The 52,488-nt window shown below is 49.8% G+C and carries 46 protein-coding genes and 1 tRNA gene (1 of these 47 cut by a window edge); 24 read left to right on the forward strand and 23 right to left on the reverse strand.

All coding sequences use genetic code 11. From position 1 onward, the window contains the following. From WKT13_RS11560 to efp, 4 genes are all read right to left on the reverse strand, one after another. Positions 1-216, reverse strand: partial view of a metal-sulfur cluster assembly factor gene (locus tag WKT13_RS11560; protein ID WP_295311072.1) — the 5' portion only. It extends 105 nt beyond the left edge of the window; 216 of the gene's 321 nt are visible here — the first part of the coding sequence; the start codon lies at positions 214-216; its stop codon lies beyond the left edge, outside the window. 205 nt (positions 217-421) lie between these two features. Then, positions 422-1,111: a RadC family protein gene (gene radC, locus WKT13_RS11565; protein ID WP_298617591.1), complete on the reverse strand. Its 690-nt coding sequence runs from the start codon at positions 1,109-1,111 to the stop codon at positions 422-424. After that, complete coding sequence (locus WKT13_RS11570) at positions 1,108-2,103, reverse strand: glycosyltransferase (RefSeq protein ID WP_340323989.1); 996 nt, start codon at positions 2,101-2,103, stop codon at positions 1,108-1,110. The genes radC and WKT13_RS11570 overlap by 4 nt, the downstream gene beginning before the upstream one ends. Before the next feature lie 140 nt (positions 2,104-2,243). After that, positions 2,244-2,810 carry an elongation factor P gene (efp, locus tag WKT13_RS11575; RefSeq protein WP_021994182.1) on the reverse strand — a complete coding sequence of 189 codons (567 nt, stop codon included), beginning with the start codon at positions 2,808-2,810 and terminating at the stop codon, positions 2,244-2,246. Positions 2,811-2,994: 184 nt separating this feature from the next. On the opposite strand from efp, the gene rpmH reads away from it, so the two are divergent. The 7 genes from rpmH to WKT13_RS11610 all read left to right on the forward strand — a co-directional run bounded on the left by rpmH (position 2,995) and on the right by WKT13_RS11610 (position 9,962). Further along, a complete protein-coding gene (rpmH, locus tag WKT13_RS11580; RefSeq protein WP_021994181.1) occupies positions 2,995-3,150 on the forward strand; it encodes a 50S ribosomal protein L34 in 156 nt (51 codons plus the stop codon). A gap of 1,224 nt (positions 3,151-4,374) precedes the next feature. After that, positions 4,375-5,052, forward strand: coding sequence for a PASTA domain-containing protein (locus WKT13_RS11585; RefSeq protein ID WP_340323991.1), 678 nt, complete (start codon positions 4,375-4,377; stop codon positions 5,050-5,052). A gap of 47 nt (positions 5,053-5,099) precedes the next feature. Further along, positions 5,100-6,167 carry an RluA family pseudouridine synthase gene (locus WKT13_RS11590; protein WP_340323992.1) on the forward strand — a complete coding sequence of 356 codons (1,068 nt, stop codon included), beginning with the start codon at positions 5,100-5,102 and terminating at the stop codon, positions 6,165-6,167. A gap of 18 nt (positions 6,168-6,185) precedes the next feature. Further along, positions 6,186-7,187: a D-alanine--D-alanine ligase gene (locus tag WKT13_RS11595; protein ID WP_298617603.1), complete on the forward strand. Its 1,002-nt coding sequence runs from the start codon at positions 6,186-6,188 to the stop codon at positions 7,185-7,187. A gap of 53 nt (positions 7,188-7,240) precedes the next feature. Continuing rightward, entirely contained in the window at positions 7,241-8,407 is a 1,167-nt protein-coding gene (locus tag WKT13_RS11600) for a 1-acyl-sn-glycerol-3-phosphate acyltransferase (RefSeq protein WP_340323993.1), read from the forward strand. Further along, positions 8,400-9,086: a NigD1/NigD2 family lipoprotein gene (locus tag WKT13_RS11605; protein ID WP_340323994.1), complete on the forward strand. Its 687-nt coding sequence runs from the start codon at positions 8,400-8,402 to the stop codon at positions 9,084-9,086. Before WKT13_RS11600 ends, WKT13_RS11605 begins: the two co-directional genes overlap by 8 nt. Positions 9,087-9,140: 54 nt before the next feature. Next, positions 9,141-9,962: a DUF3298 and DUF4163 domain-containing protein gene (locus WKT13_RS11610; protein WP_340323995.1), complete on the forward strand. Its 822-nt coding sequence runs from the start codon at positions 9,141-9,143 to the stop codon at positions 9,960-9,962. A 784-nt stretch (positions 9,963-10,746) separates the two neighbouring features. On the opposite strand, the gene WKT13_RS11615 is transcribed toward WKT13_RS11610, so the two are convergent. Beyond that, positions 10,747-11,700, reverse strand: a complete 954-nt coding sequence (locus WKT13_RS11615) for an NAD-dependent epimerase/dehydratase family protein (RefSeq protein ID WP_340323996.1) — start codon at positions 11,698-11,700, stop codon at positions 10,747-10,749. A gap of 163 nt (positions 11,701-11,863) precedes the next feature. Here WKT13_RS11615 and kbl point away from each other — a divergent pair, with 163 nt between their 5' ends. Together kbl and WKT13_RS11625 are read left to right on the forward strand one after the other, a co-directional pair. Beyond that, the gene (kbl, locus tag WKT13_RS11620; protein ID WP_340323997.1) at positions 11,864-13,054 is read left to right on the forward strand and encodes a glycine C-acetyltransferase; all 1,191 of its coding nucleotides are present in this window, start codon (positions 11,864-11,866) and stop codon (positions 13,052-13,054) included. Between the two features lie 183 nt (positions 13,055-13,237). After that, a complete protein-coding gene (locus WKT13_RS11625; RefSeq protein ID WP_340323998.1) occupies positions 13,238-15,427 on the forward strand; it encodes a CotH kinase family protein in 2,190 nt (729 codons plus the stop codon). A gap of 11 nt (positions 15,428-15,438) precedes the next feature. On the opposite strand, the gene WKT13_RS11630 is transcribed toward WKT13_RS11625, so the two are convergent. Next, positions 15,439-16,218: a ZIP family metal transporter gene (locus WKT13_RS11630; RefSeq protein WP_340323999.1), complete on the reverse strand. Its 780-nt coding sequence runs from the start codon at positions 16,216-16,218 to the stop codon at positions 15,439-15,441. A 1,455-nt stretch (positions 16,219-17,673) separates the two neighbouring features. On the opposite strand from WKT13_RS11630, the gene WKT13_RS11635 reads away from it, so the two are divergent. The 3 genes from WKT13_RS11635 to WKT13_RS11645 are packed head-to-tail and all read left to right on the forward strand — an operon-like array spanning position 17,674 to position 19,607. Then, on the forward strand, positions 17,674-18,669 hold the full coding sequence (locus WKT13_RS11635) for a YqiA/YcfP family alpha/beta fold hydrolase (RefSeq protein ID WP_340324000.1): 996 nt from the start codon (positions 17,674-17,676) through the stop codon (positions 18,667-18,669). Positions 18,670-18,726: 57 nt separating this feature from the next. After that, complete coding sequence (locus WKT13_RS11640) at positions 18,727-19,008, forward strand: LysO family transporter (RefSeq protein ID WP_298617626.1); 282 nt, start codon at positions 18,727-18,729, stop codon at positions 19,006-19,008. Continuing rightward, positions 19,005-19,607, forward strand: coding sequence for a lysine exporter LysO family protein (locus tag WKT13_RS11645; protein ID WP_340324001.1), 603 nt, complete (start codon positions 19,005-19,007; stop codon positions 19,605-19,607). Before WKT13_RS11640 ends, WKT13_RS11645 begins: the two co-directional genes overlap by 4 nt. Positions 19,608-19,610: 3 nt before the next feature. On the opposite strand, the gene WKT13_RS11650 is transcribed toward WKT13_RS11645, so the two are convergent. The 4 genes from WKT13_RS11650 to WKT13_RS11665 form a co-directional block, all read right to left on the reverse strand. Beyond that, the gene (locus tag WKT13_RS11650; protein ID WP_298617632.1) at positions 19,611-20,078 is read right to left on the reverse strand and encodes a nucleoside deaminase; all 468 of its coding nucleotides are present in this window, start codon (positions 20,076-20,078) and stop codon (positions 19,611-19,613) included. Between the two features lie 73 nt (positions 20,079-20,151). Further along, entirely contained in the window at positions 20,152-20,793 is a 642-nt protein-coding gene (gene aat, locus WKT13_RS11655; RefSeq protein ID WP_340324002.1) for a leucyl/phenylalanyl-tRNA--protein transferase, read from the reverse strand. Then, a complete protein-coding gene (locus WKT13_RS11660; RefSeq protein WP_340324003.1) occupies positions 20,790-22,991 on the reverse strand; it encodes an AAA family ATPase in 2,202 nt (733 codons plus the stop codon). Before WKT13_RS11660 ends, aat begins: the two co-directional genes overlap by 4 nt. 3 nt (positions 22,992-22,994) lie before the next feature. Continuing rightward, positions 22,995-23,297: an ATP-dependent Clp protease adaptor ClpS gene (locus WKT13_RS11665; protein WP_340324004.1), complete on the reverse strand. Its 303-nt coding sequence runs from the start codon at positions 23,295-23,297 to the stop codon at positions 22,995-22,997. Between the two features lie 355 nt (positions 23,298-23,652). Between WKT13_RS11665 and WKT13_RS11670 the strand changes: the two genes are divergently transcribed. From WKT13_RS11670 to WKT13_RS11685, 4 genes are all read left to right on the forward strand, one after another. Continuing rightward, positions 23,653-27,054, forward strand: a complete 3,402-nt coding sequence (locus tag WKT13_RS11670) for a DEAD/DEAH box helicase (RefSeq protein WP_340324005.1) — start codon at positions 23,653-23,655, stop codon at positions 27,052-27,054. Positions 27,055-27,394: 340 nt separating this feature from the next. Continuing rightward, positions 27,395-27,973, forward strand: a complete 579-nt coding sequence (locus tag WKT13_RS11675) for a porin family protein (RefSeq protein ID WP_340324006.1) — start codon at positions 27,395-27,397, stop codon at positions 27,971-27,973. A 1,160-nt stretch (positions 27,974-29,133) separates the two neighbouring features. Next, positions 29,134-29,601, forward strand: coding sequence for a transcription elongation factor GreA (gene greA, locus WKT13_RS11680; protein ID WP_298617647.1), 468 nt, complete (start codon positions 29,134-29,136; stop codon positions 29,599-29,601). Between the two features lie 35 nt (positions 29,602-29,636). After that, positions 29,637-30,041 carry an HIT family protein gene (locus WKT13_RS11685; RefSeq protein ID WP_298617650.1) on the forward strand — a complete coding sequence of 135 codons (405 nt, stop codon included), beginning with the start codon at positions 29,637-29,639 and terminating at the stop codon, positions 30,039-30,041. A 95-nt stretch (positions 30,042-30,136) separates the two neighbouring features. Here the strand turns inward: WKT13_RS11685 and WKT13_RS11690 are convergent, their stop codons facing one another. Beyond that, positions 30,137-31,228, reverse strand: coding sequence for a mannose-1-phosphate guanylyltransferase (locus WKT13_RS11690; RefSeq protein ID WP_340324007.1), 1,092 nt, complete (start codon positions 31,226-31,228; stop codon positions 30,137-30,139). 235 nt (positions 31,229-31,463) lie between these two features. Here WKT13_RS11690 and WKT13_RS11695 point away from each other — a divergent pair. The 4 genes from WKT13_RS11695 (at position 31,464) to WKT13_RS11710 (ending at position 34,959) form a co-directional block, all read left to right on the forward strand. Beyond that, positions 31,464-31,545: transfer RNA gene (locus WKT13_RS11695), tRNA-Leu, on the forward strand. 592 nt (positions 31,546-32,137) lie between these two features. Further along, complete coding sequence (locus tag WKT13_RS11700) at positions 32,138-33,016, forward strand: lysophospholipid acyltransferase family protein (protein ID WP_340324008.1); 879 nt, start codon at positions 32,138-32,140, stop codon at positions 33,014-33,016. A 42-nt stretch (positions 33,017-33,058) separates the two neighbouring features. Beyond that, positions 33,059-34,051 carry a Stealth CR1 domain-containing protein gene (locus WKT13_RS11705; RefSeq protein ID WP_340324009.1) on the forward strand — a complete coding sequence of 331 codons (993 nt, stop codon included), beginning with the start codon at positions 33,059-33,061 and terminating at the stop codon, positions 34,049-34,051. Between the two features lie 35 nt (positions 34,052-34,086). Further along, the gene (locus WKT13_RS11710) at positions 34,087-34,959 is read left to right on the forward strand and encodes a glycosyltransferase family 92 protein (RefSeq protein WP_340324010.1); all 873 of its coding nucleotides are present in this window, start codon (positions 34,087-34,089) and stop codon (positions 34,957-34,959) included. An 871-nt stretch (positions 34,960-35,830) separates the two neighbouring features. Here the strand turns inward: WKT13_RS11710 and WKT13_RS11715 are convergent. From WKT13_RS11715 to WKT13_RS11755, 9 genes are all read right to left on the reverse strand, one after another. Continuing rightward, entirely contained in the window at positions 35,831-36,772 is a 942-nt protein-coding gene (locus WKT13_RS11715; RefSeq protein WP_340324011.1) for a stealth family protein, read from the reverse strand. Between the two features lie 47 nt (positions 36,773-36,819). Then, positions 36,820-37,860, reverse strand: coding sequence for a polysaccharide pyruvyl transferase family protein (locus WKT13_RS11720; protein WP_340324012.1), 1,041 nt, complete (start codon positions 37,858-37,860; stop codon positions 36,820-36,822). Between the two features lie 62 nt (positions 37,861-37,922). Further along, entirely contained in the window at positions 37,923-38,705 is a 783-nt protein-coding gene (locus tag WKT13_RS11725) for a glycosyltransferase (RefSeq protein WP_340324013.1), read from the reverse strand. Between the two features lie 7 nt (positions 38,706-38,712). Next, positions 38,713-39,522, reverse strand: coding sequence for a glycosyltransferase (locus WKT13_RS11730; RefSeq protein WP_294461529.1), 810 nt, complete (start codon positions 39,520-39,522; stop codon positions 38,713-38,715). A 367-nt stretch (positions 39,523-39,889) separates the two neighbouring features. After that, positions 39,890-40,828: a Ppx/GppA phosphatase family protein gene (locus WKT13_RS11735; protein ID WP_298617676.1), complete on the reverse strand. Its 939-nt coding sequence runs from the start codon at positions 40,826-40,828 to the stop codon at positions 39,890-39,892. 32 nt (positions 40,829-40,860) lie between these two features. Next, positions 40,861-42,942, reverse strand: a complete 2,082-nt coding sequence (locus WKT13_RS11740; protein WP_340324014.1) for an RNA degradosome polyphosphate kinase — start codon at positions 42,940-42,942, stop codon at positions 40,861-40,863. A gap of 188 nt (positions 42,943-43,130) precedes the next feature. Beyond that, on the reverse strand, positions 43,131-43,721 hold the full coding sequence (gene nadD / locus WKT13_RS11745) for a nicotinate (nicotinamide) nucleotide adenylyltransferase (RefSeq protein WP_340324015.1): 591 nt from the start codon (positions 43,719-43,721) through the stop codon (positions 43,131-43,133). 63 nt (positions 43,722-43,784) lie between these two features. Continuing rightward, positions 43,785-44,369, reverse strand: coding sequence for a guanylate kinase (gmk, locus tag WKT13_RS11750; RefSeq protein WP_340324016.1), 585 nt, complete (start codon positions 44,367-44,369; stop codon positions 43,785-43,787). Between the two features lie 71 nt (positions 44,370-44,440). Then, complete coding sequence (locus WKT13_RS11755; protein ID WP_340324017.1) at positions 44,441-45,316, reverse strand: YicC/YloC family endoribonuclease; 876 nt, start codon at positions 45,314-45,316, stop codon at positions 44,441-44,443. A gap of 426 nt (positions 45,317-45,742) precedes the next feature. Between WKT13_RS11755 and WKT13_RS11760 the strand changes: the two genes are divergently transcribed. The 4 genes from WKT13_RS11760 (at position 45,743) to WKT13_RS11775 (ending at position 48,161) form a co-directional block, all read left to right on the forward strand. Continuing rightward, positions 45,743-46,243, forward strand: a complete 501-nt coding sequence (locus WKT13_RS11760; protein WP_340324018.1) for an RNA polymerase sigma factor — start codon at positions 45,743-45,745, stop codon at positions 46,241-46,243. A 34-nt stretch (positions 46,244-46,277) separates the two neighbouring features. Continuing rightward, positions 46,278-46,733, forward strand: coding sequence for a hypothetical protein (locus tag WKT13_RS11765; RefSeq protein WP_340324019.1), 456 nt, complete (start codon positions 46,278-46,280; stop codon positions 46,731-46,733). Positions 46,734-46,815: 82 nt separating this feature from the next. Beyond that, positions 46,816-47,292, forward strand: a complete 477-nt coding sequence (locus tag WKT13_RS11770) for a DUF6108 family protein (RefSeq protein WP_340324020.1) — start codon at positions 46,816-46,818, stop codon at positions 47,290-47,292. Positions 47,293-47,315: 23 nt separating this feature from the next. Then, entirely contained in the window at positions 47,316-48,161 is an 846-nt protein-coding gene (locus tag WKT13_RS11775) for a hypothetical protein (RefSeq protein ID WP_340324021.1), read from the forward strand. A gap of 109 nt (positions 48,162-48,270) precedes the next feature. On the opposite strand, the gene WKT13_RS11780 is transcribed toward WKT13_RS11775, so the two are convergent. From WKT13_RS11780 to WKT13_RS11790, 3 genes are all read right to left on the reverse strand, one after another. Beyond that, a complete protein-coding gene (locus WKT13_RS11780; RefSeq protein WP_340324022.1) occupies positions 48,271-48,897 on the reverse strand; it encodes a hypothetical protein in 627 nt (208 codons plus the stop codon). Positions 48,898-49,217: 320 nt separating this feature from the next. Further along, the gene (locus WKT13_RS11785) at positions 49,218-51,155 is read right to left on the reverse strand and encodes a glycoside hydrolase family 172 protein (RefSeq protein ID WP_445323602.1); all 1,938 of its coding nucleotides are present in this window, start codon (positions 51,153-51,155) and stop codon (positions 49,218-49,220) included. 978 nt (positions 51,156-52,133) lie between these two features. Beyond that, a partial coding sequence (locus tag WKT13_RS11790; protein ID WP_340324023.1) for a hypothetical protein occupies positions 52,134-52,488 on the reverse strand: 355 nt, incomplete at its 5' end.

A 52,488-nucleotide genomic window follows, 5' to 3' on the forward strand; every position in this document is an offset into this window, starting at 1 on the left:
TTCCACCTTCTGCCTCACATCTTCGATGATGAAGTCGGCTGCCGGACATGTTGGTGCGGTGAACGTCATGTCTATCACCACATCGTAAGTCGGTTTCACGTCGATGCTGTAGATGAGTCCGAGATCGTATATGTTTACCGGAATCTCCGGGTCGTAGACAGTTTTCAGAATGTCAACGACGCGTTCTTCTATTTTTGTTTTTTCTTCCTGTGTCATGTGTGATGTTTTTATTTAAGGCAAAGATATTGCAGACGGGCCTCCGTATGTTGTGCTTTCAGTTTTCCGAGTGCGGCTATATCTTATGCAAAGATTATGCAAACGGGCGGAAAGAAAGCCCGCTTCCGATTTCCCGAGTGCGGATTATCTTATGCAAAGATAGGAAAAAAATGATAGTCACACAATAAAAATCAGCTTTTTGCTATCACAGTCGCCCCTCTTCGCAATAGCTGTAATACCGTCCGTCGGTGACGATGATGTGGTCGGCCATGTGTATTCTCATTGTCTCGCAAGCCTTCTTCAGTCTCTGCGTCAGCCGGTCGTCGTCGGCACTGGGCGTTGTGTTGTTGCTCGGATGGTTATGGCACAGGGCAATGACGGTGGCGTTGTGCAGTATTGCCTCGCGTATTATGATGCGTATGTCAACGGCAGTCTCGCTGATGCCTCCGTGCGATATGCATTCCTCCTTTATCAGTCTGAAGTTCTGGTTCATAAGCAGCACCCACGCTTCTTCCACGTCGAGGTCCTGCATTTTGGTGTGCATGTGCGAGTAGATGGCGTCTGCCGAGTCGAGACGCGGGCGCGGTTCGACGCCTTCAGCCTGCCGTCGCTTGCCCAGTTCGCATGCTGCCAGCACGGTGACGGCCTTTGCCGGACCCATGCCTTTGTATTGTGTCAGTTCGTGGATGGTTTTCTTGCCTAAGGTGTTCAGGTTGTTGTTGCAGTCGCCGAGTATGCGCTTCATCAGTTCTACGGCGCTCTCGTCGGTCGAGCCTGAGCCTATGAGGATGGCCAGCAGCTCGGCGTTTGACAGGCTTTTTGCACCGTTGCGCATGAACTTCTCGCGCGGACGGTCGTCCTCGGCCCACTGGTTGATGTTCAGTTTGTCGGTCATTTATAGAATGTCTTGTCGAATGCGCTGAACTCATTGCCTCCGCGTACGCAGCGTTTCCACCACGCATTGAAGAATCCGAGGCCGTAGCCCGTCAGCTGTACGAATGCCGCCGCCACGCTCAGCAGGCCTATGCGCAGGCTGCGGTTGTGTATGGACGAGTCGGCAAGTATCATGAGCGCGTAAAGCACTATGGGCGCCAACCACAGCGGTTGGCACATGACGGCTGCGAGAACTATGAGCAATGCCGTGCCGGCAGTGAACGCTGCGGGCATGAGATGCACTATTTTCAGCGATTCGGGGTATTTCTTGTATAGGTTTATACGGGCTATTCCGCTGTTGTATACCTGCCGGAAGAACTTGCGGAAGTCGGTGCGGCGCTTGTGCCAAACCCATGCTCCGGGGAACAGCCGGCACGCGTGGCCCGCCTTGAATATGCGTATGCTGAAGTCGATGTCCTCGCCAAAGCGCATGCGTGAGAACCCTCCCAATGCCATGTAAACATCGCGTCGTATGCCCATGTTGAACGAGCGGGGATAGAACTTGTCCATCTTCTTCTTGCCGCCGCGTATGCCTCCGGTGGTGAAGAACGACGTCATGGAGTAGGAGATGGCCTTCTGTGTGGGTGTGAACGAAGGATGTGCGCAGTCGGGACCGCCGAATGCGTCGGCCGGGCGTGCCTTTAGCTCGTCGTCAACGCTCTGCAGATAGCCGTCGGGTAACACCACATCGCTGTCGAGAATTATGAGATACTCGCCCCGTGCGCGCTCTGCCCCGTAGTTGCGGCTTTGTCCCGGACCGGAGTTTTCCTTCATGTGGTAGTGCAGGTCGAGTCTGCCGGCATAGCTGTCGCACACATTCTTGCAGTCGCGCACCGAGCCGTCCTCCACCACAATCACCTCAAAGTCGGTGAGTGTCTGGCGTGTCATGCTCTGCAAGAGTTCGTCCACTTCGTCAGGACGGTTGTAAACGGGAATAATGAAGCTGTATTTCATAGTCTCCAATGTTTTCGGTTGTTATGACTGTACGCCCTTTACGGCGTGTGTATAATCAAAACGGGAAAAGGTAAAAAGCGGCATGCAGCGTTGCGTGTCCGGTTTTTACCTTTTCCCGTATTTGTTTGTTGTGTCGTTTTTTATTCCTTCACGCGCTGCAGGTAGCTGCCGTCGCGGGTGTCAACCTGGATGAGATCGCCCTCGTTGATGAACAGCGGAACGCGCACCTCAACGCCGGTTTCGAGAGTAGCCGGTTTGGTTGCGTTTGTTGCAGTGTCGCCCTTTATACCCGGCTCAGAGTGTGTGATGCGCAGGTTTGTCTTGACCGGCATTTCGCCGAAGAGCACTGTCTCGTTTGATGCGTCGGAAACAACTTCGATTACGTCGCCTTCCTTCATGTAGTCAACGCCTGTGATGAGGTCGTGAGCGATAGGTATCTGGTCGTATGTCTCCTGATTCATGAAGATGTAATCATCGCCCTCTTTGTAAAGATACTGATATGGGCGGCGCTCCACGCGCACGTCTTCAAGTTTTTCACTGATGTCGAAGCGGCGCTCCAATACGCGTCCGTCAACAACGTTCTTCAGTTTCACGCGCATGAAAGTATTGCCCTTTCCGGGTTTCACGTGCAGAAATTCGATGACGAAGAACAGCTTGCCATCCATGCGGATGCATGTTCCGTTCTTAATGTCCTGTGAATTGATCATATGTGTTTGTCTAAAATTGAATTGTTCGTTGCTTCTTCGTAAATTCGCTGCAAAGTTACGGTAATTTTGGAAAAAAACCTAAATATTTCTGCTAAAAAACACATTATTCTTTGCTAATTAAAAAGAAATGAGTAATTTTGCAGCCCAAAGTGTGAATAATAACAAATAAAATTTTAGATAGAAAATGAAAAGAACGTTTCAGCCTCACAACAGAAGGAGAGTGAACAAGCACGGTTTCCGTGAGAGAATGTCGACAAAGAACGGTCGCCGCGTATTGGCTTCACGTCGTGCTCATGGTCGCAAAAAGCTGACTGTATCAGACGAGCACCACGGCAAATAAGCCGTAATTCCGTCAGGCACGGGATTCTTGTGAGCAGCAAGGAGCAGGGAAAAGACTCTGCTCCTTGCTGTTTTTTATGCCCATGGCTGTGAAGATACGGTCGGTGGGTATTCTGCTCGTGTAATGATAAATCTGTACTGCCCAGACCGGTAAATTATAATTGAAAGTCAGACACAGACATTCCGTGTCTTTTCCTGTGCCTCGTATCAGCTTTTTTAGAGAAAACCCGGACGGCGGACTTACAGTTTTTCTTGACTTTTTTTTGACAAAATAAAATCGCAAAAGAGATGTGGAGGAATGTTAAATAGAATGTAACAAAGGCCGGTTCGTAACTTTTGGCGTTGTCATCTACCCTGAAGCATGGTCCGGGAAAATTCATTTGGCGTTCCGATAATGCCCGTTTGAGGGTCTGATATTATCTGTATCAGGGCATGACATGGTGCGTTTCAGCCCCTGATATGGGCAATATCGCATGCTAAAATGGTGCTTATTGCAGGATGGGAAAGTGTCTGTTATTTGTAAGTATTTGATGTTCAACTATTTACATAAGTCTTTTATTTCTCGCGTATTTGCGTCCGAAGGAGAACTCGCCCGCAAATACGCGTTTGTTTTTTGGGGTAGAACAGAAAACTCGGACGAGAAAACCGCAGGATGCTGAAAATTTGAAAGTGCCTTGGTTGCTTTGTCTTAGGTAGAAGGTGGTAGCGCTGATATGGGACTGAAGCCGGATTCTTTTTATCGAAACCAGTTTCCGCTGAGTTTTGCAGATTCCTTTTTACATGTCGGAGTGTGCATTGTTGTTTCTTAGTATGGTGTGTTAATGTATGCCGGCGGAGCCGTTTTGCTGCGCTCGACGGTCTTTGCGGCACATCAGTTGTGGGGTGGGCGTTGTCCGTGAATGTCCGTATATAGTCCGGAAAAGGCTTTTGAAGTATAGGCTTTCATCTGTTTTGCAAAAATATTCTGCAAGGAAAAAGTCAATAAAATTTGTAACTTCCACGCATGGGTTTTCTGTATTCTGTGTCCGGTGTGTGATGTGTGGTTGTGGCGCAGTGCGGCGGGTGTAGTTCTCCTGTGCCTTCCTTATGTCAGCTGATAGTCTGCATGGCATGCGTGCGGTGCTTCTGACACAGTGTGGCCGGGCCGTTGTTTTTTTACACTTTATGTGTGCTTTTATTTTGTGCATTGAGCAGTTAGTGTTATCTTTGTGCAAAATTAAGTGAGATGAAACCTACGGATTTCTTCAAAAAGTTCAAGAGCTGGTATCTGTGGGGCAATCTGGCAGCTATGGCTCTTGTGGTGGCGCTGGCTTGCTACGGACTGAAATACTGGCTTGGCGTGTACACTCATCACGGTGAGGCCATCGAGGTGCCCGACCTGCGACAGAAGTCGTTCAAGGACGCGCAGCACATTTTGTGTGGTCTCGGACTCGACGTGACGGTGAGCGACACGGGCTACGTGAAGACGCTCTCGCCCGACTGCATACTCGAACAGACGCCTGAGCCGGGCGCACGTGTTAAGAGCGGACGCATGGTGACGGTGATTGTCAATGCCGCTCATTCGCCAATGATAACCCTGCCCGACATTATCGACAACAGTTCGCTGCGCGAGGCCATGGCCAAACTCTCGGCTATGGGCTTCAAGGTGGGCAAACCCGAGTATATCCCGGGCGAACGCGACTGGGTGTACGGCGTGACTGTACGCGGCCGTCAGGTGGTTGCCGGCGACAGGATATCGGTTGATGACGTTGTGACGGTGCAGGCCGGCAGCGGCATTCGCGACGAGTCCGACAGCATAGAGTATGTCGACATCGACGACTTCGAGCCAGTGAACGAAGGCGATGTGGACGAATTCCAAGTGGTGACAGCCCCGATGCCTTCGGAAGAACCGGCAACGGAATGATCTCACTGCATATATAAATATGTGTGAAAACAAAAAAAAGGACATTCATGGCAGACAATATAGAGGACATAGAGGAACTTGACGAGGAGTCGCAACAGCTTTACGAGCACTTCCGCTTTGTGGTGGATAAAGGGCAGGAGGCCCTGCGCGTGGACAAGTACATGTGCGACAAACTGCAGCACTCTAGCCGCAACCGCATACAGAAGGCGGCCGACGCCGGATTCGTGCACGTCAACGACCGTCCCGTGAAAAGCAATTACAAGGTGCGGCCGGGCGATGTGGTGACGCTTATGCTCGACCGTCCGCGCTTCGATTCGACCATTGAGGCCGAGGATATACCGCTCGACATCGTCTATGAGGACAGCGAGCTGATGGTTGTCAACAAGCCTGCCGGACTGGTGGTACACCCCGGTGTGGGCAATTTCCACGGCACATTGGTGAACGCTGTTGCGTGGCATATGAAGGATATCGACAGTTTCGACCCCAACGATCCGGAAGTAGGACTGGTGCACAGAATAGACAAGGACACGAGCGGACTGCTCGTTGTGGCCAAGACTCCGACTGCAAAGACGTCGCTCGGAGCACAGTTCTTCAACAAGACAACCCACCGCAGCTACGTGGCTTTGGTGTGGGGCAACTTCAATGAGGACGAAGGACGAATAGAAGGAAACATCACACGCGACCCCAAGGACCGCCTGCGTATGACCGTATGTGAGCCTGATTCGGGTATCGGAAAGCCCGCTGTGACACATTACAGAGTGCTGGAGCGCTTCGGGTATGTGACGCTTGTGGAATGCATTCTTGAGACGGGGCGCACCCATCAGATAAGGGCGCACATGCGCTACATAGGTCATCCGCTCTTCGGAGACGAACGCTACGGCGGCTGCGAGATACTGCGCGGCAACCGGAGCTCGTCGTACAAGGCATTCATCATGAACTGTTTCAAGCTCTGCAGCCGTCAGGCTCTGCATGCGCGGACACTCGGTTTCCGCCATCCTGTCACCGGTAAGCAGATGGACTTCGACTCTCCGCTGGCCGCCGACCTTGCCGCTCTCATCGACAAGTGGCGCGTCTATATAGCCGGAACCAACAACAATACATTCGAAAATCGGTAACAACGCTGTTATAAAAAAATGGAAAATATAAAGAGAAACATAGCCATCGTATGCGGTGGCGACTCGTCTGAGCACGACGTGTCGATGAATTCGGCAAACGGGCTCTACTCGTTCTTCGACAAGGAACGCTACAATGTGTATATCGTTGACGTGGAAGGACAGAACTGGCATGTCAATTTCGACGACGGCACAACAGCCGCCATCGACCGCAACGACTTCTCGTTCGTCAAGGATGGAAAGGCCGTTGTGTTCGACTATGCATACATAACCATACACGGCACACCGGGTGAGAACGGACTGATGCAGGGCTATTTCGAACTTATCGGAGTGCCTTACAGCACGAGCGGAGTGCTCGTCGAGGCAATGACATTCGACAAGTATGTGCTCAACCGCTACCTGAGCGGCTACGGTGTCAACGTGGCCCAGAGCCTGTTGCTGCGCCGCGGCGAGGAGAATAAGTACAGCGAGGAGGAGATAGAACGCCTTATCGGTATGCCTTGCTTCGTTAAACCGGCGGCTGACGGAAGCAGTTTCGGTGTGTCGAAGGTGAAGAACACCGACCAGCTTGCGCCTGCTCTGCGTGTTGCTTTCATGGAGAGCAACGAGGTGATGATAGAAAGTTACCTTGACGGAACGGAGATATCGATAGGCTGTTACAAGACAAAGAACAAATCGGTGGTGTTCCCTGCAACGGAGGTTGTGACCAACAACGAGTTCTTCGACTACAATGCCAAGTATAACGGTGAGGTTCAGGAGATCACTCCGGCACGTATAAATCCCGACACTGCGGCACGTGTGGCAGAGGAGACATCGCGCATTTACGACATACTGCGCTGCAACGGTATAATCCGTGTGGACTATATCATAACGAAGGACGAGAACGGCAACGACAAGATAAATATGCTTGAGGTGAACACCACACCGGGTATGACAGCCACAAGCTTCATACCACAGCAGGTGCGCGCGGCCGGACTCGACATAAAGGACGTGCTGACCGACATTGTGGAGAACCAGTTCTGATACGGCGTCAGGACTGTTCCTTTTCTTATACCGGACCTGATAATTAAGTTATTATGAACATCGAGTTATTAAGACAGTTTGATGCGATAAGGCCGTTCGAACCGGAAGAGTTGCCTGAAGTCTTTGACCGGCTTATCGCCAACGAGCAGTTCAGAATGGTGGCAGGTGCCATATTCCCGGACATACCGTTCGAGGTGTTGGCTGAAAAGATGCGTTCGTGCAGAACAAATTTTGAGTTCCAGATAGGATTCTGCTATCCTTTCCTTCACGATCTGCTGGCAAAGGCCAGCAAGGGATGCGACATGGACTGCACAGCCATTGACAACACACGGGCTTATACCTTCGTGAGCAATCATCGCGACATAGTGCTCGATTCGGCGTTGCTCAACATTATGCTGGTCGATTCGCACTTCAGTAATACTTGTGAGATTGCCATCGGCGACAATCTTCTGTCGCTGCCGTGGGTCAAGGATCTTGTACGCATCAACAAGTCGTTCATAGTTGAGCGCTCGCTTCCGATGCGCCAGATGCTCATGGCAAGCAAACGACTCTCCGACTACATGCATCTGGTGATCAATGAGAAGAAAGATGGTGTGTGGATAGCGCAGCGCGAAGGACGTGCCAAAGATTCAGACGACCGCACGCAGGAGGCTATCATCAAGATGATGGCCATGGGTGGCGAGGGCTCTGTGAGGGACCGCATAGCGTCACTGCATATTGTTCCGCTGTCCATATCGTACGAGTTCGATCCTTGCGATTTCCTCAAGGCGCGCGAGTTCCAGCTCAAACGCGATGTGGAAGGATGGAAGAAGTCGGCACAGGACGATGTGGTGAGCATGCAGACCGGTATCATGGGCTACAAGGGACACGTACACTATCATTGCGCTCCGTGCATCGACGACTGGCTTATGAGCCTTGATGAAAATATGCCGAAGGGAGATTTCTATCACGCCGTGGCCACACACATCGACCACGACATATTCGCCAACTACCGGCTTTATCCAAACAACTACATCGCTCTCGACATGCTCGAAGGTTCTACTGTGCTCTCGGCACATTATACGGACAAGGACAAGGCCGTCTTCGAGAAATATCTTGAAGGACAGCTGGCTAAGATTGATATTGAGAAACCGGACTACGCGTTCCTGCGTGAGCGCATGCTTACCATGTACGCCAATCCGGCACGCAACCATTTCAGTGTAAGCAAAGAGAATGTATAGAACGGGTGTGCGGTCATTCTTCGGTTTTCTGCTGGCACTGCTTGTGCTTGCCGGATGTTCTGCCGACGGCTACGACAGTGGCGACGGCAGGTATTCGTATCTGCGTGCTGACTTTGTCGAGATGCACGCAGATGCAGGGAAGGCCGTGGATTACGTCGTTACGGACGAAGGCGAACGGCTTGCAGCCGATCCGTCTTTCACGCTCTCGTGGATAACCAAGCCCGATTCGGTGTACCGCGCACTGATGTATTACAACAAGATTTATAGTGAATCAGGCAGTGCCTGCGCCAAAGCCCTTTCGGTGGTGCAGGTACCTGTCCTTGACATCATTCCGTTGCAGCAGGTCGGCGAAGTGCCGTCCGACCCTGTGACATTTGAGAGTGCATGGCTCTCGGCCGGTGGTAAATACCTTAATATGTGTGTGCTGCTGAAGGCCGGAACAACTGATGACAGTGATGCCATGCAGACCATCGGCATTGTGGGAGAACAGACCGTCACGATGCCCGACGGCGGCAGTTGCGCCGTGTTGCGTTTCCTGCACGACCAGGGAGGTGTGCCGGAATATTATTCGGTGCGTAAATATCTGAGCATAAGGACTGCAGATATTGATGCCGACGCCGTCAAGATAAAGATAAACACCTATTCCGGAGAGACGGAAAAGGTGATAAACCTGAATTGATTTTATCTTTTTATAACCCAAACTTAATTATTCACAATCTTAAACACTATCCTTATGAAAAAGGTAACGTTTTCAGCAGTAATGCTGTTTGCCGCTATTTGTGTGGCTTTCAGTTCGTGTGGCAGTCAGAGCAAGGGCGCTTCTGACGCAGACAGTCTTGTTTTCGACAGCATCGTCGTAGATACTGTGGCGATGTTGGAGGGTGACAGTTCTCTTAAATGCGAGATCAATATGAACATTCTTTATGCCAGTGGTGGCAACGCGGCAGCTGTCAACGACACTATAATGAACTCAGGCATATTCAATCCCAATATATATAAACCGCTGGCAAAGGCGGATTCAGGCATCACAATGAGGCAGGCTGTTGACAAGTTTGTCGCTGCATACATTGCCAACTACCGTGAAGAGTGCGGCAAGATGGTGGCTGCCGGTGTGAGAGGAGCGTCTCTCAACTATCAGTATATGGTGAGATCGTCGGTTGCCGAAGGCCGTCCGGGCGTGATAACCTATCAGTTTGACACCTATTCTTTCAGTGGCGGAGCACACGGTATGAGCTTTGTCAAGGCCCTGAACTTCGATAAGGCCACCGGCGCAAAGATAGGAAAAGCCGATTTCTTCACCGCTGATGCCGACAGCGTTGTTACTGGTCGCATCGTGGAAAACCTCTCCGGAAAGTACCAGGCTGCGAATCTGGACGAACTGAAAAAGAAGGGCGTGTTCCAATTCAGCGAGCCTTTTGTGCCCGACAATTTCGTTTTGGGCAAGGACAGCGTGACGTTCATTTATCAGCCTTACGAAATAGCAGCTTACGTGTTTGGCTCGATACGCGCTTCAGTGGCTTATTCTGATATAGATAAGGTCATTGTAAAGAAATGATGTAAGGACTCATCCGACAAATAGGGGAGAATAGAATAGTTACGCATAAATTGCGGATAAACCGGAAAGCAACCGATAATAGCTCACCCGATGAGCTGTCCCCGCAGCATCTGCGCACACTTTAAGTTTCTCTCCTTACGTCTGATATCAGCTTCTTTAAAATAAACCCGGCGGGTGAACTTACAATTTTTCTTGACTTTTTTTTGACAAAATAAAATCGCGAAAGAGATGTGAAGGAATGTTAATACCGGCACAACAAAGGCCATTCCGGCCTGTACGGCATTGTCATATAACAGGCAATGTAGTCCGGAATAATTAGTCTGACATTCTGATTAAGCCCATATTAGCCCTTGATTACGCACGTTTTGGAGTGTAATCAAGGGCATTTTGCACCCTGATATGGGCTGTATCGCATGCTCAAACGGTGTTTTTTACATGGTGAAATAATTGTCTTTAAATGTAAGTTGCTGATGTTCAGTATATTGTACAAGCTTCTTATTTTTCGAGAATTTGCGCCCGAAGGAGAGTCAGCTCGCAAATTCTCGCTTATTTTTCGGGGTAGAACAGAAAACTCGGACGAAAAAAACGCAGGATGCTGAAAATCTGTAAGTGCCCCATTTTGTTTTATCTCAATAGAATAAAACGACGATTGTCCGGTGTTGGAATCTCAGTGTTACTGTAGAAATAAAAAGCTGTCTGATTTTTGCCAGATTGATACAGAAAGACAACGGGCCCGTCGCAGCATGCTGCACGGACCCGTTTGTCATTATTCAAAGTATCACTATTATTTGCCGAATTTGATTCTCAGTTTCTCGATCATGTCTTTTGTCATGGTCTTCATGTCGTAATCAGGCTTCCAGCCCCATTCCTCACGTGCGCATGTGTCGTCGAGAGAATTAGGCCATGAGTCGGCTATCGCCTGACGCAACGGATCTACCTTGTACACCATTTTGAAATCAGGGATGACCTCTTTGATACTGTTGTATATGATTTCCGGGTCAAAACTCATCGACGCGATGTTGAATGCATTGCGGTGAACGAGCTTTGTCGGATCAGCTTCCATTATTTCTACGGCTGCGCGCAGGGCGTCGGGCATATACATCATGTCCATGAACGTTCCGGCGGCGATAGGACATTCGAATGTCTCTCCCTTCACGGCAGAGTAGTATATGTCAACAGCATAGTCAGTGGTTCCGCCTCCCGGAGGTGTCACATAGGAGATAAGACCCGGGAAACGCACTGCTCTTGTGTCAACTCCGAAGCGTGTATAGTAGTAGTTGCTGAGCATTTCGCCAGTCACCTTTGTCACGCCATACATTGTCTTCGGCTCGCGTATGGTGTCCTGCGGTGTGTGATCCTTCGGTGTGGAAGGGCCGAACGAACCGATGGAACTCGGTGTGAAGACGGCGCACTTTTTCTCTCTTGCCACTTCGAGCACATTGAACAGTCCGCCTACACCTATCTTCCATGCCAGTTGCGGCTTTGCTTCAGCCACGGCAGAAAGAAGTGCCGCAAGGTTGTAGATTGTGTCGATGTCATACTTTTCCACGGCATCGGCTATCTGCTGCTGGCTTGTGATGTCAACGATGGCAGACGGTCCGCTTTCCTTCAATACCCCTTTGGGTTCTGCGCCGGGAATGTATCCGGCAACAACGTTGCCGCTGTAAAGGTTGCGCAGCATCATGGTGAGTTCAGAACCGATTTGTCCGGTAGAACCAATGATTAGAATATTTTTCATTGTTGACGATTGATTAGTTTTGTCTTTCTGTAAGCAAAGGTAGACAGTTTTAGCGGTAAAAAAGTATTTTTTACCTTATTTTTTTTGCTAAGAACAAAAAAAATATGAACTTTGTCTTATGACACGACAATAGTGCTTAAACAATATATTAAATCATAAAGCTATGTATGGTAAAATGAAAGAATTCCTTGCGCAGGAATTGGCAGACATAAAGGCTGCCGGATTGTATAAGAATGAACGTGTGATCACCACTCCGCAGCGTGCCGACATCGAGGTGAAGGAAGGTGGTGAGGTGCTGAATTTCTGTGCCAACAACTATCTTGGACTTTCTGACAACAGCCGTCTCATCGATGCGGCAAAGAAAGCCATGGACTCACACGGCTTCGGTATGTCGTCCGTTAGATTCATCTGCGGTACGCAAGACCTGCACAAACAGCTTGAGGCTGCCGTTTCCGATTATTTCAAGACGGAGGATACTATTCTTTACGCATCTTGTTTCGACGCCAACGGTGGACTGTTCGAGTCGCTGCTGACGGACGAGGATGCCATCATCTCTGATGCTCTCAACCATGCGTCGATCATCGACGGCGTGCGCCTTTGCAAGGCAAAGCGCTACCGTTATGCCAATGCCGACATGGCTGACCTGGAGCGTTGTCTGCAGGAAGCGCAGGCACAGCGCCACCGTATCATTGCCACCGACGGTGTGTTCTCAATGGACGGCAACGTAGCTCCTATGGACAAGATATGCGAACTGGCTGAGAAGTATGACGCACTCGTTATGGTTGACGAGTCACACTCTGCCGGAGTTGTAGGTCCGACCGGTCATGGCGTGGCCGAGCTTTACGACGTTTACGGCCGCATCGACATCTTCACCGGTACACTGGGCAAGGCCTTCGGCGGTGCCATGGGTGGATTCACAACCGGCCGCAAGGAGATCATCGACATGTTGCGTCAGCGTTCGCGTCCTTATCTCTTCTCCAACTCTGTTGCTCCTTCAATCGTGGGTGCAAGCATAGAGATGTTCAACATGCTGAAAGAGAGCAACGCGCTGCACGACAAACTGATGGACAACGTAACATACTTCCGCGACAAGATGCTCGCAGTAGGCTTCGACATCAAGCCTACACAGAGCGCCATCTGCGCCGTTATGCTGTATGACGCCAAGCTGTCTCAGGACTTCGCGGCACGCATGCAGGAAGAAGGCATATACGTCACAGGCTTCTATTATCCTGTTGTTCCGAAAGGACAGGCACGCATCCGCGTACAGTTGTCGGCCGGCCATGAGAAATGTCATCTCGACAAGGCTGTCGAGGCGTTCATCAAAGTGGGCCGTGAGCTGAACGTCATCAAGTAATACAGTATTTCCAGATTTTCACATACGGACAATGCAACGGCCTCTGCCTGTCGCGGCAGACATGCGGACCGTTGCATTGTTTTTTATGTTTTTTTGTGTTATTCCCGTTACGTAAAAGTCTGTCTGCATTGTTTTAATATAAAAGCCTTATTTCCGAAACTTAATAATTAAATACACATTTATATGAAAAGAATACTACTACTGCTGCCATTGATGGTGATTGCGGCATGTATGTATGCGCAACGGGCCGATAATTATCTGCCTACCAACAATGCCTACGTGAAACTGACGAAGACCAATATGCCTATTGTCTTCATCAATGTTAACGGGCGGATGATACAGCGTGAGGACCGTATCACAGCCCGGATGAAAATCATAGACAACGGCGAAGGCCAGTACAACTATGGCGACACGATAGCTTATCCGAATCAGAAAGTGGATTATGAAGGCTATGTGGCGTTGAGATATCGCGGCAACTCGTCGTTCAACAGCTCTGACAAGAAGCCATACTCGTTCCGTCCGCTGGACAAACCGCTCGAGCAGGGAGGCGAGAAAAAGAAGGTGGAGATAATGGGAATGGGCAAGGACAACGACTGGGCGCTGCTCGCTCCGTTCTCCGACAAGAGCATGATACGCGACGTGCTCACCTTCGAACTGGGACGTCCGTACTTCGACTATGTGCCGCACGCCAAGTTCTGCGAGCTTATTCTCGACGGAACATATTACGGAGTGTTCATCATGTCAGAGCGTGTGGGAAAGGGAAAGAACCGTCTTGACCTCAACGATCCGGGCGAAGACGGCGGCGATCTGACCGGTGACTATCACGTGGAAATAGACCGTGACGACGAACCTGAGTATTATCAGTCGAAGTATCACCCTGTAGACGGCAACGGCAACGACATAACCTCTAATAAAATAACCTACCAGTATTCGGCTCCCGACTACGAAGACTTCGCCGAACTGATGCCAGGTACAAGGGAAGCGTTGCACAAACAGATAGACGATATGGAGGCTTCGTTCCGCACTGACTATTATACCGACCCGGAGCGCGGCTACCGCAAGTACATCGACGAAACGTCGTTCATCGACTATCTGCTCTCTACAGAATTCTCGTTCAACATCGACGGCTACCGTCTGAGCACCAATCTGTATAAATACAGTGAGACCCGTGCAGCACGTGAGGGGCTTGACCCGCGTTGGAAAATGTCGCTCTGGGATTTCAATATAGCCTACGGCAATGCCAACTACAATCAGGGTGAGCGCACCGATCTGTGGCAGTACGACTTCAATGCGCGCAACAGTGATCCGCAGCTTGTGCCGTTCTGGTGGTATAAGATGACGCGCGACAAGAGCTTCATCAATAATGTGAAGCTGCGCTGGCAGCAGTATCGCAACGGTCAGTATTCAGATGATGCCATCGAAGCGAAGATAGATTCGCTCACCAACATAATAACATCGGGTGGAGCGCTCGGCCGTAACCAGAGCGCATGGAACATCATCGGCCGTCACGTGTGGCCAAACTATTATGTCGGTCAGACCTATGGTGACGAGATAGATTATCTGAAAAACTGGATAAGAAACCGTGTGGCGTTCATGGATAAGAAGCTTCTGCCGCGCGATCCGTCGATACATTACATCCCTGTTGACGTGGTGAGCGGCTGGAACGGCGATGTAATCATCGAGTCGCTGCCCGCATCCTCTCATTCTACGGGTGCTATTGACGGCAACCGCTCTTTCTATTCGGAGAAGGTGATAAACGAGGGTGGACTGCCAACCGACCGCGTCATAGTTTCCAATTCAGACATTGAGTACAGACTGGCGGCTTACGAAGGCAACAACGCCCTGCACCTGACAAGTTCCGGACAGAGCGGCGACATCGTGTTCGACAATCCGTTCTCCACAAGCGAACTGTGCATGCTGGCTACCAGCGGTAAAGGACAGAGCGAGATGGAACTTGTCGTGAACTACACAGACGGCACAAGTTCATCGCCGCTGAAGATTACGGTGAGAGACTGGTCTGTGAGAAATCCTGTAGGTGACGAGGCTGTAACACAGCTCGGATGCATGACCGTGTCTGACTCTTCGCCGGGAAGCGACTGCCATTATTGCCTGTTCGAGCACAGCATAAGCTGCGATGCTGACAGGCAGGTGAAGTCTGTTACGATAAGACAGAGCAACAATGCCACTCTCTCTGTACTCGCATTCTCACGCATGGAGAAGACATCCACCGCCATATCAGGACCATCTGTGACGGGCGAACGCACCGTTGTGGGAATCTATTCTGTTGACGGTGTGAAACTATCGCAGCCGAAGAGCGGACTGAACATCATACGCTACTCCGACGGAACGGCGCGCAAGGTGATTGTGAAATAACGGCGCGGTGCTCACCCGAGCACCACGTCGAGCACCATCATCAGTGCAAAACCAACGGCAAAACCAATGGTGCCGAGGTTGCTATGGTTGCCTTCGGACGACTCGGGGATGAGTTCCTCAACAACGACATATATCATTGCACCTGCTGCGAAAGCAAGCAGGAAGGGCATGACAGGGGCGATGGCCGATGCGAGAAGTATCACGGCCGCCGCCCCTATCGGTTCAACCACACCGCTCAATGAGCCGATGGCGAAGGAGCGTTTGCGACTGTTGCCTTCCGCACGCAGCGGCATCGATATGATGGCACCCTCAGGTATGTTCTGTATTGCTATGCCAAGAGACATCGCCAATGCGCCTGCCGCCGATATACCGGCATCACCTTGCAGCGCTCCGGCTATCACAACGCCCACCGCCATGCCTTCGGGCAGATTGTGGATTGTGACTGCCAGTGACAGCATTGCCGTGCGGGAGAGTTCGCTGCGCGGGCCTTCCGGTTTTGAGTCGCCTATGTGCAGGTGTGGCGTCAGGTAGTCTATGGCAAGCAGGAAACCAATGCCGCACAGGAAACCAATGGTCACCGGCAGTACCTTGGCCCATCCTTCGCCTCCGCTAAGTTCCATGCCCGGTATGAGGAGCGACCACACCGAGGCGGCCACCATCACTCCCGAAGCAAATCCGAGCAGCGACTTCTGCACAAGTGAAGGCATCTCATGTTTCATGAAAAATACGAATGCCGCGCCTGTCATCGTGCCGAGCAGCGGCAGTGTGAGAGCTATTATCAATCCTTCCATAACTGTTTTTATTTTTGATTTTACTTTTTCTTTTGTTCTTCTTACGCCTTTTCTGTCTGAAACAACAGATGTTTTCCGGTGTATATTTTGCAAAGATAGTGAAAGGCGAGTGCAATGACAAACAGAAAAACGAAGTTTTTACATGTTCAGGCATTGCCGAGCCGCCTCCTGTCTTATTGAAAGATAGTGAAAGGCGAGTGCAATGACAAAGGGAAAAACGAAGTTTTTGCATGTTCAGGCATTGCCGGGCCGCCTCCTGTCTTATACGAAGATAGAAAAAGATGCGCACAAAGACAATACGGGTAAACAATGTTTTACTGTTCAATAAAAATTCGGTTTGGAATGATATTATTCATGAACTGCCACAGGGTGATGGCAAACTTATTTATCCACAGGTAGTTCAAGCCGTGACGGCACTGAGCTCATGTAATAATAAATTGGCATTTCCGCAACCGATAAATCGTTACATCAAGAGCGCGTGCGCACCTTTTCCATTATCTTTCTCACACCCGATATCAACGCTTCAGATCAAAACCCGTGTGACCGACTTACGATTTTTCTTGACTTTTTTTTGACAAAATAAAATCGCAAAAGAGATGTAAGGGAATGTTAAATTATGCACATTAAAGGCCGGTTCGTAACTATTGGCGTTATCATCTACCGTGAAGCATGGTCCGGAAAAATTCATTTCACGTTCAGATATTGCCCGTTTCATGGTCCGGTTACGTCTGTATCAGGGCATGATATTAAGCATTTCAGCCTCTGATATGGGCAATATCGCATGCCGAAACGGTGCTTTTTGCATTACGAAAGAATTATTGTTAAATATAAGCCATTGACATTCAGTATATTGCACAAATCTCTCATTTCTTGCGAATTTGCGTCCGAAGAAGAGTCGGCACGCAAATTCTCGCTTATTTTTTGGGGTAGAACGGGAAACTCGGACGGAAAAATCAAAATCCGCTTTCAATTTGAAAGTTGTCTGCATTGTTCCATTCTATAATAAGAGAACGATGCTGATTCTGGATTCATGTCGCAGTTTCGTATTAAGACCGATTCATGCTTGGTTTCTGTTGCGCCGCTTTTTCGTCTTTTTATGTTACCGTAGTGACTTATGTATTATTTAATGTTATAGAAAGGTGAGTGCTGTGCCGGATGCGGAAACATTATCATTGACAGTCAGTCATGGCCCTGGCCGTTTACGCATAGTCTTTATAAACGACAAATGTCTGTATATTTGCGTAAATATATAAAGTCTGTTTTTATGTTCCGGGGCGCAATCTGTGTGATGTAAATTAGGCTCGAGACGAATAAAATGTGTAATTTTGCAGGCGGTCCGTAAGTGGATGCCGTACGGTGCTCAATGCCGTTCGGTGTGTCGGACCGGCCGATACGCCGGCAAGCCGTCGAGGCTTCTGATGTCCGGCAGGATAATTCATAAAAACAGAAAAAGTTATGGAAAACCAGTATGTGAAACAGTTTCCCGAACTCATGTCGGGCAAGAAGATAATGTATGTCCACGGTTTCGGCTCGTCGGCCCAGTCGGGCACGGTGACGCTCCTGCGCACTCTCATGCCTGAGGCCACGGTTGTGGCGCGCGACATCCCCATCCATCCCGCCGAGGCTATGGACATGCTGCGGGCCATGTGTGAGGAAGAGAAGCCCGACCTAATCATCGGTACGTCGATGGGAGGCATGTATACGGAGCAGCTCAAGGGCTACGACCGCATACTGGTGAACCCGGCATTCCAGATGGGCGACACCATGTCGAAACACGGAATGATAGGAAAGCAGACTTTTCAGAATCCCCGTGCCGACGGTGTACAGGAGTTTATTGTCACCAAGTCGCTCGTGAAAGAGTATGCCGAAGCCACGTCCCACTGCTTTGAGGACATCACACCGGAGGAGCGCGGCCGTGTTACGGGACTGTTCGGCGACGAGGATCCGCTCGTGCACACGTTCGACCTGTTCCGCGAACACTATCCCGTTGCCATACATTTTCATGGTGAGCACCGGCTCACGGACAAGGTGGCGCTCCACTATCTCGTGCCTGTCATCCGACGCATAGACGACCGTCAGGAAGGACGCCAGCGTCCCATCGTGCTCATAGACATCTCGACGCTTGCCGACAGCTATCGTAACGCCACGGCAAGCATGCACAAGGCCTACGAGATGCTTATCGAACACTACGACGTTTATGTGGTTGCTCCGGCACCGTTCAATGAGAGCGGCAGCATGGCGGAGACCGTGGCGTGGGTGGAGAAGTTTCTCAGTGCTCCGGCACACGACCGCATCGTGTTCGCCAACCAGCGTCAGGTGCTCTACGGCGACTATCTCATAACCGACCACGAGTGCGACGATTTTATAGGCACTACGGTGGTGTGGGGCAGCGACGAGTTCAAGACGTGGGAGGAAATCATCGTCTTCTTCGACCGTCTTGGCGGTCAGTAATCATGTGACGCACGACTTGTAGGATAATGTTCTGAGAAAAATAATAAACGCAAACAGATGTTTACGGTAATAATCATAATGCTTTGCGGCGTGCTCGCAGGACGACTTGTGGGCATGAAGTGCCGCCCGGTGGTGTCGCGAGTGGTGACAGTGCTTATATGGGTTCTGCTTTTCATGCTCGGTGTGGAGGTGGGTGCCGATCCGCGAATCACGGGCAACGTGTTCACGCTTGGGCTCGACGCGCTGGTCGTTGCGGCGGGCTGTGTTGTGGGAAGTGTGCTTCTTTCGTGGGTGATGTGGCGCATGGTGCGCGGTACTGAAACAAAGGAGGAGAAATGAAAGGAAGTATCATCATAACAGCTTTTTTCGCCGTCGGAGTGGCGTGTGGCGTGCTTCATCTCATACCGGAAGGTTTTGTCAATGGTCGTACAAGCTTCTTCGTGCTGTGTGCGCTCATGTTCAGTGTGGGCATGTCGATAGGATGCGACTCTGCCACGCTGCGTAGTTTCAGACAACTCAATCCGCGTCTGGCCCTGCTTCCGTTTGTAACTATTGTCGGTACGCTTGCCGGCAGCATGGCGTCATCGCTCGTTCTGCCTCACCGCACGCTGACCGACTGTCTCGCTCTCGGTTCCGGCATGGGTTATTATTCGCTTTCCAGCATATTCATAACCGAGTATCGCGGTGCTGAATTGGGCACAGTGGCTCTTCTGACAAATATTTTCCGTGAACTTGCGGCGTTGCTTCTCGCTCCGTTTATAGCCCGCCATTTCGGCAAACTTGCGCCTATATCCGTCGGCGGAGCAACAACCATGGACACCACGCTGCCTGTAATCACGCGCAGCGTGGGGTCGCAGTATGTCGTATTATCGGTTTTCCATGGTTTTGTTACTGACTTCAGCGTGCCGTTCCTCGTAACGTTCTTCTGCACGCTCTGATTGTCAGTATTCGGTCTTCTCGCTGCTTTCTTCCCACATCCGGAATGCTTTTATTGCCTCTTCGGGAAGGAGCAGTTCCATCTTCTTCTGTCGCTCGGACGGCGCGAGAGGTATTTCCTGATAGATGAAGTCATCGTCGAATCCTATCTTGGCGGCATCCTTGCGGTTGTTCGCATAGTATATCTTGTCAAGACGTGCCCAATATATGGCACCCAGACACATGGGGCAGGGTTCGCACGAGGTGTATATCTCGCAGCCTTCCAGACAGAACGTGCCCAGCTTTGCGGTGGCGCGGCGTATGCAGTTCACCTCGGCATGGGCCGTGGGATCATTGTCTATCGTCACACTGTTGGAGGCCTCGGCCACTATCTCACCGTTGCGTGCTATCACGGCACCGAATGGTCCGCCGCCGTTTCTTACGCTTTCTTCCGACAGAGCGATGGCTCTGCGCATCAGATCTTTCTTGTCCATAGTCCTTGTTTTTGTGTGCACTCCGTATGGGAATGCCGGGTTCATGTTTCTGTTGTCTATTTATTGCGGGTTCTTAACCGCGCACAATCTTCATGTATTTGTCGTAGCTGATATGCCGTCCGCCCATCGACTTGAGGTGGGGTGTCTCAAACTGGCAGTCAATCATTGCGCCGCCGTGCTCTTCCATGTAGCGTGCGAGGTGTATGAGTGCCAGCTTGCTTGCGCTCGGAACAAGTGAGAACATGCTCTCTCCGAAGAAACAGCGGCCAAGACATACACCGTACAGCCCGCCGACGAGCTTGTCGCCGTCCCACACTTCCACGCTTGCTGCGAAGCCCTGTTCGTGCATCGCCTCGTAAGCCCGGGTCATTTCGCTTCCAAGCCATGCTCCTTCCTCGCTTATGCGCAGTTGTCCGCAGTTGGTTATCACGCCGTGGAAGTCGTGGTTTATGGTCATTGTGTATCGGCCTTTGTTCATGAGTGTGCGCATCGAATGCGACACATGAATCTCCTTCGGGAAAATGACGAAACGGTCCATCGGGCAATACCAGTGTATCTCGTCGGCCCAACGGAACGCGTACCACGGGAATATGCCGTTGGAGTAGGCCAGTATCAGGCGGTCGATGCTCAGGTCGCCGCCCACTGCGAACATTCCGTCAGGATCGCCAAGCCGCGGGTCCGGGAACGCCAGTTCGTTGTCAATGCGGAATATCATTGTGCTATCGCCGGTTTGTCGTCGATTATGTCAATCATCGCCTCGCCTCCTTTGGCCAGCCGGCCGAACAGTATCTCATGTGTGAGCATGGGTTTCAGGTGACGGCTTATGATGCGATCGAGCTCACGCGCACCGTATTCTTTGGTGAAGCCACGCTTCAGAATCCACTGCCGTGCAGCGTCGCTGAGCTTCATGGTGATGTTCTTCCTGCTGAGCTTCTCCTGCAGTTCGCCGAGTTTCTTGTCCATTATGAGCGCTGCCATGTGCATGTCCATGTCGTGGAATACCACCGTTGCGGACAGTCGGTTGATGAATTCGGGCTTGAAAGTCTTCTTCACCTGTTTCATCATTGCGTCGCCCTGCGATATTCCTCCAGCGAATCCCACCTGGGCACGCGATGCATATTGTGCTCCGGCGTTGCTCGTCATGATTATCACAACGTTGCGGAAATCGGCCTTCTGTCCCTTGTTGTCGGTCAGACGGGCATAGTCCATCACCTGCAGAAGTATGTTGTATATGTCCGGATGGGCCTTTTCTATCTCGTCGAACAGCAGCACGCAGTTCGGAGTCTTGCGTATGGCGTCGGTCAGTTGTCCGCCGTCCTCATAGCCTACGTAGCCAGCCGGCGAGCCGATGAGCTTTGCCACGGTGTGCTTCTCGGTGTATTCGCTCATGTCGAAGCGCACGAGCGATATGCCCAGCTCGGCGGCGAGGACGCGCGCCACTTCAGTTTTTCCGACTCCGGTAGGACCGACGAAGAGCAGACTTGCCAACGGTTTGTTGTCGTCGAGCAGCCCGGCTTTTGCCATCTGCACGGCTTCCACCACCTGGCTCACGGCTTCGTCCTGACCGTAGATCTTGGCTTTGATGTTCTGTTCGAGTGAGGCCAGTCTTGTGTTGTCGTCTTCCTTCATCACGGCTGCGTCTATCTTGCACATCTTCATGAGCACTTCCGTCATCAGATTTTTGTCCACAACCTGCCGTTCTCCGTCCGAAGGATGGGTGTCACGATAGGCTCCCGCCTCGTCGATTATGTCTATCGCCTTGTCGGGAAGAAATCTGTCGTTTATGTGCTGAGCTGCCATGCGCACCGCATATCCGATGCTTTCTTCAGTGTATTCCACGCTGTGGAACTCCTCATATCTGGCTTTCAGCCCGTCGATTATCTTTATGGTCTCTTCCACATTGGGCTCGGCTATGTCTATCTGTTGGAACCGTCGCACAATGCCACGGCTCCGTGCCATGTGTCGGTTGTACTCATCGTAGGTGGTGGAACCTATGAAACGTATGTTGCTGTTCTCCATATAAGGTTTCAGCATGTTCGAAGCGTCGAGCGCTCCGTCGCTTCCACGTCCGGCACCCATCATGTTGTGAATCTCGTCTATATAGACAATGGCGTTGCCTTCGGCGCTTATTCCGTCCATGACGAGTTTCATTCTCTTTTCGAAGTCGCCCCTGAACTGTGTTCCGGCAAGCATCGTGCTCATGTCCATCTGATAGACACGGCATCCTTTTAGTTTCTCGGGCACGTCGCCTTTAGCTATTTTTGCTACGAGTCCTCGCACCAAAGCCGTCTTGCCGACGCCCGGTTCGCCTACGTGCAGAGGATTGTTCTTGTCCTTGCGGCACAGCACCTGTATGGTGCGTTCCATCTCCTCGTCGCGTCCGATGAGCGGAGTGAATGTGTCGGCTATGTCGTTCATGCATGTCACAAGGCTTCTCCACGTCTCCTTCGGCTGCTCTTCGGGTTTGTCAGACGTCTCCTGTGACGGATGCGAGGATATGAGCAGGCTGATGAAATCGCCCACGTTGTCACCGAGATATTTTTTCATCAGCATTGTAGCCTCTGAATCCTCAAGATTGAGCAGTCCCACGGTGAGATGCGGAATGTCCACTCTTTGGGCTCCCGACTGCTCCACCTGGGCTGTCGCTATCTCCAGCATCTGTCCGAACTGTACCGATGCGTCGGGGTTGTATTCGGCTTTCTCCGGCACCACCTCCACAGTGGCCATATATTCGTTGAGCTCCTTATACATTTCCTCGACGTTGCATCCCACAGTGTAAAGTGCCTCTATGAACGGTCTGTAGTTGAGCAATGCCATGAGCACATGCTCCGGCATGACAAACTCGTTGCGCAGTCTTTTGCAGTAGGTGAGCGCCAGCGACAGTATCTTGTTCAAATTTACGTTCTCTTCCATAATCTATTCAGGTTGGCAACTGAACCGTAGAGGAAAATTCTGCTCGCGTGCCATGCGTGTCGCTTTCTTTATTTTGGACAGCGCGACGTCATAGCTGTATATTCCCACAACATCCTGTCCGTTGCGGTGAACGTTGAGCATCATACGCTCTGCTTCCTCAGCCGTCTTGAAGAAAACGGTCTTCAGCACCGTCACGACAAACTCCATTGTTGTGAAATCGTCGTTGTGTATGATGACCTTATACCTTCTCGGCTCACACGTTCCTATGTGTTCGCGTTCGCGTATGGATGATTGTTCTTTTGCCATATATTACATTCCTTTATATAAGCTGCCTTGTGTCGGTGTGGCAACTGTTGTCTGATGCAAACTTACTGAATTTTTCCGGACATACCAAACAACATATCTTAAAATGTAATGGTAGGCTGTGAGCGTGTGCATGTGTTATATGCGGATTTCAAAATAAGTAAGGCTTTTTCAGAAACTTTCATTAAATAATGATTAATTTTGTGGATTGCCGGGGCAGGAAATATTCCTATGCTCGTTTATTATTTTGCCGTGTGATAGTATTTAATTGCATAAGCAACAAAGAATCTTATGTTATTGTAACATATTTTAGACATATCATCAGCAATATACAGGCACTAATAAACAGATTAAGAAAATGATGTATAAAAATATTATTAAGGAGGAATTATATCTCCTCGTGGAAAAACTGAAAAATACGGAGAGTCCGGATGCCAATAAAATAATGCTTGAGGTGTTGGATAAGTTGTGTGGTATTGCGTTGGATGATAAAGATTGTACTAATGCAAATATGCAGCAGCGACTTGACGATTTGTGTCGGATATTCCATTTGTCTGTCAGTGAAATAAATTCTGTAGGCAAGGTTAAGCGTGATGCAAACAGCCATAAGGAATTATTACCTGAGGACCTTTATCGTGATAGACGGGTATTGTCAGACCTGATTTCTAATGTGTTCTCTCATTCGGAGCTATTTGTTAATAAATCCGAAAAGGTAGGTCGGATTGAATATGATATAAATAAACAAAAGCTGGACGAATCGGATAATTATATAAGATGTCGTGTTATTCGTTATGATGATGATTATATCACAGTGAAAACTAAAGGTATAGGCGACGGCACGGAGCTGCGTGTGTCATACGGTACGACAGTGACCGGCGACGAGTTCGGTTATCTGCGCGACATACTGCGCAGGGATATGCAACTCAATCTGCTCGATGTGCGCACGTCGGGCGATATGGTTACGGCCGGACAGATAGTGGTGGAGCCCGACTTTCTTGTGGACATCAGTTCGCTGGCGGCATGCTTTGAGGAATACGGCCACCATCCGCTGCTCTACACACTCAACCGTCTGAAGGAACGTCCGAATACTTATCATACCATACTTGGAAACTTCGCAGGCATGGTGCTTGACGATGTGATAAACAGTCAGCACTTCTCCCTGAACGATACAATAAGGAAAAACTTTCGCGAAAAGGCCATAGAGTATGCCACATGCAGAGGTTTCCGCCCGGCAGAATTCATGAAAGACGCCTCGCAGCAGACGCGCAACATCATGCAGATAACCGGAAGTCTGTTTCAGACATACGACAAAACGAAAGTGCTGCTCGAACCTTCGTTTGTGTGTGAGATGCTCGGTGTGCAGGGGCGTGTGGACATGATGACCTCTGACAAGCGAATGCTTGTCGAACAGAAATCGGGCCGCAACATACACATAGAGCGCAACAGCGAGAACAGCAGTGGCGGGAAATACATAGAAAAACACTACGTCCAGTTGCTGCTTTACTACGGTGTGCTGAAATACAACTTCGGTCTGAAGGAACATGAACCTGACATCATGCTTTTATACTCCAAATATCCTATGCCCGACGGACTGATGCGCACGGAGCATTTTGAGAGCGAACTGCGTGAGGCCATACGCTTCCGCAATCTTGTTGTGGCACAGGAGCATGTCATGGCGAGCGAGGGTTTCGGCTCTGCGATAGACAACATAACACCCGAAACGCTGAATACTAAAGGCATGAGCGGTTTCTTCTACGACACTTATCTGCTGCCGCAGCTCAAGGAAGTGACCGACCTGCTGGGCGGACTACCGCCGCTCGAGCGTGCCTACCTGTGCCGTATGACAACCTTTGTGCTCAAGGAGCAGCAACTGACAAAGACTGGCTGCCTGGCAGGACCGAGCTGCAGCGTGGCCGACATGTGGCGCATGAGTGTTGAAGAAAAACTCGACGCCGGCAGCATGTATGTAGGACTGGAACTTGTAGAACTTGAGAAAAACCAGACAACCGGCAGCTATGACCTGCTGACGCTCGACGTGCCGGAGTGTGGCGACGACTTCTCGCCCAACTTCCGGCGTGGTGATATGGTTTATGTGTATGCTTATGCCGAAGACGGACAGCCCGACGTGCGCCGCAGCATCCTGTTCAAAGGTGTGATGGTGAGGATTGAGGCCGGTCGTGTGTCGGTGTGTCTTAGCAACGCGCTACAGAATCCCGACGTGCTGGCTCGCCGCGACAGTCAGGGCCGTCGGCTGTTGTACGCCATAGAACATGCCGGCAGCGACGTGGGCAGTGCCGCCACCATGCGCACACTCTTCGACTTTGTCACCTCGTCGCCCGAACGCCGTGCGCTGCTGTTCGGCCAGCGTGAGCCACGCCGCGACACGTCGGTGAGACTTACCAAAAGCTATGGTGACTATTTCGACGACCTGTTGCTGCGTGCCATGCAGGCCCGCGACTATTTACTGCTCGTAGGCCCTCCCGGTACGGGTAAGACCTCTACGGCCATGCGCTATATGGTGGAGGAACAGCTGGCAGCCGAGGGACGTCCTTCGGTGTTGCTCACGGCATACACCAACCGCGCTGTGGACGAGATATGTTCTATGCTCTGCGATGCCGGCATAAGTTTTCTGCGGCTTGGCAGCGAGTACAGCTGCGACGAGCGTTTCCGCCCATATCTTGTTGGCAACATGGTGGAGAATAATCCGCGTCTGGACGATCTTAGACTGCGGCTCATGGAAGAACGCGTGTATGTAGGCACCGTGACGTCGCTCATGTCGCGGCCGTTCATCTTCGCGCTCAAGCATTTCGCGCTCGCCATTGTGGATGAGGCCGGACAGATAACCGAGCCGGGGCTTGTAGGACTGCTCGCCGCCCACAAGCCGAAGAGTATGATGGAACCTGCCATCGACCGTTTCATACTCATCGGCGACTACAAGCAGCTGCCGGCGGTGGTGCAACAGAGCGTGGAGGAGTCGGCCGTGAACGAACCTTGCCTGAACGAGGCAGGAATAAGAAACTGCCGTGACTCGCTGTTCGAACGGCTCATCAGGAACGAACGACGTGCCGGACGCGAGGACTTCATCGGACTGCTGCGCCGTCAGGGACGCATGCATCCGGACATAGCCGCCTATGCCGGCGCAATGTTCTATGCCGACGAAAGGCTTGAGCCTGTGCCTTGTCCGCATCAGGAGGAAACGGCACCCGGCTATCAGGAACCGCCTGCCGACGAAAGGGACGAGGTGCTTGCAAAGGAACGGGTGATATTCATCCCGTCCGGAAAGACCGACGACGGTCTGCGGTCGGAGAAGGTGAACGCCGGCGAGGCGCGTATCGTGGCCGACCTTGTGGCGCGCATCCGACGCATGGCAGGCAGTGCGTTCAGTAATGAGAATACAATAGGTGTCATAGTGCCATACCGGAACCAGATAACAATGATACGCCGCGAGATGGAGCGTCGCGGCCTCGATTGCGCCGCAGATATATGCATTGACACGGTGGAGCGGTTCCAAGGTTCGCAGCGCGACGTGATAATCTGTTCGCTTACGGTGAACAACGACGCGCAGCTCGACTTTCTCACGGCCAACTGCTTTGAGGAGAACGGCCGGACGATAGACCGCAAACTAAACGTGACACTCACCCGTGCACGCCGGCAGATGATACTGACGGGCAACCCGGAAATACTCTGCCACAACGGTGTGTATGCCGAACTGATGGAGCGCATACGGCATGACGGAACGTACATGGAATGGCCTTTGTGAACAGACGGGCGATTACCGCATCTGCCGCACGGTTCCATGTCGTGTGAACCGTGCGGATATGATATCGCGGCGTAAGCCGCGCCATGTGACAGTGGCTTCAAAAATGCGTGGCGCTTTGAAAAAAGACGCATAAAAGCTTTGCCCGTATCTTATTTTGTCCTATATTTGCAAATGCGACAAGTATGTCGCTGCCCGTTCTCTGTACGGTTTGAAGGCCGTCAGAGTGGTGTCTGGAGATATACCGGACGAGGGCGGATACATATTGAAGCGAGAGATAATCAACCCTGCTCACAGGTCTTGCGGCCGGAGCGGAAAGTTTAATTTAAAACACTAAATCATTATGAAAAAAGTTATTCTTATGGCAGTTCTGATGCTTTCATCAGTAGCTACATTCGCACAGCATGCTGTGGGTTCTCTGACTGTTCAGCCTAAAATAGGTATGAATTTCGCAACTCTTACAAAGGCGGATGACTCAGAGTCGAGAATAGGTCTGGCCGTAGGCGCAGAACTTGAATATCAGGTTACTGATATCTTCAGCATTTCCGGAGGCGCATTGTATTCTCAGCAGGGATGCGAATGGTCTGAGGACGGAAGAACTGAAACAATGAAACTCGACTATATCAATATTCCTATATTGGCTAACGTGTATGTTGTTAAGAATCTGGCAGTGAAAGTCGGTGTTCAGCCGGCGTTCAACGTGAACAGCAAGGCCAAGGCTTCACAGGGAGATGAAAGCGCTGAAGCAGGTCTGGACGCAGCCAAGACATTTGATTTCTCTATTCCAATCGGTCTGTCTTACGAGTATAAGAACTTCGTACTGGAAGGACGTTACAACTTCGGTACAACGAAGGTGCTTGACACAGCAGACTGCAAGAACAGCGTATTCCAGCTGACACTGGGCTACAAGTTTGACATCTAAAAATCTTGAAAGAGATTTTATTCGAATACTTAATACTCAGGAGGGCGGTGTCGAGAGACATCGCCCTCTTTGTTTTGCGGTGTGTCAGTCGGGTTGTTGTGGGGCAGGACAATGTATGTATATGCAACGGTGAAAATAAAAGAAGAGTTCTGCAGAAATTCAACGGTGATTGCCTGTAATAAAGAAACAGCGTTATCTATTCCGTATTGACGTTGTTGCTTTCAGCCAAAAGATTATCAATCGGAGCAGTTACAGATTTTCAGTATCCTGCGATTTTTTCGACAGAGTTTTCTGTTCTACCCCGAAAAATAAGCGAGAATTTGCGGGCCGACTCTCCTTCGGACGTAAATTCGCGAGAAATCAGAGGTTTGTGCAATATACTGAATGTCAATGGTTTATAATCAATAGTTATTTTCCTGACCTGCAATAAGCACCATTTCGGCATGCGAGATTGCCCATATCAGGGGCTGAAACGCACCACATCATGCCCTGATACAGACAATATCAGACCCTCAAACGGGCATTATCAGAACGTCAAATGAATTTTTCCGGATCATGCTTCACGGTAGATGACAATGCCAAAAGTTACGAAGCGGCCTTTGTTGTGTGTGATTTAACATTCTTTTACATCTCTTTTGCGATTTTATTTTGTCAAAAAAAAGTCAAGAAAAACTGTAAGTCCATCGTTAGAGTTTTCTTGAAAAACGCCGGTATGACGTGCAGTGAGACATGCGGGCGACATGCTCCCTTCTTGCGGTGAGCATTTATTGGTTGTGACAACGTGAGTATCTGTTCTGAACAATCTGTTCTTGCGAAGTCGTGCCCGGATATATATGCATACGCCGGATATGTTTCTGTATGTTTGTGCAGTGCGGATGTCGCCTTGCCGTGAATCATGCGTCATGCCGTGCGGTCGGCATGAACGGTGCGTGGGGTTGTACGGGGCGGATTTTATGAAATACACCATAGTATTTTAACAAATGCGCTGCGATTGTTATTAATTGTATAAATATTTGTGTTACAGAAAATAAATTCATATCTTTGCAACAGAATATTATTATAAAGGACAAGGATAAGGAATTCCGACGGCAAGACTCGCGTGTCGGAATTCTGTATTTTTTTGTCCACTAAGAAAAACTAACTAATAAAATTTCAAGATTATGGCTTATATGTCACAAGAAGGCTACGAGAAGCTCGTGGCAGACCTGAAACAGCTCGAAGCTGTGGAGCGCCCAAAGGCATCGGCCGCTATTGCAGAGGCCCGCGACAAGGGTGACCTGAGTGAAAATTCCGAATACGATGCAGCCAAGGAAGCTCAGGCTCATCTGGAAGACAAGATAAACAAACTGAAACAGACAATCGCTGAAGCTAAAATCATCGATACCTCACGCCTCAGTGCGGACATGGTGCAGATTCTCTCGAAGGTGGAGATGACCAACATGACCACAAAGGCCAAGATGACTTATACCATCGTGAGCGAGAACGAGGCCGACCTGAAAGCCGGTAAAATATCGATCAAGACTCCTATCGCGCAGGGATTGCTCAACAAGAAGGTGGGCGACATTGCCGAGATAACTATTCCGCGCGGAACAATAAAGCTGCGTATCGACAAGATCACCATAGAGTAAGAAGAACGTAAAAATCAATCTAAAAGCGTAAGGTTATGGGAATATTTGCAAAGATTGCGGCCGGAGAGATTCCAAGTTACAAGTGTGCCGCCAACGATGAGTTCTATGCTTTTCTCGACATCAACCCCATGGTGAAGGGCCACACGCTGGTGATACCCCGCCGCGAGGTGGACTACATCTTCGATATGGAGGACGACGAGATAGCACGTTTCCAGGTGTTTGCCAAGAAAGTGGCCCAGGCCATAAAGGCAGCGTTCCCGTGTGTTAAGGTGGGGGAGGCCGTTCTGGGACTTGAGGTGCCTCACGCACACATACATCTCGTGCCGATGCAGTCGGAGAAGGATATGAACTTCTCTGCTCCGAAGCTGAAGCTCAGCGACGAGGAGTTTGCTGAAATCGCAGCAAAAATATTCGCCGAGTACGAGAAAATAGCCGGCTGATACAAGCCGCAGGAAAAAGGAAAAGGCCTTATGTCGCACTTCGGGTGAGCGTCATAAGGCCTTTTCTGTATATTGTCGTGTGCAGGCTTAACCTGTTATACGTATTCGTCGCCTTTCTTCATCTGCACCTCATTGACGAATTTGCGTACAAGGGCCGACGAGTCTTCCTTCTTGCAGATGAGCAGTACATTGTCTTTCTCTGCCACGATGAAGCCCTCAAGTCCGTTGATGATGGCCAGACGGTCCTTCGGCAGTTTTATCACGTTGTTGTGGGCGTCGTCTATCATCACGTCGCTGTCCACCACCACGTTGTCGCCTTCGCCCTTGTGTATGGCTTCGTATATGCTGTGCCATGTGCCGAGATCGGCCCATCCGAACTCACATTTCATCACGGCTACGTTGTCGGTCTGCTCCAGGAATCCGTAGTCGAGCGACAGGTTGGGGTATGACGGAAAGTTCTCGCGTATGAAGTTTTTCTCGTCCTCAATGGTGAAGTCGGGGTTCTCCTCGTCGAAGGTTCTCAGTACGGGAGGCAGTATCTCGCAGAAACGGTTGAATCCGTAGCGCGCGTTGGTGAAGAAGAGACCTGTGTTCCAGTAGAACTCTCCGCTCTCCATGAACATTCTGGCGAACTCGCGTTCCGGCTTTTCTGTGAACGACTGCACCATGTATACGTTGTTGCCCACTGGCTCACCGGTCTGTATGTAGCCGTAGCCGGGTTCTGGACGTGTCGGTTTCACGCCCATTGTGAGTATGCAGTCGTGTGTGCTCACAAAGTCAAGTCCTTCGTTTATGTTCTTAGCGAACATTTCCTCGTTCTGCACAATCTGGTCGGACGGCGTGATGACGATGCTTGCATCCGGATTGATGTGCAGTATTCTGTGAGTGGTCCATGCCGCGCTGGGAGCCGTGTTACGGTGTATCGGCTCGGCCATGATGTTCTGTTCGGGCAGCTCCGGAAGCTGTTCCTTCACGATGTCGGCATAGTTGATGTTAGTGTTTACATATATATTCTCATGCGGAACAATCTTTGAAAAACGGTCGAAGGTCTGCTGTAGCTGTGTGCGTCCGCATCCGAAGAAGTCCACAAACTGCTTCGGGAACTGTTCACGGCTCCAAGGCCATAGCCTGCGGCCTTTTCCTCCTGCCAGAATAACGCAATAGTTGTTTTTAGGATTAGTTCTCATGACGTTTTTATTTTAAAATCAATTACTTCAGCTAAAGTACGAAGTTCCACTGATATTGCCAAGACTTTTATATTTATTTTAAGAATAACCACGAATTATAAGATATTGTCACGCATTTGCCTTAAATGCGTTGTATAGCCCGGACAAAAACCTTTACATTTCTGATAATTCAAAAAAAATCAGGCGAAACTTTTGTTTTTCCAAAATTATATAGTAAATTTGCACTCGCATTTATGCCCAGATGGCGGAATCGGTAGACGCGCTGGTCTCAAACACCAGTGGAGCAATCCGTCCCGGTTCGACCCCGGGTCTGGGTACAGAAAGACGGCTGAGTATTGGTTTCCAATGTTCGGCCGTCTTTTATTTTGTGTATATGGTTGTGTGCCGGTTTGTTTTAATCGTTCTTTCTGACGCTATTTGGATAAATCCTTTTAATGTAGATGTTCTTGAAGTATGGCATAGAAGAAACTGTTTTTATGATATTTCTTATTATAACGGGCAAATGGACGCATGATGTTCGTAATGTATGTGCATGACCGGAAATATCACTGTAATGTCAGAAAGATTAAATGTTAAATCATATTTATATTACATTTAATGTGTGAAATAAGCGGAAAATGGGAATTTTAGATTATTTTTGCAACATATTCTTAATATAACCTCAGTTTGTCGGAAATTCGGAAGCACGTATCGTGTGTTTGCGGATGGCATATCAGTGCGTGGCAGTTTGGAGACTGGCGTGTGGCGCATCCGGCGTTATATGAGGTAGGACAGGCATTGTGTGACGTGGTGACTATTTTATGATAGTGCACCAAATGGTCTGTTTGCCTGTACATGGCATTTCATTCCGTTGTGACAGACGGTAGGTGGAATAATTGAGTGTGTATTAAAAAAAACGTTTAGGAAAATATGACATATCATCTGCTGTATTTTTTCTTGAAGTTGTTGTCGTATATCCCTTTCCGGGTGATGTATGTCATATCAGACGTGTTGTATGTTCTGATATATTACATATTCCGGTACAGGCGGGCAATTGTCCGTAAGAATCTCACGGAGTCTTTCCCGGAGAAAAGCTCGTGTGAGATAATTGATATCGAGAAGAAGTTCTACCGTTTCTTTGCGGATAATCTGCTCGAAACGTGCAAGATGACAACCATTTCGCGTGAAGAGATGGGACGGCGGATGAAGTTCATCAATATGGAAACATTCAACGCCGTACAGCGCGAAGGAAAGTCTGTGGCTCTTTATATGGGACATTTTGGCAACTGGGAGTGGTGTTCTTCTATGCCTTTGTATTTTGAGAAAGGCACTACTTCGGCTGAAATATATCACAAACTGCGCAATGAGAGTATGGACCGTCTGATGATGCGCAACCGCGAACGGATGGGTGCTATGTGCGTGGAAATGCGCAAGACAGCGCGTTATATAAACGAGCAGGCCAAGGCTGGCAGCACCTGTGTTGTCGGATTCATTGCCGACCAGTCGCCGCGGAAACGTGACTCACGTTATTTCCTGCATTTCCTTAATCATGAAGTGCCTGTTCTGGTAGGAACGGAAAAGATAGCCAAGCATTACGGATTTGAGGCATGGTTTCTCAATGTAAGGCGAGTGAGAAGAGGTTTTTATGAAGCTGAGTATGTGCGGATGCACGAAGACCCCAAGTCATTGCCTGACTTTGAACTGACAGCCATATATTTCCGTATGCTCGAAGAGGCCATACGGAGACAGCCGGAACTGTATTTGTGGACACACCGGCGTTTCAAACATGCGAGAAAGCAGGAGGAATGAAAATAACACAGAGTAAAATATAATTAGGAATTCTATTGTATCATGGATATAGATTTTGTGATTACATGGGTTGATATGGACGACCCGCAGTGGCAAGCGGATTTTGCAAAGTATTCCGGTAAGAAGGAAAACACCAAGAACGGAGTGTCGGAGGCACGCTTCCGTGATTATGGTTTCCTGAAGTACTGGTTCCGCGGAGTGGAGAAGTTTGCACCGTGGGTGCGCAAGATACATTTCGTTACCAGTGGCCAAAAGCCTGAGTGGCTTGACGAGAACAATCCGAAGATAAACCTGGTGAACCATAAGGATTATATCCCGGAGGAATTCCTGCCCACATATAATTCGGTGGTGATAGAGCGTTATCTGCATAAGATACCTGATCTGGCCGAACATTTCGTATACTTCAACGATGATTTCTATATCATCAACAATATTACGACAGAGCGCTTTTTCAGGAACGGACTGCCTTGTGATATTGCCACTTTCCTCTACAATCCGTCTTGGTCGCAGTGGTACAGGAGGATAAAGAACAACCTGAAGATAATAAACCGCTACTTCGACAAGAAAGAAGTGATGGCGCGTGATCATGACAAGTGGTTCCATGAGAGTTATGGTTCGAGGGCGCGCTGGAATTATATACTGAAACCTTACGGCAAGTTTATCACCCTGCGCACGCCACACAACGCCCAGCCTTATCTGAAAAGCACCTTCGAAGAGGTGTGGGCCGTGGCTGGAAAGGAACTCACCGAGACATCCGTCAACAGATTCCGTGCCCTGAACGACCTTACTCCGGAGCTGTTCCGTACATGGCAGATATGCCGCGGAAACTTCGAACCGTACAACACATACAGCGACACAAAGATGTTCCCGCTTATGATCAGACCCAAGCAGGCGGTGCGTGCGATATACAATCAGTCGTATTCTCTGATATGTCTGAACGATAATGTGCACATCCGCAATTACGAACAGGTGATGGAGAATATACGCAACGCGTTTGAGAGCATTCTTCCAGAGAAGTCGAGTTTCGAGCTATAGGGCGTTCCTGAATAACAACTTAGTTGCAGAAAGGTATGGATAAAGTATTTGCGGAAATAATTGCCGGAGTGATACCTCATAAGATGACGCGCAACAAATGGCGTGGCATACTCCGTTACGGATTTTGGAAGGCGATAAGACTGAAGTACCGTATGAGACGCGATCATACGCCGCCGAAGTATTATCTGACGGTATGTGCCATAGCAAAGAACGAAGGTCCTTATTTCAAGGAGTGGATTGAATGGCATCACAAGATGGGAGTGGAGAAGTTCTACATATATGATAATGAGAGCACCGACTGCACGAAAGACGCCCTGAAACCGTATGTTGAGTCCGGACTGGTGGAATATCATTATTGGCCCGGCAGCAAACAGCAGCTTCCTGCATACGATCATTGCTTTGAGACCCACAGAACCGAGGCACGCTGGATAGCCGTGATAGATCTCGACGAATTCATTGTTCCGATAAAAGACCGTAGTATTCCCGATTTCCTTCACCGGATGGAGAAGTTCTCCGTTGTGGAGATAAACTGGCTGGTCTATGGAAGCGGTGGTGCGAAAAAGCGCGAACCGGGCGGTGTAATGGAGCGATTCAGATGTCATTCGCTGCCTGAACACAGGCTGAACACGCATGTAAAGAGCATTGCCGATCCGCGACGTGTATGCACGATGACCGGATGTCATGAGGCGGCGCGCATATCCGGCCGGGCTGCCGATTCGCACGGTGTGCCGTTGAAGAAAGGTTTCCGCGACCGCGTTCCACAGCAGGACGTAATCCGAATAAATCATTACGCGGTGAAATCATACGAGGAATTTCTCGCCAAACGTGCCCGCGGACGTGCCCGCATCAACACCCTGAGGGATATGGGATACTTCGACCGCTACGATCTGAACGACATTAAGGAGTGACAGACTGAATATTGTGTGAGACAATATAAGATAAACAATGTGTCCGATATGCGATTTGCTTAAATAGTGCAATCATATATCGGACACATTTTTTATGGTTCTTATTCCGTCCAAGAGGAGTCGTTGTGGGCTTTTACTGTTATTCTTGAACTGCCGGGCACTGATGCATAACCTGCCGGCAATGCATGACGGTATAAAGCGTGAGAGCGCTTTTTCTCATGTTAAAGGCCTGTTCCCACAACCGATGATTCATCGCCGCCGGGTCGGTGCAAACTGTCCGTGTTTTCTCTTGCGGCTCATTCCGGCTTTTTTAAAGAAAACTCGGACGACATACTTACAGTTTTTCTTGACTTTTTTTTGACAAAATAAAATCGCAAAAGAGATGTGAACAGATGTTAAATCACATACAATAAAGGGCATTTCATATAGAATGGTCTTTTCATATACCCTATGACGTAGGTCGGAATAATTCAATTCGCGTTCCGATAATGCCTGTTTTATGGTCCGGTTAAGTCCATATCACGGCATGATATTAAGCATTTCAGCCCCTGATATGGGCAATATCGCATGCCGAAACGGTGCTTATTGCAGGTCGGAAAAATGGTTGTTGATTGTAAGCTATTGATGTTCAATATTTTGTGTAATCCTCTCAGAATTCGCGAATTTGCGCCCGAAGGAGAGTCAGCCCGCAAATTCTCGCTTATTTTTCGGGGTAGAACAGAAAACTCAGACCGAAAAACCGCCGGATACTTAAAATCTGTAAGTACCCTGATTGATTCTCTTTCAGCAGAACTCTACGGCACAGATAAGGGATTGGATCCGCGGCCTTCTGTTGCTGCCAATCCAATCCCGCTGAATGTCTATCGTGCCCTTATTTCTCAAACGACGCTTTCTTCGGGAAGCGTTTCTCCAGATATGCTTTCTCCCTCATCCGGTCTTCGTCTGTGGCATATTCCGAGTCGTTCATGCAGAAAAGCATCGGACGTTTTCTGTCAAGTCTTGCATAATGTCTTTCCTTGTGTATCATCACATGCATCGACTCCTCTTGTGTCACATAGCGGAGTATTCCGTGTTTCATGGCAAGTATGGCATAGGAAATCACACTACGGTGCACATCGTTGTCACTTCTTATTTTATTGAGGTTGTTTGTCTTGAATTCGTCACAGAATACATCCTCCACCATCCGCCTGTAATCGCTTTTCAGGTAAGCGTCTATGTTGTGGTGGGGCATTCCTGAGTAATAATGTCCGAACTTTTTTTCCACCATCTCAGATGAGCGGGCAATCATACTGCTGTAGTTTTTCAGCGGTTTCTTGCGTATCTTCTCACGCCAGAACCATCTCAGTTTTCTTAAAGGCTTGCGTGTGAGACGTATAATCGGCCGGCCGTCCGGTGTGAAGAAATCCTCCGGCGATACGTTTTTATTAATGAACGTGTCGTCGTTGGCTATCAGAAAATGTTCCTCCAGTCCCGGTATGCGGTACAGGAAATGCTCTATCAGGCTGGAGTTGAAGCAAGGCAGACTCTCCGGTGGCATTATTTCACGGTGGTCTATGATTTTCACTTTAGAATTGTTCGTGTCCAGCCATTCGGGTATCTGGTTGTCGGTCACAATGAATATCTTCTTTATCCACGGCGCATACTGCTCCACCGACCGCAGACTGTATTTCAGCTCATCGTTGTTTGCGTATCGTCCTTTGCAGTTTACGGGGCTGTTTTCGTCCGGCATGCCTATCAGAGCATTGCGTTTTGCCTGCCACGCAGGGTCGTTCCCGTCAACCCAGAGATACACCATATTTATGTCCATGTCCATATTTTCGAATGATTTTGAATATCGGAATCTGTTTCTGATCCGTCGTATTATGAATTTTCCTTGGCTATGAAACTCTTGCAGGTTTTTATCAACGTGTCGGCGTAGTTCCTCCATGAGACTTTGTTTGCAGGCACGTTGGATATTGATATCTTCTTGTTCTTGTCAAACCGGAAGTTCGTTTCAAAGCCGTTACTGCTGAAACTTATTATGTTGAACAGTTCGCGCAGTCCTCCCATTCTGCATTTTTTCTTTTCCGACATACCTGCGCTGTCTGTAAGAATTATCGGCGTTTCCAGTCCCAGGGAAGGCAGGGCGCAATGTATTCTTGACGTCACTATCAGCCTGGCCTTGGCGTATTTTCTGACAAGCCGTTCTGCTTCAGCCAGACGTTCGCTGTCTGTGTTGAATTTCGACAGATAGCCTTTGTTTCTCTGTGATATGTATTCGGCCTCCAGCAGTGTTTCTTCTGTGAACAGTTTTATGTACGCACGGTAGAAACGGCATGCGTGTATGCGCTTCTTGAAACCCTTCTTGCTGGGCATCTTTTCTGCTATTCTTCCGATGGTATTCCATTTACTCCGGTGCGACAGCATCCACAGAGTGTTGTATATCTCATCATATACTTTCTTCTTTTTCGGGATGAAGGGATCGACGAAATAGCATTTGTCTTCTCTTTCCTCCGCCTTGTAGGTCATTCCAAGCGTCAGCGTCAGGCATGCGGAGAAGTAGGCGTCCACGCCTTTTTCCCTCAGCATGTCTCTCGTATAAAAATCTCTGCATCCTATCGGCTCGTGTTTTTTCAGATAACTGATGCTATCTTCCGATAGCATGGCGTCCTTTGCCGATACGTTTATGTGGAATGCGACAAACAGCGGATCTATCTTCTCCGACGGCGGCCATTGCTCCGGATGGTGCATATACCATCCGTTCATTATCATCCTGCATCTTGCGCCGTCGTAGTCTTTCAGCTTCTCTCTTTGTATGAAGCCGTCTTTCGCGGGAAGAAACTGCGCCGCAGCCAAGGCTTGTATATAGTCGCCGATGTTTACCTGTTTCTCAGTGCTGATTGCCAAAAGTTTATATTCCATTTCTCATAGCTTTGACAGCAAGTCCGGCGTTGTCTCCATTGCCGGCATGCATTGTTGTTTTATCACTTTGTGTGCTCTATTCTGCGTCTTACGTCAGGATAATGTTTGAGAATATTTTCGAGTGCTTCACGGTTGCGGTCGTCGCCCGGTTTCAGATTAACGGTCTTCAGTGCGAACTCCCTTGGCTTGCCAATCTCGTGCGTATGACTGCGTCCGTTGGGCAACGGCACGACATAAGTGCCACGCGATACGGCCGCCGCCCAGAACCATACGTCGTCATTGGTCGGAGCCAGTTTCATATAAATCTCTGCGTCGAGCATAGTCTCGTCGAGCGAGTGGGGCGGATACAGCACGCCGCCCACACCGGTCTGCATTGCATGATGGTCGAAGTGATGACGTCTGAGAATGAAGTCATACCACTTGTATTTTCTCCACTTCTTGTATGGAACGCCTAACTGCACTTTTCTGACGCGGTGGGCTATGATGGCATCCGGCAGCCGTTTGTGCAGCTTGAGCAGGTCGCGCAGCATGTTGGCGTGGTAGTATATGTCGTCGTCGATGGTCACTATCACGTCGTTAGGGAAGTCCCTCAGTGCCGGTATGAGCTTCTTGTACGATCTGATTTCTGCCGGATCGAATCTCACTTCAAATATGTCACATTCGCGTTTCAGCTCTTCGAGTTCCTGCGGGAGTTTCTCTTCCGGAAACTTCTGCGTGTCCAGATACAGCACAATCCTGTCTGGCAGCACCGTACCTTCCAGTACTGAGCGTATGGCCTGCACCGCATAAGGTATTGCCGCAGGGAAAGATGTCAGCGAAACAATTATTTTCTGTCCGTTATACATTTCTGTCTTATTGGTTTGCGTGAATGTCCTCCTCTAGTCTCCGACCTATTTCCGGATACTCATCTATTATGGCTTTCAGTGCGGCCGCATTTCTGTCGGTACCGGTCTTGAAGTTCACCGTCTTGAGCGACAGCTCCCGCGGCTTATTCACTCCCTTGGGTTTGTTGTGTCCGAAAGGCACCGGCACCACACATCTGCCGTTGGCCACGCCTGCTGCCCAGAACCATATGTCGTCTGTTGTAGGCGCTATGCGTGTGAACAACTCTACATCGAGCATCTCTTTTTTCAGTGCTCCGGGCGGATAAAGCACACCTCCCACACCCGTCTGTATGTTTCTGTAGCTGCGGTGTATGCGCTTTGTCAGGAAGTGATACCATCTGTATTTTCTCCATGTGCGGTAGGGACGGCCCGGCTTCATGAGCTTGGCGCGGTGGGCCAGAATAGCGTCCGGCATCTCTGCATGCAGCCTGAGCAGATCGCGAAGCATGTGTCTGTGATATGCCACGTCATCGTCTATCGTCACTATCACTGCGTCAGGAAAGTCCTTGAGTGCCGGAATCAGTTTTCTGTACGACCTTATGTCGGTGTCGTAGTTTCTTATTTCAAACACGGGGTTATGCTCAGACATGCTTGTCAGTTCCTTGGGAACACCGTCTTCGCCGAACTGTGAGAAAGTGAGATACAGCACAATCTTGTCCGGGAGCACGGAGCCGTTCAGGACAGACTGTATGGCTTTTGCTGCATAGGGTATCGCTGCCGGAAATGAGGTCAGCGATACTATGACCTGTTGTTTGGGCATATTAGAGTCTGTGTTCATTTTGTATGGAGTTTTGATTTCACTTTCTGCCGTCAGCAGAGATACATACACAATGATGGAAAATACAACCTTTCTGGTTGTGGGGTTCCGATTACAAAGTTAGTAAAAAAAACGGGAAAAGTCCATTCCGCCCTTAAAGAATGAGGACATGCCGTTTTTTTCGTATTCTGATGCAATACGGTTTGTTGAACGGTTCTGTGTTTTTGCGTTTTTCTATGGAAACAAAAAGCCGAAACGGTTGGCAGAGCTGTCATGCTATTTGTTCCGCCAACCGTTTCGGTATGAGTGTATATATGGTATTATTGTATGTCTTTGTTCCGTTGTTTTTCTTATGGAATTGAGGTGTCGAGACCTCTTTCCGCAACGGTCAGGCCTGTTCCTTGTCGCCGCAGTGGTCTTTAGCGTACAGGCTGTCTATTATTCCGTCGGCCAGACCTATCACCGGTACGTGTACATATTCGGCCTTTACTGTGTCTGCAATGGTGAGGAATATCTTTGCAGCCGGCACGATAACGTCGGCGCGGTCGGCTTTAAGAGCATATTCCTTCATGCGTTGTTCCGGCGTGAGAGGCTCCAGCATTTCGTAGAGAGCCTTGAGTTCGCTTACCGGCAGACGCTGTTTCTTCTTGTCCTTCTTCTCCGACATGCGGTACAGTTTATTGATGTTACCGCCAGAACCTATTATGTTTATGTTGTCGAAGTCGGCAGTTAGTCGTTTCAGGTCATTTTTCATGGTCTCCCATGTCTCGTCCTTCACTGCGCCGCTGAGCATTCTCACTGTACCGATGTTGTATGAGAGCGACTGCACCAGCTGTCCGTTTGTCAGCAGGTTTATCTCTGTACTGCCACCGCCCACGTCCACATAGATGTAGTTACCCGTACGGTCCTCAAGACATTCTATGTGGTTGTTGTATATGATGCGCGCCTCCTCCTGACCGTTTATGATCTCTATGTTGATGTCAGAATCCTTCAGTATCTTCTTTATCACGCTTTTTCCGTTGCGTGCGTCTCTCATGGCAGAGGTGGCGCAGGCGCGGTAGTCTGTCACCTCATATATCTTCATGAGCTGGCGGAAGGCCTTCATCAGTCGTCTGAGGTTCTTCGCTTTCTTCTCCGATAACTCACCAAGTGAGAAGACATCAAATCCCAACCGCAATGGCACACGCAGCAGCAGAGCCTTCGTGAGGCGTTTGCTTACCAGATTCTCATCATCGTCTTCTTTCTTTATAAGCAGTCGCACAGCATTAGATCCAATGTCTATTGCCGCGTAACATTTCTTTTCTGTATCAGTCGTTTTGTTGCACATATCTTTCGTTGTTTTGTGTTTCAGGCTGAGGCTCACGCATCTGCAGCCTGTTGTTCCTTGTAATATTTATAAAGTTCTTCCTGCGATCTGAATATTGCTCCGTCCTCTGTTGTCCAAGGTCTGTTCTCTCCCGTGCCGTCGACAAGGCGTCCCTGCATTGTGTCGCGCAGGCCGTAGTCTATCACTCTTTCCAGATCCTCCTTTATTTTTTCGTCATATACAGGCGTTACCACCTCAATGCGGTTGTCCAGGTTGCGCGGCATCCAGTCGGCCGAACCAATGAAGCATTTCTTCTCTCCACCGTTGGCGAATATGTATATGCGTGAATGTTCCAGATAACGGTCTATTATTCCGCAGATGCGTATGTTGTCGCTTTTCCCCGGAATGCCTGTCACGAGCGAACAGTTGCCGCGAACCAGCAGGTCTATCTTCACACCATTCTCCGATGCCTCGTACAGTTTCTTCACCATCTCCGGCTCTGTTATGTGATTTATCTTCACCTTTATGTATGCCGGTTTGCCCTGCTGTTTGTTCTTTATCTCGTTGTTTATCAGTCTGATAAACTTCTTTTTCATCTCGTTTGGCGATACGAGCAGTTCCTTGAATGTAACGGGAATATAAGGTTTCTCGATGAATGTAAATACAGAGTTGACATCTCTCACAACGTTCTTCGCCGCAGTCATGAGCATATAGTCGGTATAGACACGTGCATTTCCTTCATGGAAGTTGCCTGTACTTATGCATGCTATGTCGCTGCCGTTCTTCATTCCGATATGTGTTATCTTCGAGTGTACCTTCAGATTTTCCACTCCGAATATCACGTGTATGCCTGCATCCTGCATCTTCTTCGACCAGTTGATATTCGATGCCTCGTCAAAACGTGCCAGCAACTCTATGACCACCGTCACCTTCTTGCCGTTGCGTGCTGCTCCGATGAGAGCCTTTACTACCTTCGAATCCTTGGCCAGACGGTAAAGCGTGGTCTTGATGCTCTTCACCTCCTTGTGTATGGCGGCTTCCTGTAGCAGGCGTATGTAGTAGTCGAAGCTGTGGTATGGCACGTGTATGAATCTGTCGCCGCTTTGCACAAGGCGCAGCAGACTCTCCTGGCTGCTGTTGACCTCGGGGCGTACTATCGGTTTCCATGCCGGATACTTCAGATCGTCGCGTCCGCAGTCGGGAAATGCCATCAGATCCTTATGGTTGTGATAGCGTCCTCCGGCCAGTACAGTGTCGAGCTTGTCGAGGTTCAGCAGGTTCATGATGCGCTTTTGCAGGTCTCGCGGCATGTTCTGGTCGTAGATCACTCTCAGCGCGTCGCCCTTTCTGCGGCTCTTCACTCCCTTCGAGATTTTCTGCAACATGCCGTTGCGCAGGTCGTTGCCCATCTCCATCTCGGCATCCTTCGTGAATTTGAAGGAGTAGGCTTCGAAATGCGTGTATCCAAGTCCGCCGAAAATGAACGGCAGACAGTAGCGTATCACGTCGTCCACATACATCAGATATTTGTTCTCCTCCCTGTCTGGCAGTCGGACAAATCGTCCGCTCACCGACACCGGCAGTTCTATCAGGGCGTAGTCGCTCGATTTCTTGCCTTCGGCGTTCATCTTCACGCCGAGGTATATGCTTTCGTCCGTTTCGTCGGTCAGCTGTTTGGCAGCAGTTATCCACACGGGGCTTACAAAGCCGCTGAGCTTCTGCCGGAAGAACAATCTGACGTACTTCTGCTGCTGTTCGTCCAACTCGTTCTCGTTGAGCAGGAATATGTGTTCGTCTCGCAGACGCTGTGTGACGTCGGCTATTGCTTCCTCATATTCTTTGGCGTAAGTGTTGTTCAGCTTGTTTATGCGTTTTATCAGCTTCTGTGCATGCTCCTTCTCCTTTCTCAGGGTCTTGTCCTCACACTCGGCAATGCGGCTCAGCGTTGCCATGCGTACTCTGAAGAATTCGTCGAGATTGTTTGAGTAGATGCCGAGAAAGCTCAGACGTTCCAGCAACGGGACGTTCTGTCGGGTTGCCTCCTGCAGTATGCGGCGGTTGAAATACATCCAGCTTATGTCGCGGTCGATATAACTTTCCTGTGCTTTTTTCTTGCTGCTTGTACTGTTTGCCATAGTTTGTTGTATATTTTCTGCAAAGGTCGGATAAACATACTACAATTATGCTACACTTCTGTTACAATCCCGATACAGCCTTGCTGCCGGCGTTTTTCATGATGTGGTGTATTCCGCCGTGCGTGCGGCGTGTCGGGGTGTGTGCGGGGTGTTATGTCGGAATGTTGTCTGCGGCAGGTGTCCGGAGCTTATACGGCTGCCGTGGTGCCATAGTATTTTTCGGCCATGTCCACTATGTCTGCCGGCACCAGACGGCTGATATCCCGGCCTTCTTTTATGAGTTGCCTTATCTCGGTGCTACTCACGTCATACAGACCTGTGTCAACAAGCTGTGCGCAGGACGGCAACGACAGCGCGTCCACGTCGTATCCGCGGCGCGGATATATAAGAATGTTGCACGTACGCATTATGTCGTCGGCATGATACCAGCGGCCGAAGTGCGCCCAGTTGTCGGCGCCAATCATCAGCACAAACTCTCTGTCGGGATAGTCGCGCCACAGAGACTGAAGCGTATGCCACGTGTACGACGGCCGCGGCAGTGCGAACTCGTAGTCGCAGGCCTTCAGATGTGGCTGTCCCTCGAGTGCCCTGCGCGCCATCTCCAGCCGTTTTGCATCGTCGAGCAGTGTGTCGCGCTCCTTCAGAGGGTTCTGCGGCGACACCATGAACCACACTTCGTTCAGCCCGACTTTCTCTATCATCTGCCGTGCTATGGCTATGTGGCCGTTGTGTATGGGATTGAACGAGCCGCCGTAGAGTCCTGTGCGTATTTTCTTCATGTGTCCAGTCTGTTGTCTTGCTGTCATATACGGTGTGTGACTGTCACCGTGTACAGCGTCTGTTCAGAGTCCGAGGAACTCCTTGACGATAGCCATGGTCTCTTCTTCGGCCTTCTGCAGGTCGTCGTTCACCACCACTTTGTCAAACTGTCCAGCAAACGACAGTTCGAATTCGGCGCGTGCTATGCGGTCGTTTATCACTTCCGGAGCATCCGTTCCGCGTCCTTCAAGACGGCGGCGCAGTTCGTCTATCGAGGGTGGCTGGATGAAAATGCTTAGGGCACGGTTGCCATAGAACTTCTTGATGTTGCATCCTCCTTTAACATCAACGTCGAACACTACGTTGTCGCCCTGTGCCGACTGTTTCTCAACTTGCTCTTTCAGAGTGCCGTAGAAGCGGTCTTTGTAAACTTCCTCATACTCCAGAAACTCGTCATTCTCAATGCGGCGGCGGAACTCATCGGGTGTTATGAAGAAATATTCCACTCCGTTCTGTTCAGTTCCGCGCGGCTGGCGGCTTGTGCACGATATGGAGAATGCCAGACGCAGTTCCTCGTGTTTCATCAGCCAGCTTATGATAGTGCTCTTTCCGCATCCGCTCGGTGCGGAGAATATGATAAGTTTTCCGGTCTTCGTATTGTCGTTCATGTGTCAGTGTTTTTATATTACAGCGGTGCGTACGTGTCTGCACGGACATGTCGCACCGGCCATGTTGTTTATCAGAGTGCGTTGAGCACCTGCTCCTTTATCTGTTCCAGTTCGTCCTTCATTTTCACCACGATGTTCTGCATTTCGGCATTGTTGCTCTTGCTTCCGGTGGTGTTTATCTCGCGTCCCATCTCCTGTGCTATGAAGCCCAGCTTCTTTCCCTGTCCGCCGTCCTCGTTCATGGTCTCGCGGAAGTAGGTCAGGTGATTTGCCAGACGCTGTTTCTCTTCGCTTATGTCGAGTTTCTCGATGTAGTATATCAGTTCCTGCTCCAGGCGGTTCTTGTCGTATTCCACGTCGGGTATGGCCTTCAGACCCTCTACAATTCTCGCCTTGATCTTCTCCACGCGTGCTTTCTCGTATGGTTCGATGCTCTTGAGCAGTGCTCCTATGTTGTCAATCTTCTCGGTGAATTTCTTCTGCAGTGCCGCTCCTTCCTGGTTGCGGAAGTCGATGAGCCTGTCTATTGCCTCGTCGATGGCCGCACGCGCCGTGTTCCACTCTTCGTCATCGAGTTCCTCCACGTCGGTTTTTGTTGTCACGTCGGGCAGACGCAGCAATGTGTGAAACCAGTCCTCCGGCTCGGGTATTCCCGTTGTTGCGGCTATTTCCTTTATCTGGCGGTAGTAGTTCTCCACCAGAGCCGCGTTTATCGGTGTGGCGTCAGTGGCGGCATCCTTCTCTATCCATATAGAGAAATCCACTTTTCCGCGTATCAGTCTTGCCGTTATTGTCTGTCGGATCTCCATTTCCTTCTCGCGGTAGAGCGGTGCTATGCGGGTGGAAAGGTCGAGGGTCTTGCTGTTGAGCGACTTTATTTCCACATGGATTTTCTTACCTTTGCAGGCTGCGGTTGCCTTGCCGTAACCGGTCATTGATTGTATCATATACGTATTCTGTTTATGCAGACGTTGCCTTGTTCAGTCTGTTTGTTGTTTATAAGATTCATACTCTGAAGCGTCACCGTGGCAGAGATGTGCCTTCTGACGGTTGTCGGGTGACGTTTTATCTGCTGCAAAAGTACAAAAAAATATAACGCCGTGTCTCGTTTTGTTATATTATATTTTTTCGGATGCCTTTTGTCGTGAGGCCCGACGGAGTGTCCTGTGGATGGTTGTGGGTGTGGTGAACTGTATAAATATGTACTGCCGATGGTAAAATTATTGAGAAATGAACAGCAAAGACTGTGCGGTCGTAGGTGGAATGGGGAAAAAGTTCCGACAGGGGAATGAAGAAATAGGGATAGAATGAAAAAAATGTGATACTGATGTCACGTTTTTTTGTTTCAATCGTTTATAATTATGAAGGACGAAATGAGAACCGACGAATTCAATAACACGATAATACCCATGCGCGGTGAGCTGAAAGAGCTTGCCTGCCGCCTTACCGGCGACGCAGACGCTGCGGAAGACCTGGTGCAGGAAGTGATGCTCAGGCTGTGGAACATGCGCGCCTCGATAGACGGAGAGGGTGGCCACCGTGCGCTCGCCTTCACCATAATGCGCAATCTTGCCAACGACCGCTGGCGCCACGGACGCTACGAACAGGGACGCGCCGCAACGGGTGAACCCATCGGCGACGACGGAACGGCGGTGGAGGCACGCGATGAGGCCGACCTCGTGAGGCGCATTGTGGAGAGTCTGCCCGATCTTCAGCGCATGATATTCCGCATGAAGGAGATAGAGGGATACGACAGCAGCGAGATAATGCAGATAACGGGCTGCTCGGCAGAGAGCCTGCGCAAGAATCTGTCGAGGGCGCGCATGAGAATCCGTCAGGAGTTTGTCAGACTTACGGCAGTGCACCGCAGCTGACACATAAAAAGGTTTTCAGAAAACACATACAGCTATGAAAAAGAAGGACCGACACATCGAGGCACTGATAGAACGATATTTCGACGGCGAGACCACTGCTGCCGAAGAGTGTGAACTGGCTCTGTATTTCAGACAGGCGGGCGACGATATACCAGACGAATGGCGTACGTGTCGTGCCATGATGGCCTATGTGGACGAAGAACGCATGGCGGCAGACACTGAGAAACAGGTGCCGGATAAGGCTGTCGTGATGCCGATGAGGCGGCGCGGAAGTGTGCGTGTCGCGGTGGCCGCACTCCTGGCCGCGGCTTGTGTGGTGGGCGTGGTGCTGCTGACCGGCATACCCGACAGCCGCGAAAACTACGCCGTGATAGACGGCCGCGTATATACAAGCCGTCAGGTGGTGGAACGTGAGGCCATGGAGGCACTGCAGATGGTGTCGGCAGACGAGGAAGACTCGTTCTCTGCACTCGATATGATGGCCGACTGAAGGCCGTGGCGGGCAGTGCGCAGACGTATAAATGTGACGGAATGATAACGTAAAAAAACAATGGAAATAAAAAGCAATATATATGAAACACATCAATGCAAACCATAATGCCGGCATACGGCGACAGACAATGCTCGTGCGCATGTTTACGGCAATGCTGATGTTGCTGGTAGTTCTGCCTGTCTGCGCTCAGAAGGGGCTCGGCGTGGACGAGGTGTTCCGCCGGTTCGGCCATGAGCGCGGCAGCAAGATGGTGGAGATGAACAACACATCGCTGATGGGATACCGGCTGAAAGTGTATAAGAGTCTTATATACCGGAAGAACGCCGCGGAGATAGAAGCCATACTGAAAGGCGACCGCCGTCAGGCGAAGAAGATACGCGAGGTGGTGGAAGATGGTCGTGTGGTGAGCGGATACTACATGATGACGCCGGCGGCGAAGAACGTCAACCGCTACATTCTTTTCAGCAAGAGCGGCGGAGGACGCGGTACGGTGATTTATATTGAAGGAGATCTGTCGCCCGACGACATTATGAAAATGTGCTATTCAAGAAAATAATGTAAAACAAAAAATATATGGATATGAGAAAAACACTACTTCTGGCTGTGCTGATGCCGCTCGCTGCAGTGGCTTCGGAGCCGGCCGACACAACCATCATCATGAACAACAGGCAGATAGTCGTGAACGATTCTGCGGGCATAACTCGCGTAAGCGTTTACGACAACGATGGCACACAGCTCACACGCACATATGAGACGAGTTTCACCGACGGACAGGAGGTGGAGCGGGTTTACGTCACGTCGCCGTTCATCCCGCAGACATTGGGTAAAAACAGGAAACCCATGGAGAGCCATTATCCGTTTTTCTTCATGGGCTACAATCTGCTGTCGGACGGAGCGATGGGCTTCAGTGGAAGCACTGCCTTGCACACACGCGACTCAAAGTCGTGGGAATTCGGATTCACGCTGGCGAGTGTGGCTTTCAGGCTTGGCCGTAATCTTGCACTGACAACGGCCATGCAGACAACCTGGGCATACAATCACTTTCAGGGAAACTATGTTCTTACAACCACCGACGGCATGTCGTCACTGGTTGAGAAAGAGGATATCAAGGTGAAGAAAAGCTACATCACCTACAGCATTATACGTGTGCCGGTGATGATGGAGTGGTCGAGAAAAAGTTTCTATGCCGGATTGGGAGCATCGATAGACATGCGCATGTCTGACGAGTCAAAATATCGTGCAAACAAAAAGACGCACACACAGACAGAGGATATCAATCTCAATCCGTTGGGAGTCAACCTTGAGATGCGTCTGGGCTACGGTTGCCTGATGATATACGGACGTGCGGGACTCACTCCTCTCCTGAAAACGAGTCGCGCGCCGAAGTGCTATTCAGCGTCGTTCGGTATGGGATTGCGCATCTGACAGCAAATGCGGGGCGGACAGTCTTCACGACATGTCTGCCCCGCATTGTATATATGCATGGCGTGAACGGATTGTAGCCATGCTGTAGGTGTGTGACGGTCGGCCACAGCTACTCATAGTATTTGCGCATGTTGTCGGCGAATACTCTGAGAAGGTTATTGTTGATGTAGTCGTATTGCCACGGACGGTAGCCTTTGAGTACGAGTCTCTCTTTGCCGCTGGAGATGTCGTAGAAGTCACAACTGCGTATATAATATGAAGAAGCACTGCCGGATGATTTGTTGATAACCTGAATATAGTGATAAGATTTTGTAATGTTTGACTTTGAGTTGGGGTCAGGCTTTATGTTACCGATACTAAGTATCTGGTTCTTACCGTAAAAAACACTAATGTAAGGTTCTGCTCCATCAATTGGCTTGCCCGTAAGTTTTGTTGTGGGATAATCCATGAATCCCTTGCAATCCTTGCACTCTGTTCCGTCCGGAGTCTCGTACATAAGATAGACGTAGTCGTCGCTGGCATAGCCGGATGATTGCGCACCATACACAAGTGTCAGTCTGACAGGCGTGTCGGTGTCATTAAAAGTTTCACTTGATTCTTTCACATCCATCACAGCCTCCATCTTTATCATCCTGCACTTCATGGCAGCGATAAGCTGATTGTAGGAATATTCTTCCTGTGCCTGTACGTCAATGGTGAATAACAGAGTAATGAGAATAAACAGAAATTTTTCCATAGGAATTTTGTTTTATGGTTTATGGGTTGAATGAATTGTATCAGCTGATACTATGTGTATTGTATTATTGTTGCGTTTGTGGTATCTGCGGCCTCACGGACAGATTCTGTTTGCATTGTTATTGTAGCTTCTACAAATCTACGAAAATATTCCGAAAGACGGCTGTTTGTGAGGGAAATAAGTGTAGAAAAGGTGAATAAGCCGTCTGTTCGGAATGTTTTCGTAGATTTATTTGTTATCTATTTTGCGGCGTATGGTCTCATGCCCTGCTTTTTGATTTACGGGCAAGGCATGAGTGCACATACCGTATGCAGTTTTTCTTACATTCTTTCGAGCGTCACGGTGCCTACGATGAGGCTGTTGCCGTTGTCGTTCTTTGCTATGTGCACCGTGATGGAATTGTCCTGTGCGGTCAGTTCTATTTCGCCCATATAGACATCTTCGCGATAGGTGTCAGTGTCGTTGTGCGATTCGCGCCAGTCAGTAATGAGTTTCTGACGCTGCCATATCTGGAATCCAGTGCCGGCAGACGTCTCGTGATAGCTCATATATAGCTTATAGCGGCCCTCAGGTATGTCGTTGAGCAGTATGCGAAGATTGCCGCTGTTGCCGGTGCTTATGCGTAGTCCGCGGTCGTTGTTTATCTGTATGTCGCCGTCGGGCGTAATCTCCATGAGCTGCGGATAGAATGTGTGTCTGCCTGGCTGGTATTCTTTCAGCAGGTCGCCGGCAGGTTGCATGCGGCTGTCTGGCGCCGTGTCGGAGTAGTAGAAGGCCAGCGACGTGTAGTCAACCGGATAGGAGTTGTTCACATCGCCATGTTCTATTCCGTGGAAAATCTCCTTGTCAAAGGTCAGCTTGTCGCTTATGAAGAAGCGGTAGCCGCCGGTGCGCGACATCTGCAACGAGTAGTCGAGACATCCGTGTATGGGCATGCTGTGGCCGCGGTCCCAACGGTCGAGCAGCGCATACCATCCGCCGTTGAAGTAATCTTCCGAGCCGGTGCCGTGCATACGCATTCTGCCGTCTACGTAGGTGCTGTCGTCGCCTTCGAAGAATGTGGTCATGCCGGAGCGCAGACCCTGTGCAAGGAGTATGGTGCCGACGTAGTGGCCCTTGCCTTTGGTGTTGAGGAATGTGTGGTATTCGCCTAACGGAGTGCGCGTGCGTCGCCATGAAGAATAAAACTTGCCTTCGGTCTTGGCGTCGCGGGCGGTGGTGTTGTGATGTATTTTCACTCTTACGGATACCGGTGGCTGTTGTGTGCCTTCCGTGCGGCGGTAAATGAGCTTCAGCTGCGCAGACTTGTCGTAAGGCATGGGCAGGTAGCAGTAGTTGGTGTATCCGCTGCGGCCCATGAGTATGTTGCGCATGGCGGGCCGTCCGTATGCGTAGCCGAAGAAGTCGGCCATGGGTGCGCAGATGGCTTCGGTCTTGTCGTCGTCCCACCGGGCGCTGAGTATGATGTTCTTGTCCGGACCTTCAAAGGCAGTTCCGCCGTCTATCTCTATTCCCGTGATGCGTCCCGGGACATTGCTCTCAAAGCATGTCACTTCGTCGCCCGGCTTCAGGGTGATGGTCTTTTCGCTTACGGTCGTACCGGCTGAACGGCCGTTTGAATAAGTGTCGGCCTGCGGACTTGTGGCTGCCCATGTGTTGCAGACATCATTGAGCAGAGCCTTGTCGGCATCGGTGAATGTGCCGTCGTATGTCTCTACCTTGGTGCCGGGCAGTTGGCGGTATTGTATCTGAATGAACTGCAGTCCTTCGCCTTCCATCACTATCTTGCACGACTTGGCATAGGTGATGGGCAGATAGCAGTAGTAGCCGCCCACCTCGTTGCCGCATACGGGTTTGACGAACGGGAATACTTTGCCGGAGAACAGATCGGAGAAACGGATGCGGAGGCCCGGATCTTTCTTTCCGTCGAAGTAGAAACAGAGCATGTTGTCGTTGGGAGTAGGCGTCCAGATGCGGTTGATGACGCCGGCGCCTTTCATCTCGGCTATCACGAGTTTGCCGTCTTCCTTGCGCAGATAGGAGTATTTTCCGGAAAAACCGTCGTCGTTGCCCCATGTGCGGTCGTAGCTTGAGAATTGCTCGATGAGGCATCCGCTGCGGTATTCGGGCAGCCGGTCGATGGAACGGAGCAGGGCAAGTTCGTCGGTCCATCTGTATTTGTTCTGTGAGTAGGCGCTCATGACGTTGAGCATCAGGCACAATAGTGCCAGAGGGCGGAGAATGTTACAGGTTTTCATATCAGTTATAGGTTTTTATTGTTAACGTGTTTTTGTCTTGTTTTATTGTGTCTTTAACGGTGTTTTCGGCGATTGTATGCGATTTTGTCGTGTCTGTAGAAACTGCCCGGCAGAAATGCTGTGAGGCTGGGTTTTATTCATGAAGAATCACGGAATGACTGAACTATTCCCGGCAACGCGGATGGTATAAACTGTGACCGGTTTTGCCTCATGTTATGATAAACTCACGTTGTTACAACCGATAAATCCTCACCATAAAAAGGGTGTATGTTTTCCGGGTGTCTCACTGTGCGTCATGTCGGCTTTTTAAAAGAAAACCCGGGCGACGGACTTACAGTTTTTCTTGACTTTTTTTTGACAAAAATTTTTTGCGAAAGAGATGTGAGGAATTGTTAAATACGACATAAGAGAGGCCACTTCATGCCGTACGGACTTGTAGTATACCCTGTAGTGGAGTGCAGGATAATTCACTCTGCATTCTGATAATGCCTGTTTGAGGGGCTGATTACGTTTGTATCAGGGTGTGATATTGTGCGTTTCAGGCCATGATATGGGCTGTATCACGTGCTGAAACGGTGCTTATTGCACGATAGAAAAATTGTCTTCAAATGTAAGTCTTTGATGTTCAATATTTTGCGTATGTATCTTATTTCTCGCGTATTCGCGTCCGAAGGAGAGTCAGCCCGCAAATATTCGCTTATTTTTTGGGGTAGAACAGAAAACTCAGACGAAAAAATCACTGGATACTGAAAATCTGTAAGTGCCTCATATTATTTTCGTTTACGGCATTGAAGTCGCTGTTTTTTTTACTGAACCCCATCCTCATAGGATTTTTACTGAACCGTAAAAGGCGTAAAGGAAGAATATGAGGCGACCGATACAAAAAATCCGCCCGCACGCAACACGCGTACAGGCGGACCTGGATGTTTGTATTTGTCTTAAATGCTTCCGGCCAGCGCCGGACCGCTTTTTGTTAGGTTATTCGTTCACGGTCGATGGTGTCAGACGCAGTGTGTAGGTGTATGAACCCCATGTCGGGCACTCGTACTGCGGCAGACAGGAATCACCGGCACAACTGTTGTTGCCCAGTCCGCGCTGCCAGTAGTCGAAGTGTGCGTAGACAGTGTTGTCACGTGTCAGGTCATACGGGTGAAGTTTCTCGCTCCACATAACATCACCGTTATAATCCCATGCACTTTCGTTGTAGTGCGACAGTGAGAATGCAACCTGTCCTTCGGTCTGTACCTTCAGGTTTGCCCCGTTAGTGCGGTCGGTGAGTACAAGTTCGCGCAGAGCCTGGCGGTCGCCCATTGTCTGCGGGTGGGGCAGTTCT

Source organism: Prevotella sp. HCN-7019 (assembly GCF_037890215.1).
Classification (GTDB): Bacteria; Bacteroidota; Bacteroidia; order Bacteroidales; family Bacteroidaceae; genus Prevotella.

Bases quoted from the DNA above. Each gene is read 5' to 3' on its own strand.
- radC (WP_298617591.1), bottom strand. From the start codon at position 1,111: ATGACCGACAAACTGAACATCAACCAGTGGGCCGAGGACGACCGTCCG.
- WKT13_RS11570 (WP_340323989.1), bottom strand. From the start codon at position 2,103: ATGAAATACAGCTTCATTATTCCCGTTTACAACCGTCCTGACGAAGTG.
- efp (WP_021994182.1), bottom strand. From the start codon at position 2,810: ATGATCAATTCACAGGACATTAAGAACGGAACATGCATCCGCATGGAT.
- rpmH (WP_021994181.1), top strand. From the start codon at position 2,995: ATGAAAAGAACGTTTCAGCCTCACAACAGAAGGAGAGTGAACAAGCAC.
- WKT13_RS11585 (WP_340323991.1), top strand. From the start codon at position 4,375: ATGAAACCTACGGATTTCTTCAAAAAGTTCAAGAGCTGGTATCTGTGG.
- WKT13_RS11590 (WP_340323992.1), top strand. From the start codon at position 5,100: ATGGCAGACAATATAGAGGACATAGAGGAACTTGACGAGGAGTCGCAA.
- WKT13_RS11595 (WP_298617603.1), top strand. From the start codon at position 6,186: ATGGAAAATATAAAGAGAAACATAGCCATCGTATGCGGTGGCGACTCG.
- WKT13_RS11600 (WP_340323993.1), top strand. From the start codon at position 7,241: ATGAACATCGAGTTATTAAGACAGTTTGATGCGATAAGGCCGTTCGAA.
- WKT13_RS11605 (WP_340323994.1), top strand. From the start codon at position 8,400: ATGTATAGAACGGGTGTGCGGTCATTCTTCGGTTTTCTGCTGGCACTG.
- WKT13_RS11610 (WP_340323995.1), top strand. From the start codon at position 9,141: ATGAAAAAGGTAACGTTTTCAGCAGTAATGCTGTTTGCCGCTATTTGT.
- WKT13_RS11615 (WP_340323996.1), bottom strand. From the start codon at position 11,700: ATGAAAAATATTCTAATCATTGGTTCTACCGGACAAATCGGTTCTGAA.
- kbl (WP_340323997.1), top strand. From the start codon at position 11,864: ATGTATGGTAAAATGAAAGAATTCCTTGCGCAGGAATTGGCAGACATA.
- WKT13_RS11625 (WP_340323998.1), top strand. From the start codon at position 13,238: ATGAAAAGAATACTACTACTGCTGCCATTGATGGTGATTGCGGCATGT.
- WKT13_RS11630 (WP_340323999.1), bottom strand. From the start codon at position 16,218: ATGGAAGGATTGATAATAGCTCTCACACTGCCGCTGCTCGGCACGATG.
- WKT13_RS11635 (WP_340324000.1), top strand. From the start codon at position 17,674: ATGGAAAACCAGTATGTGAAACAGTTTCCCGAACTCATGTCGGGCAAG.
- WKT13_RS11640 (WP_298617626.1), top strand. From the start codon at position 18,727: ATGTTTACGGTAATAATCATAATGCTTTGCGGCGTGCTCGCAGGACGA.
- WKT13_RS11645 (WP_340324001.1), top strand. From the start codon at position 19,005: ATGAAAGGAAGTATCATCATAACAGCTTTTTTCGCCGTCGGAGTGGCG.
- WKT13_RS11650 (WP_298617632.1), bottom strand. From the start codon at position 20,078: ATGGACAAGAAAGATCTGATGCGCAGAGCCATCGCTCTGTCGGAAGAA.
- aat (WP_340324002.1), bottom strand. From the start codon at position 20,793: ATGATATTCCGCATTGACAACGAACTGGCGTTCCCGGACCCGCGGCTT.
- WKT13_RS11660 (WP_340324003.1), bottom strand. From the start codon at position 22,991: ATGGAAGAGAACGTAAATTTGAACAAGATACTGTCGCTGGCGCTCACC.
- WKT13_RS11665 (WP_340324004.1), bottom strand. From the start codon at position 23,297: ATGGCAAAAGAACAATCATCCATACGCGAACGCGAACACATAGGAACG.
- WKT13_RS11670 (WP_340324005.1), top strand. From the start codon at position 23,653: ATGATGTATAAAAATATTATTAAGGAGGAATTATATCTCCTCGTGGAA.
- WKT13_RS11675 (WP_340324006.1), top strand. From the start codon at position 27,395: ATGAAAAAAGTTATTCTTATGGCAGTTCTGATGCTTTCATCAGTAGCT.
- greA (WP_298617647.1), top strand. From the start codon at position 29,134: ATGGCTTATATGTCACAAGAAGGCTACGAGAAGCTCGTGGCAGACCTG.
- WKT13_RS11685 (WP_298617650.1), top strand. From the start codon at position 29,637: ATGGGAATATTTGCAAAGATTGCGGCCGGAGAGATTCCAAGTTACAAG.
- WKT13_RS11690 (WP_340324007.1), bottom strand. From the start codon at position 31,228: ATGAGAACTAATCCTAAAAACAACTATTGCGTTATTCTGGCAGGAGGA.
- WKT13_RS11700 (WP_340324008.1), top strand. From the start codon at position 32,138: ATGACATATCATCTGCTGTATTTTTTCTTGAAGTTGTTGTCGTATATC.
- WKT13_RS11705 (WP_340324009.1), top strand. From the start codon at position 33,059: ATGGATATAGATTTTGTGATTACATGGGTTGATATGGACGACCCGCAG.
- WKT13_RS11710 (WP_340324010.1), top strand. From the start codon at position 34,087: ATGGATAAAGTATTTGCGGAAATAATTGCCGGAGTGATACCTCATAAG.
- WKT13_RS11715 (WP_340324011.1), bottom strand. From the start codon at position 36,772: ATGGACATGGACATAAATATGGTGTATCTCTGGGTTGACGGGAACGAC.
- WKT13_RS11720 (WP_340324012.1), bottom strand. From the start codon at position 37,860: ATGGAATATAAACTTTTGGCAATCAGCACTGAGAAACAGGTAAACATC.
- WKT13_RS11725 (WP_340324013.1), bottom strand. From the start codon at position 38,705: ATGTATAACGGACAGAAAATAATTGTTTCGCTGACATCTTTCCCTGCG.
- WKT13_RS11730 (WP_294461529.1), bottom strand. From the start codon at position 39,522: ATGAACACAGACTCTAATATGCCCAAACAACAGGTCATAGTATCGCTG.
- WKT13_RS11735 (WP_298617676.1), bottom strand. From the start codon at position 40,828: ATGTGCAACAAAACGACTGATACAGAAAAGAAATGTTACGCGGCAATA.
- WKT13_RS11740 (WP_340324014.1), bottom strand. From the start codon at position 42,942: ATGGCAAACAGTACAAGCAGCAAGAAAAAAGCACAGGAAAGTTATATC.
- nadD (WP_340324015.1), bottom strand. From the start codon at position 43,721: ATGAAGAAAATACGCACAGGACTCTACGGCGGCTCGTTCAATCCCATA.
- gmk (WP_340324016.1), bottom strand. From the start codon at position 44,369: ATGAACGACAATACGAAGACCGGAAAACTTATCATATTCTCCGCACCG.
- WKT13_RS11755 (WP_340324017.1), bottom strand. From the start codon at position 45,316: ATGATACAATCAATGACCGGTTACGGCAAGGCAACCGCAGCCTGCAAA.
- WKT13_RS11760 (WP_340324018.1), top strand. From the start codon at position 45,743: ATGAGAACCGACGAATTCAATAACACGATAATACCCATGCGCGGTGAG.
- WKT13_RS11765 (WP_340324019.1), top strand. From the start codon at position 46,278: ATGAAAAAGAAGGACCGACACATCGAGGCACTGATAGAACGATATTTC.
- WKT13_RS11770 (WP_340324020.1), top strand. From the start codon at position 46,816: ATGAAACACATCAATGCAAACCATAATGCCGGCATACGGCGACAGACA.
- WKT13_RS11775 (WP_340324021.1), top strand. From the start codon at position 47,316: ATGAGAAAAACACTACTTCTGGCTGTGCTGATGCCGCTCGCTGCAGTG.
- WKT13_RS11780 (WP_340324022.1), bottom strand. From the start codon at position 48,897: ATGGAAAAATTTCTGTTTATTCTCATTACTCTGTTATTCACCATTGAC.
- WKT13_RS11785 (WP_445323602.1), bottom strand. From the start codon at position 51,155: ATGAAAACCTGTAACATTCTCCGCCCTCTGGCACTATTGTGCCTGATG.